We start from the raw sequence: 43,851 nt of genomic DNA, 5'->3' as shown, positions 1-43,851 counted from the left end.
CTCAATCGGATCACCCAACGCCGTACCAGTCCCATGCGCCTCCACCACATCAACATCAGCGCCGTTAAGGCCGGCACTAATCAGGGCCCGGCGGATGACCGATTCCTGGGCCACGCCATTGGGAGCCGTCAACCCATTACTGGCACCATCCTGATTAACCGCACTCCCCCGAATCACAGCCAGCACCCGACGCCCCTTACGCCGAGCCTCAGAAAGACGCTCCAGCACAAGAACCCCCGCACCCTCCGCCCAACCCGTCCCATCCGCCCCAGCAGCAAACGCCTTACACCGCCCATCAGCAGCCAAACCCCGCTGCCGCGAAAACGCTACAAACGCGCCAGGCGTGGCCATCACCGTGGCCCCGCCCGCCAGAGCCAGGTCACATTCGCCATTGCGTAAGGCTTGGGAAGCCAGGTGCACTGCGACCAAGGAAGACGAGCACGCCGTGTCAACAGTCATCGCAGGACCTTGGAGGTCAAGGGCATAAGAGATTCGGCCAGACGCGACGCTGGCGGCTGTCCCGGTCATCACGATGTCATCGTGATGACCGGCGCCAAGACGTGGGCCGTAGTCCGCGCTCCAGGTTCCGACGAACACTCCCGAATTGGTGCCAGCGAGCGAAGACGGATTGATACGAGCATTTTCTAACGCCTCCCACGAGGTCTCCAGCAATAGCCGCTGCTGCGGATCCATCGCCAACGCCTCACGAGGAGAAACCCCGAAGAATGCCGCGTCGAATCCTGCGGCGTCAGCTAGGAACCCGCCCCGTCGGACGTAGCTCTTACCCGCAGCATCGGGATCGGGGTCGTACAGACTTTCCACATTCCAACCACGGTCTGCAGGGAATTCTGACGTTGCGTCTGTGCCAGACTGAACCAGATCCCACAACTCCTGAGCCGAGCCCACGCCTCCAGGAAAGCGGCAACCAATCCCGACGATTGCGATCGGATCATCCGCAACTAAAGCCGATGGAGCACCCGTGTCAGCGGAACCATCCGAGGGGGATAGTGTCGTCCACAGATGGCGTGCGAGGCGCGCTGGTGTTGGGTGGTTGAACAGCGCAGCCGCCCAAAGCTCAACTCCAGTGGAGCGCGTGAGCCGATCACAAAGCTCGATGCTTGCGAGAGAACCCAGACCGACGTCCCGGAAAGTGACGTCGGCCGGGATCAGGCTCGGGTCGTCTCGCCCCAGGACGGCGTTGGTGTGGGCGCGGACAAGATCAAGAAGAGTCGCGTACTCTCCGGCGGGCATGATGGCCGACTGCGCGGCCGGACCGACGGGTGCAAGGAACTGGCCCGGAACTTCCGACCTCGAGCCTGGCATCATTGCCGCGGGTCGTTCCCTGGTCCGGAGTTCGCGCTTGTTGATCTTGCCAGGCCCTGTCTTTGGCAGGCTGGTGGCCACCTCATAGCTGCGGGGAACCTTGTAGTCAGTGAGGTGGCGGCGAGCGTGCGCATCGATATCGGAGAGAACCCGGTCGTCGTCACCTTCAATAGTCGGCACGATGATGGCGTGCACGCGTTCACCCCAGACGGGGTCCGCGACGCCGATAACAGCAACCTCGCTGACCTTGTCGTGCAGGCTGAGCGTGTGCTCGACCTCCGTACTGTAGACATTCTCGCCACCGACGATGACCACATCCTTGCTGCGGTCGAGGATGTGCAGGTATCCGTCATCGAGGCGGCCTAGATCCCCGGTGCGAACCCAGCCGTCGGGCGTGAAGATTTCCTGTGTGGCGCTGGCATCGTGCCAGTAGCCGGCCAGAATATTGAGACCGGCGACCTGGATCTCTCCTACTCCGTGTTCATCCTCCTGTGCAATGCGAAGGCTTACTCCGGGCGCGGGTCGGCCGGCGGACTGCAGCGGGACGCCAGTGTCGCCCCCGGCGCCACGAGCGTGATCCTCTTCGGAAAGAACTGTCGCCAGTGAGAGCTCAGTCATTCCGTAGCCCTGGGCAAAGCCGCACGGTAGCTGCTGCATTGCGCGCGCGAGCGTGGCGGCTGGCATAGGTGCCCCGCCATAGAAGAGCAGGCGCCAACTCGACAAGTCAGCGGCATTGACAAACGGATCGTCCAGCAACATGCCCACCATGGTGGGAACCAGGAGGGTCGCCGTTGACCGGGTTGCCTCCATGGCCTGCGCGAATGCCTGGGGGGAGAACGTGGGCAGGAAAGCATGACTGCCACCTGCGAGGGTGATCGCGAACAGCGATGCGCAATCCGCGATGTGAAACATCGGTGCGGCGTGCAAATATCGGTCATCTGCGTTATACCGCAGCGACATCTGAATATGGTAAGCGTTCGCCATTAGGCTTCGGTGAGTGTGAATCACCGCGCGCGGCGCCCCGGTGGTTCCGCCGGTGGCAAACAACGCGACCGGGTCGTCTTCCCGGTGCACGCCTGGCCTGCTGATCGGATCCGCAGCGAGCAGGTCTCCAAAGAGGACGATCTCGCCGTCAGGCATTGGGCGCCCCTCATCGGCGACAACAATTGTGGTGCAGTCCTGTCTCGCCGTGTGGCCGGGCATACCACCGGGACCAATGATGAGAGCAGCTGGACTGATCAGATCCAGATAGCGATCCTGCTCCAGAGGTGAAAGCCGCGTATTGAGTGGCGCTATCACCAGGCCGGCCATCGCGCAGGCGTAAAAGCACTCCACATATTCTGGAGAATTCGCGAGCGCAATTGCCACGCGGTCACCGCTTTGCAGCCCCAGCCCGCCTAGTCCTGCCGCCAGAGCTGCGACGCGTTGCCGCACTTCCTGCCATGTGCGTTGGTGTCCGTCAGGACCGATGACCGCCGTCCGGGTTCCGGCGATGGATACGGCCCGCTCGAGCGAGTCAAGGACGGACAATTCAGAGCGTGCGCTAGTAGCCATCAACTGCGTGCTCTCTAGCGATTCGGCTGTCGTGTTCATCAGGTCGTCGTCAGCTCACGATCGAGATGTGTTGGAGGATTCGCGCAGACTCGGCACATGCGCGACTGCGACCTCGTCTAGCAGGTCGGCCGCGCGCCGGACGTCGCCGTCAAGCGGTCGGTCGTATGGAATCGGGGCGACGGTTTCGCAGAGCCGTTCCAGCAGCGCAGCCCCTTGCTCAGATGCGGGCGTTCTGCCGCCAAGATGGACCGCCTGCCGCAGCGCCACGGCTAGGGCTCCGTGCACCCAGCGCAAACGCTCGGCCTGTGCCAGGGCAGTCAGTGCCGCCTGCGTGCCGAATGGCACCACATCCTGATTCAGCTGATTCGTTGACAAACTCTGGAAAGCTGCCGGTACAGCCGCCCGGCGCATTGCCACCACGATGGACGTTGTCGAGAGCTGCACTCCGGTCAACCCATGCTGGCGGCCCGGGTCAGCCGACAGCGAAGGGTTCAATCCAGTGTTGCGGTGCGGGTCCATCAGGAGGTCCAACTGTCGCTCGGCAAGATTTGCCAATTGCGTTAGAGCGCTGGCCAGAAGGTCGGCCGCGAAAGCAACCGGCTGACCGAAGAAGTTTCCGCCATGGACGATCTCTCCCTCCTCCGGGAAGAACACCGGATTGTCACTCACGCCGTTCAGATCGGCGATGGTGACCGTCGTTGCATGTCGCACACTTGTCCATGCAGCACCCACCAACTGGGGCACACAACGTACCGAGTACGGCTCCTGCAGCTGCCGCTTGCCTGACGGCACGCAACCGTCCAACACGTCCCTTAGCAGGCCGCTCACCGCCACGCACCCCGCGTGTCCGGAGGCCACCGCAAGGCTGTCGGAAGCGTATTCAGGCCCAGCCCCGAGTACCTCAGTCATGAGGCCTGTGAGAGTGATCGCAGCCACGACCGACCGTGCCGCCTGAGCGCATGCCAGTCCAGCCGCAGCTGCCGTCAGCGGCGTCCCATTGACAAGGGCCAACCCATCGCGCCCCTCCAACACCAGCTGATCGAGTCCGGCGGTCCGCAGAGCGTCGGCAGCCGGAACCCGTACGCCATCAATCAGCATGTCGCCCCGGCCCATCAGCGCGCTCAAGGCATGGCTCATCGGCACCAGATCGCCACTAGCTCCCACAGAACCGTACTCAGGTACTACAGGCGCCAGCGCCAGTGGACTGGCGAGCACCTCAAGCAATACCTGCAGCGCGCCCCCAGACACGCCCGATTGGCCGCGTGCCAAGGTCCAGGCACGCGCCAGCAACATCGCGCGTACGACCTGGGGCGCCAGCGACGGCCCCTGACCGGCCGCGAGGAAATCCACTAGTCCATGGGTCTGATCCGCCGGGTCCGGCCTGCCGCTATGGCCGACCAACGCGCCAAACCCGGTCGTCGACCCGTACATCGCGCGTCCGGACTCCAAGGATTCCCGCACGAACGAATGACAACGCTCGACATCGCCAATGGTATCCGTCGAAAGCTCTATCAGGATCGGACCAGCCGCAGCCTCAAGATCTTCCGGCATCAGCAAGCTTGGATATTTCAGCGCCAGTCCATCGACTGGAACAGAAGAATTGCGAATGGGCATAGCCACCCTCCGATGTATCGAACACAGGAGTGGGCGGCCCTGACCACCACGGCCGCCCACGAGATTGGCGTCAGATTTCAGACGCCCACAACAACCGTTGCGTCACGGGTGATCCGAACAGTGGATGGTGAAATCTCACTGAAGTAAGGCTGAAACGACAGTTCAACATCCGGCCGCCTGACAAGCCAAAGGCGTGCGTGCGTCAGTTGGCACCGCAGAATTCCCGACGAGTTCGAGCAACTGTCGGAATTCTGTGATTTGCCAACTGATGCGCGACATGTGGGCTAGGAAATTGACGAAGCGCTCCGTGGCCGCTGGCTTTGATGCTATGTGCGCCGAGCGATGGGGGCAGGTGGGCCGATGTGCTACGGATGTTCGGTTTGTGGCCGCGATCTACATACTCGCGCCAGCATTGGAGCCAGGCAGCGAAGTACATGGAGGGGCGACGTTGGCTGACCACGAGCAATCCATCCGCGATTTCCTCTCGCAGGTCGACTCAGGGATTGTCACATCAAGTGGACGCTGGTCTCGCTGAGATGGGTCAGTGGTTTCGGACACGGACACGGACACGGACACGGACACGGTGACGGTTTGGTGTTCGTGGGCGCGGCCGAGGGCGATTTTCTGGCCGCGACCATGATCGCGCCGGAGTTGCTGGCGCGGCGTTGCACCCGGACCGCTTCGAGCGAGGGCCGTGGGGTGGTCCCGCGGGCCGGCTGCCGCGCAGTCGGCGGGCTTGGTACATGGTGAGCGCGTTGGGCCGCACGCGGATTAGTTCGCGGGTGTCGAGGTCGTAGAACATCAGTGCGGCGGGCTCGAACCGGATTCCGACACGGCGACCGCCCAGGGTTTCCGCAGCGACCAGGACATGCCCGCCCACGGGTACGGTGCCTGCGCGGGCTACGATCCGCTCGACCTGGATCGCTTCACTGACCTCGATTTGCGGCAGCGGCGACGGCCCGGCGTTCGTGGAGCCGTCGGCGACCAACCGGTCCAGATCGTTGACGGTCAGGTGCGAGCGGACGGTCTTGATCCGGGCACCGGCAACGAGCAGGTGAATCACGTCGAGATCGGCCCAGAATCGCAGCGTCTGCCCGGCCCTATGCGGGCCGAGCCAGACTGCTTGCCTGCCACCTTGCAGATTCCCCGCTGGGCGGCACGACCCGGTCGAACTCGATCGGCCCACCTGTCCACGATTCCCGCACCGGCAGCATCTCGGGACCACTCTCAGGATGATCGGCCTTATCGGTTAGTGAGTGCGACCCGAGTCGGCGGCTGGTGTCAGTTGCGGCGGCGGCCACAGCCCGACCAGGTCCCGCTCGGCTTGTGAGTTTGGCCGGAGTCACGGGGATCTCGATATCAAGGACTTGGTGCGGCCGGGTGGTGTTAGTCGACGTAGGCGTCGACCGCCGCTTGCGCCAGTTCGATCGAGGTGAACGGGTCGGTGACGGCGAGGAAGTCGGACCGGAAGGTTGCCGTGGAATCGCTCCACCCTTTCCGTCCTGATTCAGTGCCACCGGGGCGGTCGGCCAGTGGGTTATGCCGTTGCGGTGGCAGATATTGTCGAACAGCACCTCGCCGTTGCGGGCGCCGAAGCGTGCGAACCGGTCGGTGAACTGTTGGCCGTTGTCGGTGATGATCTCCTCCGGCACCTCGAACCGCACATAGGACTCCCAAGGGCGTTTGCGAGGATGGGAACGCAACAGGCCTCTGCCCCGCTGCAAGATCCGGTCGATCGTGCGTTCCGACGGCGCCACCAGTTCGTCACTCGACCATGGCCAGGATTGCGAACCCATCTCCCACCGGATCCGCCACGAACCCAACCGCGGATGCTCTCTACACATCTCCGCGACCGCGACCGCGACCTCCACCGCCTCGGCTACCTGAGCGGGCGACAGTGCGGCCGATGAGATCGATCCGCCAGGCCGGCCAGCAACTCGGTCAGATATCGCGCGATCCAGCGATGCAGCGTCGAATGATGCACTCCTGCCCGAGCTCCCACTTCGACGAATCCGCGCCCTCCAGCACCGCACGAACCGCGTCCAGACGTTGCTCGAACACCGATAAGACAACCAGCGCCAATCGCGGGCCTCCCGAGTCCCCGACGCCCCAGGAGACGTCGACCCCAGACTGGCCGAACCAGCCACTGTCGCAGATCCTTTGACGGATGGATGTCGCACATCAGTCGACGGAGGACACGAGTGACGGCGCGCTACTAGTGGCAGGGCTTGGTCTCAGTTGTGTTCATTGTCAGCACTCTCCCCCACAGCAGTGCGCGCAGCCGACCGGCTGAGCCGCGTACGCCGGGGCAGAGCTGCCAGAGGGCGGTTTGACTACCTGAACAATCCTGGAGACCGACGGCACGCCCCGAGAGTCGATCAGGCTTAGCATGTACTTGCCGAGCGGCATCACGCCCCATCGGGACTCGTACCGGAGCCCGATCTTGCCTGTGGTCGACTGCTGAACGACGGTGGCCCGCACTTGGCGTGCGTTCGGGTCCGAGCTATGCGTGGAGCTGGTCAGCCTGGTCAAGGTGGCATCGGTGATCTTGTAGGGACCGGAGTAGCTGACCAGGCTCGTCCCGCCCAGGTAGATGATCGACCCGATGCCTCCGGTAATCGCCGGTCGGGTGGTGTGCATATACCACGGCCTGTAGCGCTCAACGCGAGTCTCGACGTTCGTTCCCACGTTGGACCCGAAGGTGTCCACGGAGCCGTCCACATTGAGCGCACACGAGGAGTGATACTCACGGGCGATCTTCGGGCTCGCGACCGGGGTCCACGTGGTGGCCCCGTATTTCAGCACCGACGCGCGAAGCTGCGGGTTGGTGTTGTGATTGGAGCCTCCGGCAACGAAAACCGAACGGTCTGGCAGGTTGATCGCGCACGAGTACATCGTCGGCCAGCCCAGCCACGGCCCGGGCTTGTACGTCGGCGCAGCGCCGGTCAGGGTCGCGATAGCCGTCGTGCCGGTGGTGCTGGTGGTGCAGCCTCCGCCGATCAGCATGACCTTCTGAGCCTGGGCCGGGTACATCATCACCGAAGCCGACTGATCGCGGCAGTCCGGCGCGGCCAGACCTGGCACCGGCTTGAATGCGTTGTTGGTCCAGTTCCAGATGCCTGGGCTGTGGCCAATCCTGCCGAAAGTATTCTGACCGGAGTAGAAGTAGTAGCCTGAGGCAAGCAAGTGCAGCCCTGCGTACATCGGGAACGCCCGGCGGCCCGGCAGGACAGTGGTGGTGTTGGTCTGTGTCGAGTAACTCTCGTTGACGTCGGTCGCGACTGAGTTCGCGTCCAAGCCGCCGACCACAACCGGCCGGCCAGCCGCGTTCGCGACAGCGTTCGGGTACCAGCGAGCAACCGCCATGTCCGCGCGCGGTTTGAAGCTGTTGGAGTAGACGTCGAACGCGTACACTTTCCTAGTGCCGGTGTAGTACTCCGGGCTCCCCGGAAACGAGGCGGGTGAGCCGTAGCGGCCGGTGCCGCCGAAGAAGATCGGCACGCCATTCTGGTCGTGCATGTGCCCAGAGCAGAACAAGTCGTCCGGCAGATTCGGCACCGGCGTAAGTGCCTTGGTGTTCGGGTCGAAGACCCACGCCCGGAACAGCCGGGCAGCGAAGTTTTCCCGGTTGTAGCCAGAGCCGGCGGTGATCAGCACCTTGCCGGTCGACAGCACCGAGATGTGCACAGCGTTGACCTTGCTCCCGTCCGGCGAGCTCAAGTTGCTGATCGTAGACCAGGACCCGACTTGGGCCGGACTCGCGGCGGTAGCCAGCCTCGCTGTGCTCGCCTGACGTTGCGCGGCTGTTCGCTTGAAGCTCTTCGCATAAGGACTTGTCGGCTCGTTTAGCAGCCGGGTGATACACGCGCCGAGGGTCCGCGGTGTGGCTTTGTCGCAACTCATCCCGGCCGGAGTCACCTCAACCGCCTGTGCGGGCATAGCCGCTACCGAGGCCGCAACGGACTCTGTCCGGTCGCTGTTGACGTGGGCGATGGGTACCAACCCCAGAGCCAATCCGGCGGCCATGAACCGACGTCGGGCGGATGAGAGGTTCAAGTTCGGGTCCTCCACAGGCCGTTGGTGGCTGGCTTGGTAAGTCGGCCAGGAACCCTGCATCCCCAGGCCGCCCATCTGTAACAGCCCTCGTTGACCGACTAGTAGCTCGCTCCCGGTCGCGGTGACGTTCGCGCAACCCCTGACGGGAGTTTGGCTGCATACGCTGGTGTGGTGCTGACGCGAATCTGAAAGGCTTGTATTGGCAGCTAGCCCCCCGGCAACGCTCTGGGCCGGCGGTGGCTGTGCACCCCGGACGTGCGAACAGGCAGCCGTCTCAACCACTCCTCGGGCTACCGCTTACCAGAACGGAATCTGGTCCTCACGAGCCGAAGCCGGCCGGTCGAGCGGATCGCCGCGACCCGATCGTCGACGGTAGTGGTGATGGCGACCGTTTCGGGATCCTCCTCCCCCTCCAGTCCGAGCCACACCGCCTTGTTACTGCCATGCCCATGACTGCTCGCCCGTGCGGCGCCGAGTGAACCGAAAAGCTGGGACTTCACCGCCGCCGTACGGGCGAGCAGTCCGTCGGCCGTCAGGCCGGTCACGAAGGTACGGACGGCTCCCATCGGGTCCACGGTGTGTGAGCTCGACGGGCCGATCCCGATGCTGAGGCTGATCGCCACGGAGGTTCTTCTGGTCGCCTTTGATCGGTCGGTGTGCTCCCCGAGCATGAGTTCTCCAGAGGTGCCTCGCCCGGACGGTGAAGGTGCCTGAGAGATTCTCGGGCAGAGTTGCTCCTTACGGCGCCCGGAACTGGTCCGGGCGCCGGACTCGTGTTCTCCGCCTTGTTGACATTTCGTCTCAGCCGGGACCCAGGACCATTTCAGAGACTTGGCGCACGCTGGAAGAGCGCGCACCGAGGTGCATTCGAGTGGGCGTGCTGGAGGCAGCACATGAGTATGCAGCACACCGCAAAGCAGGACATGGGTCGCACAAGCGGCGCCTTGGCGGGGACCGAATGCCTGATGGTGCTGAGCCCCGACCGGCGAGCTGTGATCGATGGCCGTAGCTATCCATGTCCTAGGGAGGGGTACGCCCGTCGATCGCCGCTTCTGAGGAGTCACCGTGTGCGTGTTCAGGCAGGCCGGCGTCGGGTATTGCTTAGCGAAGGAACAGCTCCAGGTCGCCGATCGCACACTCGATACCGCGCTCACCCTAGTGATTTAGTGGTTTGTCCATGCATGGCGGCTAGGTCTACTTATGACTTCGGGTTGCTGGCGGTCGGATCGTGACCCGCCAAGAACAAGCGCTGGCACTTGCTGGTGGTTTTGTTGGGTTTCTCGCGGTCGGCCTTCCTATTAGTGCGTTGGCAATGCGTAGGTTCATGCGGGTCGAATGGCATGGCCTACCGGCCTTGACGCCGGCTGAGGCGCGCCGGCGCGACGCTTCGCAGCGTGCAGAAATATTGCGAAACCTACGCGTCCAGCGGCGAGGCACAGCTTGAGCCCTTCAGTGTTTGTTCACGCTTGGTGCGAAGGTTGCGCGCCCACCACCACGACGCAACAAGCGAAGCATCCTGATTGGCGAGCTGACGTAGACCAAGCGGTTGCGGACGCGATCCACTCCAGGGACTCATTCGAGATCGCAGGACGCATGCGGTCGGCAGCAGCCTCCGCAATGTGTAGCGCGCCCCCGTACCCGAGGACCCGCCGCCTGCGCTCTCGTGAATTCGCGCAACCGCGACCGGATCGCCACGCTCCTCAGCCGCAATCTTGCTACCTGTCGACTGGTCGAGTCGATGCATCCTCGGTACGGTAGGCGACTGAGGCGCGGTAGTGCTCAGGAAGCGTCCGGAGCAGGGTGTCCGCTCACCGCAAGGGCGCAAGGCGCGAGGGTAAGTTCATGCAAGTATGTTGAGCATCAATCAACTCGCTTCGTTGTGACCGTCAGTCGGTCAGGTGCGCTAGCGACCCCCAACGAGTTGGCAGGCACCTTCGTGATGATCTGTAAGCCGCGGCAAGCAGCCACCATTTCCCGACGCTCCAGCAGAACGTCAGTCGCGGTTCAGCGCGGACCGTACGATGAATGGTGAACCAGATCAGTTCTGCGGATTCGGCACGTGGGTGTAACAAGTAGCCCTACTCTCGTGAGGGCTCAATGGTCGAGCTGGAGACTTCCATGCCAAGCATGCTGGACGGTCGACGCCACTCAGCCGGTAGAGGTACAGGGATGAATCGGCCACAGCGATCGCATTCGTGAACTGAGGTGGTCGCTCTGAGCGTAATGGTGGTAGGTGGTTGTTGCGATGGGGAGTTCTGATGGAGCTGCGGTCGTTTGAGAGTGAGTTCACGGCTCTGGTGGCTGGTTGGGCGAGCTCGGCGCAGGAAGTTGGACTGTTGTCCGGGCGGGAGGAACTCCCGTTCCCGGCCGAGCTGTTGACGAACTGGCGGAAGATAGCCGACGACATCAAGTCGTACTTGTTCTTCGAGGGATCAACACCGGTTGCCTATGGCGAACTGTGGCTCGACGACGAGGAAGACGAAGTTGAACTGGCGCGGATCATCGTCGCCCCGGAGTTCCGGGGCAAGGGGGTCGGGACTGCGTTTGTGCGTGCGCTGCTAGTGCCTGCGCTCGATGCCGGCTATGCGGATGTCTTCCTGCGAGTGCATCCTGACAACGAGCGGGCGATCCGTACCTACCTTCGAGTTGGTTTCAAGCCCGTCGACGAGGCCCTGGCTGCCGAGTGGAACGTGCCCCAGCCCATTAACTACACATGGCTGCAGTACCCAACGACCGCCGAGATTGACAGCGTCGACTGAGTCGCCTGATCCGCCAATGACCCAGTCGAGGTAGGCGAGTAGTGAGCAGAGTGTCGATTCGTATGGCGGCCACGGATGCTGATCATGAGGCCTGGCGTCACGTGCAGATTTCAGTGCTGCCCAACGAGCGGTGCCCGAGCGTGGCAGAGCTTCGGCAACTGGATCGTCCCCATCGTTTGCTCCTGCTGGCGGAGTTAGACGGCAAGGTCGTTGGCAACGGATTGTCGAACGCCTCCGACGAGGCAGGGCGTGCATTCCTCGCGCCTCGAGTTCTGCCCGAGGCACGACGACAGGGAGTCGGCACGACGCTGTTGCTGGCGCTGGCAGAGCATGCCGTTGCCCGGGGCTACGAACAGGGCCGATCCGGCGTTGAGGACGACGGGTCGTTGGCGTTCGCCCAGCAGTTCGGCTTCGCCGAGACGGGGCGCCAAGTCGAGCAACTTCGTCGCATCGGTGCGGAGCCCTGGCCTCCCCCACCGACGGAATACGAGGTGGTCACGGTCGCCCAGCAGCCATGGCTCTGGACCCGGGCCTATGAGCAGGTGGCGCTGCCGACGTTCCCCGACATGGACGTACCAAGCCTGCTGAACGTATCAGCCGACGACTGGAAGAAGGAGTGGATCAACGAACCCCGCGCGATGTTCCTCGCCGTGAGGGGTGGCGAGGTGATCGGCGTCGCCGGACTAATGCTCGACACCGACAAGCCCGAGCGGGCCGAGGTCGCCTACACCGCCGTACGGCCGGAGTGGCGAGGCAAAGCGGTGGCATCAACACTAAAGCGGATGAGTATGGCGTGGGCGGCCGAGCACGGGATCACCGAGATCCACACGTGGACCCAGCAGGGCAATAGCAACATGCGCCGTCTCAACGAACACCTCGGGTTCGTGTACGGCGAAGTCAGCATCAGCGTGCGCGCCGCTCTACCGCTGACATTTCCCTGAACGCCGCCCGCCAAATACACCTCACCCCCATGGACTCGACGGCACTTGATGGAGGCTTAGGTCTGGGTGAGTCGCCCCCGCGTGTCCGGAGGCTTGGTTGGGTGTTAGCCGGCCTCGGCGAGACGGGTTTGGTGAGTGTAGTGAGTGTGTTCGGCTTGGATGGGTGTGAGGTCTTGGACTGATGTGTGGGGGCGGGCGGTGTTGAACTAGTGAACCCAGCCCATAGTGGCGGTTTCGACGTCGTGTAGGCCTTGCCAGGGGCCGTGGGGGTGGATGAGTTCGGACGGAAGCCATCCTGCTTCCCTCTCACGGCCCGAAGACCGGCGGCTCAGAGGCTCATATCGATCAAAATTGGGACATCTCGCAGACTTTCGGCGAGCAGGACATCCCTCGCTCAATGCGGTCTCGAGTCGCGCTGATAAAGTCCTGAACGGCCTGTGGAGCAGGCTCTCATCGATCGCCGCAGGCATGCGATTCCACGTTTCCCGCGAGCCAATGGCGTCGCCGAATCTAGCGAGCGTGGTCGGCTTCGGCGACAACCGAATCGTGATTGCGGCAGGCCTCAACGATGGCGAAGCCGTCGCGATGCTGGCCCACGAACTCGCCCATGTCGTCATGCACACCGCCTACATGACAGGGCCCGGGCCACGCGAACCGGACTTCGACGTCGTAGCTGAATGGGACAGCTCGACAGACTAGCGGGATCGCCTGGGCACAGCAGTGCTCGGGTGATTCCGCGGCCCGTGCGGAGGCAATGGCCGCCATGTCGTTTCGCAGACAATGACACCCGTGTGGGGAAGGCGGCTGATGATTCAGGTTGGCTTCAGTCTTCCTTCAGGCGACTCCCTGAAGATAACGGCTGATGTTGTCCACTCCGTGTTGCGCTGAGCGGCCGGGGTACGAAAGCGATTTTGGTGTCGGATCTTGGTCATCTTTCGAAATCCCCGCACTTGCAGAGCCAGCGGACAAACGCCGAATCTGCCGTCGGGAAGAGCAGGACGGCATGCTAATTGGCTACCACGACCGCGCCTCCGGGACCGGCACGCGCCGAGGTCTCCGGTCCAGGTCGATCTGGCCCGGATGTCGGCCAGCGCCACGCTTTAGACCGACTGGAAGCTAGCTCAGCCGCACGAGTTCTTCACCGGGACGGAAAGCCTAACGATGGGTAACAGATGTACCGGTCATGGTCCGGTCCTCTCGCCGGGCCACATACATCGCCTCTTTTCCGGCCTGCCGCGTCCCCTCCACGCCGCCCCGACCGATACGTGAGGTGTCGAAAGCGTCACCGATGTGAAGGCGGCTGCGAGGCCTGGGTCGAGGTCGGCGACATGCACTACGTCGTCCGAGCGACGGGAGGCCGGCTCTGCGAAACCTGTCATGCCGAAAGGAACCCGACCCGATGACCATCACAAACAGACGGCGGCGCGGAACGCCGCACACATCGATGTCCAGCCTAGTGATGGCCGGCGACCTGTTCGTCACATACGGCCGAGGGGCGCTCGAACTATGACTGACGCAAATGGGCAGGCGGCTTACCTCGAGATGGTGAACGCCGGCATCGAACACATGGTGCCGGTGGCGCACCGCATGGGTATACGGATCATCGAAGTCCTGCCCGGCCGCGTGGTCGGCGAGGTCGGCTTGGAGGGCAACACCAACCACCTCGGAACAATGTACGCCGGAGTGATCTTCAGCGCGGCCGAGATCATCGGCGGCGTGTTGAGCATCGCCACCTTCGACGCCGAGCGCTTTTATCCGATAGTGAAGACGGTTCGGATCCGATACCGCCGCCCAGCTACCGGCACTGTTCGAGCGGCGACCTGGCTAGACACAGCGACGATCGCCTCAGTGCGCGAGGAGGCCACAGCGAATGCAAAGGCGGACTTCGCACTAGACGCCTTGCTGACCGATGAGTCCGGCGAGGTCATAGCGACCACCCAGGCGGACTATCAACTTGTACGTCACGGCTCGTGATGGTTAGTACCTACCACACGTGCTCAGGACCAGCGTGACGTCATCGGAGCTCAACTGCGGAAGCCTGAGGCAGAGGTCGCGCATTCATCGTCACCCGACTACGAGGGCTCCACGATGTGCTACTGGCCATAGTACGAAATCACTCCGGAGGCTCGAGCGACCTACCTCCAATGGCTCGGCAGCGGGCGCAACGATCCAAGCGCGTACGTCGGCTACGTCTTGCTGTTCTTCTACGGTATCGAGCGGCGTGTGCTCATCGGTATGGCCAACGATCCGATGCTTAGGTGCGAGCTACCGCTGCTGCGTGCGGAAGTACAGCGCCTGCACTCGATCTACCACCAACCCGACGCCGAAGCCGTACATGCCCAGTCCGACCGCGTCGTCGACGCCCTGGCCGAAGACTCGCACCGTGACCGATCACCTCGAAGCCACACGCGCCGACGTGCTCGCGTTCACGCCGGGCTCCCCAAAGAAGCCTGGCCCAACATCTTCAACGAGCACCTCAACCGTGAGATCCGACGCCGCTCGGACGTCGTCGGGATCTTCCTGCCCAGCAGTGGGCGACTGCCGACGTCCACACGACGACGGCGCCGTCCCAGGCTCCGTCAGGCCTGACCGACTCCGAGTGATACCGATAATTCACGAACAACTTCAGGTAGCCATCGAGCTATCGGAAAGAGTCGATTGGGTGCCGGACAGGTGCACAGTGTGAAGACCATGTCCGAAGCCACAGCGGAGACGCGTTTCGCAGAGCTGGCCCACATTGTGGGCGAGCCGCTACGTCGCTACGTCGTACGCCGGGCCCCGTCTGCTGACGTCGATGACGTCATGGCCGACGTCTTCCTGGTGCTTTGGCGACGACTCGATGACGTGCCCCACGACACCCCACTCCCCTGGTCGTACGGGGTGGCGCGCGGGTGCCTGGCCAATGCCCGCCGATCCACACAGCGCCAGCTGCGGCTGGTCGAACGGATTGCCCGGTCTGAGCCGCCGCCGTTGGCTGAGCCATCGGCTGACCACGAGGACTTGCTTGCCGCGCTGCGGCGGCTGAAAGAGCTGGACCGTGAGGTCGTCACGCTCTGGGCCTGGGAGGGCCTCGCGCCACGTGAGATCGCCGAGGTAACGGGCCTCACAGCGAACGCGGTGAGTATCCGCCTTCACAAGGCGAGACGGCAACTGGCCAGTTCCCTTGGAAAGAACGACAGCCCAGCCGGACAGAACCAGGGTAAACGGAGGCCCCGATGAATGACGAACAGCGCGATGACCTGCGAGCGCGGCTACGGGCCGCGGATCCTGCGCATACGCCATCAGGGGCTAACTCGTGGATCGACAACCTGGTGGAGGCAACTGTGAGTACCGATGTAGCGAAGCGAACGACAGGCAGGCGATGGATCATCGCAGCGGCGGCCGCCGTGGCCCTGCTAGCGATAGCCGGCTTCGGCGGATTCGCAGTACTGAGCAACAAAGAACCAGTGTTTGTCTCGAAAAGCACCCTGGCACTCACCGTCGCGCCAGCCGATGCTGCAGCGTCTTGCATGGTCCGCGACGTCAACATCCTTGCCCAAGGCGAGCTGGCCCTCGATGCCACAGCAATCGAGGTGGGTGCGAACAAGGTGACCCTGCAAGTAGGTCGTTGGTACAAGGGCGGCAATGCCGATCTCGTTGAGGTCATCAGCGCGACCGGCAGCGAAACCATCAACAACGCCGGAGTGGTGTTCAATCCCGGCGAGCGCTACCTGATCACCGCCTCGGGCGGCGTGGTCAGAAACTGTGACCTGTCCGCGGCATGGACCCCCGAGCTGGCAGCGATGTACGAGCGGGCGTTTTAGCCAGCCGATAGTTGAGCAGATGGCTCGGTACCTGAGTAATGTCCCCGGTCGGCCGAACCCGCGTGTGGCACCGTCGACGGACCCGAGGATCGCGCTGGATCCTCAGAAGGACACCATCGGGTTGACGAAAGCAGTGGCGTCCGCGTTCGGCGCCGCGGAACTCTTCGCCCGGGTGGTCGACTAGCGCGGCCGGATCGGAGACGCCGAAATACTGATCGCGTAACTCGGTCGTGATGATGTTCGACCAGCTGGTCAAGCCGGCCTTCCTCGGTTGCCCGTACCGGACGTCGAGCAGACACTGAAGAACGCCGTCGCGGCGGGTGACACGATCGTGACCGGCCCACATGTTGCGGGGTGTCATCGTAGCTCCAGCGCACGACCCGTTCGGTAGCCTCTACTCGCTGCAAGGCCTGATCGAGCTCCTCGACGAGGAAGAGATCGTCATGATCCGGCTGGGCAGACTAGTGCCTTGCTGAGCCGGTGTATGCCGAGACGGCGGCGGAAGCTGTCGTCCTTCCAGACCGGCGACAGCAGCTCGACTACCGGGTTCGGCGAACGGGGTCACGATGACGCAAAGACCTGACTGCCAGTGCAGGGACGCGGCCCATGCCGTCGACTGCTCCATCGCAGGTAGGACGGACGCGTGATCACTTAGCGTGCTGCTGGACTGAGGCGGCCTGCGGCTATCCACAAGCGCCTTGCATCGTCGACTACGGGCAGGGAGTCTTCGTTCTATGCCCAACACAGCGCACCACTTAACGCACCTCTATCAACGATCAGCGCCCAACACGCATGACAGACGTTGCGCATCCAACTCAACCAAACGTGCACGTCACGACGCATCTCGGCAATTGTTGACAAGCGGTGAGGAGCCCGGGCTGCAAATCAGCGGGTTCGGGGTTCGAGTCCCTGGCGGCGCACAAAAGCCCTGGTCACAAGCGTGACCGGGGCTTTCGCTTGTTCGATCCCCATGGGTTATCCCATTACTTTCCCCTCCGCACGCCGTCGCCCTCCACTGGCCCGGCCACCCACGCGCCACCTCCGTCTGGGCAAGCATCTACGACGTCCTAGAAGCCCACGGCCACTCCGGCGCAACCGAAATCCGCTGGCTAGACGACGGCCAATTCCCTTCCAAGGCGTCCCTAGAGCCGCCCACCCAACCCAAGCGCGACAGCAAAGGTTGGCCGATCTACGACCCCCGCGACTAACCCCCGAACCGGCCAGGGTGGCGGTCGACGCTTCCCTCCCCTGTCCCGCCACCCTGGCCGCACCATCCAATCGCTCCGTCGCCTCAACCGCGCCGCCACGTCCGTGTCAGCACCGTAAGCGCTGACCTACTTCGTCTCTGAGGACTCCTTCTCCACCTTGGTAGCGGGCCCGGACTCGACCTCGATGCGCGCTAACGCCACCTTGAACCCGGCCCGCCTCACAGCCTTTACACAGTGAGCAACTTGCACCTTTGCAAAGAAGAAGAGGCTTTCGCTGAGCGATCCGGGCCTATCTGTGGCGATCGCGAGCACGAACTTGGCGTTCGATCGCGCCGGGGCCGCCTGACCTGGACAGATCTTTCCCCATGCCTCCGCGAGCTTCGCCTGATACAACTCGTCTTCCCAGGCGCGCGCACTATTCTCTACCTGCGCAACCAGATGCGAGAGGCTCGATGAATCAGTAGCCGCCTTCACGCAGAGCAACTCTGCGTCCGGAGTCAGCAAATCGCATATCTCCAAGCGCTCATACTGACTGAATACGACCAGGTTCTTATCGAGAAGCGCATACTTTCGATCTTCGGCGGTGATTATGTTGTAGGACCCTTCTTTAGTCTTGTCCTTCTCGTCTTCCTTGAGGAACTCGCTGACCCACGGCGGCAGATTCAAGTCGTTAGTGATGTCCTCGACATCAGACAGATCGGCATTGATCTTCTTTACGAAGTTCTTTTCAACTTCAAACCACAAGCCAGATGACAGGAGGTAATTGTTTCCCTCGTGACTCACCTCAGCCCTCGCGTAAGCTTTGAGCCTGCTCCCCCGCTGAATCGCCGAACCATCTGCGTCCACAGCGTAGACCATCACGTCTTCAAGCGGGCTCTTTTCGGGGCTGAGCGCATCAATTGCCTCGATAACCGAGGTATGGTCTACGTCTGGAATCGAGTAGCGATCCTTATGGCCAAGTACAAGCTCATAGTGATCCAACGCTTCCATATCAAATGGATCCGGGGGCGCGAAGGAGACATCGGTCGATCCATCGCGCAGCAACTCGCCAACGGCATTATCGAGAACTTCCACGACGGGATTGCTCTTATCGAGTGGAACTATCTGGTCCAGGAAAGAAAAGTGCTCCTTGTAGTCATCCAGACTATAGATCTCTAGAACTTTGTCGATCTTCGACGAAAGCCTTGAGAGATCGAACTTGGGGACGGCTATTCTCAACGAATCTGCACCAGCTATCGTGCTCGCAAAGTCTTGATCCGTCGCCTTCCCGGACATCTGCCTCAACCAGTCCTCGTCGACCTCGATACGTAGATCGGCCAACTCACCATCAACCGGGAGCAGCGTGTATTGATCCCGAGAATTGCTAGCAATCACTCTCGTCTGAACGCCTCGGAGCCTCCTCGCAGATACCCCGTTGGCAACTACCCGAAGACCAAACCCACGCTCGATCCAACTTGGTTCGATAGCAAGAAATCCTGTGCCGAATGTCACGGCAACGACGCGATCTCCACTTTCGACCAGGACCACCGCGCCCAGGCTTGCTCGCTCATACTCGGCGCTCGAAGAGTTAGCAACTACCAGACTTTCAAGGTCTTTCAGCCACTTAGGAACGACCGATTCGCCTTGAAGGAAGAAGGCGTTCCTAATCTTTGGGTCGTCGACCCTGAAGCTTAGATTAGTCACCGTCGCCTTCGAGCGCAGAACACTCTGGTCAGCGACTGCACCATTCCTAAGAAGATAGATCGTAAGCCACATTGGTTCCCCCCAATGCTGAGTGCCAGACGAATCCCCTCCGCCCGATCACTCTGAGTGATACCAGACGTCAGCCCCGATGACCAGGTGTGACGGGCATCTCCATGGAGACAAATCGGCAACGAACCGGGCTTCGTCCCGCGCACATGTGCGGAGACCCTCCTCACAGATGTCTGTGGCTCATTACGCCCCTCGCCTCAACGTTCGGCGGGCAGCGAGCCTGCCGTGCTGGCGCTCGGGCCGAACTCGGGGCTGGATACTGCGCCTCAAGCGGAGGGCGACGTGCCCCCATGGGTTATCCCATGGGAATCAACGAGCAGCGAGGATCACTCGGGGCGCATCAGCTAACAGGATCGACGGATCTCCGCCCAGCTCAGAGGCACGTTCGGGTAGCAATGGGCATCATATCGTTGCCTGAGGCTCCAATCAGCGGGTTCGGGGTTCGAGTCCCTGGCGGCGCACATCAGCCCAGGTCACCCCGGTGCCCTGGGCTTCTTCGTTCCCTCAGCGCTACATTTACGCGACACTTTGCCGTCACCGGTCCCCGATCGAACTCTCCGGCACTCCAGCCATCCGTCCACGCTGGGCATCCGGCAACGTCTCAGACCGCACGACATCCGCGCCTCTCGTCCGTCGTCTTTCGTAGCTGTGCGTTACATCACCTCGTAGCGCCAACCCTCTCGATTGCGGGCTCACCGACAGCCGGGACGTTCAGCGGTCGCCAGCCAGCGACCTCGGAGGCCCAGGATGCCTAGACCACCCCTCCGCATCGGGATATGGGGCAGCATCAGCACTCGACTCGCCAAGCGGAACGCCAAGGCAAGGCCTTAGCCATCGGGCAACCCGCGCGGTATCGACCGACATGACTGCCCGGCCGAGCCGTCGACACTGAACCGAGCTGCTGTCGCACTCCCACCACTAAACCTGACAGCCGATAAGCCGTTGCGGTCTGCAACTTGCTGCAAAGCGCTTTGTCCTAGTGCGTGTGGGCCCGCACCATTGTGCCTTGCCCTACCTATCGGTTGACGAGAGACGACGAGGTCAATTTATGCGCCCGTTCCTGTCAGGCTTCACCAAGACGATGGTCGCGGTTGCCGCGGCCTCGACGCTCTCCGCGGCGGCAGTGGTGCCCGCTGGAGCTGCCGAGACGGCCTATCCCGAAAGGAGTTTCGTCTTGGGTGACTCCTATATAGGAGCCCGCGGCACGATGATCTTCTACAACCGTGTCGTGGGCATAACCGGCCGTATCGATGCCTACGACGAGCGCGAGCTTGGCCTGCGTTCGTGCAAGTACTTCAAGTTCATGTCGTCGACCGGCGACATCGCGTACACCCCAATGGTCTGCGGCAAGAATGAGCCGTTCGAAATCCACTTGCCGGCGAACGTCCCCGGCGGTGCGACCAAAGTAATGGCCTGGATGTATCACCACGACACCGACAAAACCATTGTCGTGGACCAAGACACGATCTACCGCTGACAAAACGCTAGTGTCCTGAGTCGGAAGTTCGTGCTTCAGCTCCGGTGTCCAGGTGCGTGCATCGCAAGGCGGAGAAGCGGTCGCGATGCTCTAGCATCGTGGCCGTTTCTCCAACGCCGCGAGGTGCGTGCCTGGGCGCCGGAGATGTGCACGAACTTCCGACTCAGGACACTAGGTGGACGTCGCCCGCCACCGACCAGCTGGACCGGGTGTCGGTGGTGCGGCGTCCAGTCTGTCTTGGCTCGTCTAGCTCTGCCGATGCGCGGGCAAGGTACCTTCGGGCCTGAACGCGTCGGTTGCGACCGGGACCACGCGTCGGGGAGCGATAGCTACTCGCCGAGCTGGTGTGGTTTGCCGACGATACAGAACGGATCGGGCGGTAGCTCGAAACTCCGAGCGTATAGTGACGCGCTGGTCCGTGGCCGGGAGAAGTGCCCAGTCCCAAACCAGGTGCGAGTACGGCGTTGCGACCCGCCAGACCACTCCGCCGGCGACCTTCGCATCAGTCGGTGCAGTCAGAGCGCCGGGCCTCGCCGCATTCCCGCGAATGCCGTGTCCAGCCAAAGACCACGTCTTGCAGTCCGTTGCCGAAGCCAAGGGCGGCGGCCCTACTGCAAAATGGCCCTGCCGCTTTCTCGACGCGCGCCAGCAAGACCACGTAGATGCAGGGGCGTTTCCGACGGCTGACTATCTGCTCACCCGCCCTCCAACTACGTGGGATCTCCCCGATTGGCTGGACTCCAGGCCGGGCGGGCGCAGGAGGACGGTACGAGGCCACGGAGGGCCAGCGGAGAACATGTGCCACCACTGGCCCGCCTGTCGTTGCCCTACCTCAAAACCGCGCCCTGCGGCTTGTCCATGTTGACACCGGCTGATGGCCGCCAAGTGACCGCGGTTCCCGACGGAGCCAGGTGGATGCGGGCATCTGAGTAACTGGTCGTCGACGGCGGCCCGGGGGCCACCCAGTTCGTTCGGCTCGACCTGGTGTACACAACCAGGCGGTTGTAGCGCCAGTTGACGTCATCGATCTGCGTCCAGGCGATGCGATTTCCGTCGTTGCTGATGCCTCTCACATAGTTCGCCGACCGCACGAAGACGTCGGCCGCGGTCAACGGCCCGGTGCCGATCCGGCGCGCGACTCCCACCTCCCGGTAGTCCGGCGGCAGCAGACCACGTGCCGCGATCCAGGTGCCATCAGCGCTCATCACCGGGGCCGCGAGCTGGAGTCCTTGCCTTAAGTAGGGCATGGGTTTCTCGCCGGTCTGAACGTTGTGGAAGACGATCTTGTTGATGGCGCCCCAGTACGGACTGTTGAGGTTGGCGGTGTCGACCTCGTACATGACCGTGTTTCCGTCCGGGGTCATGCCCAAGGTCCACTCCGACCCCAGGCCACAGGACTGAGAGTCGAAACAATGCATCAACAGTTCCGCGTAGCCCCGCTCTTTGGAGGCCCACCACACCTTGCGATCCTTGCCGAAATCCGTGCCAGTGATGGACGCGACCTTGGTTCCGTCCGCTGACAAGCGGAATGCGGTCACCAGCCCGTATCCCTGGCTTGTGGTCCAGCGAGTGTTCGTCTCCAGGTCCCGCACGATGATGCGGTTCGAGTCGCCTATCGTGCCGTAGGGGATGCGGTAGGCGATGTATCGTCCCTCTCCCGCCGTCGAGTAGGCCGAAAAGCTGAGCTGATTGTTGGACACGACGCTGATCGGCTCGGGAGTCACTCCGTCTGAGCCGCGGGAAACGGTTTGGTAGGAGCCGTCGGCCAGATCGCGGCGGATCAGGTAGTACCGGCCATCCGATTGTTTCGCTGCGAAGAACGCGTACCGTCCGGAGTCCGACAGGACTGCTCCTTCGAGACCGACGTCGGTGCCTGGTACGCCTTCGACGATGTTGGATCCGCCCGGGTTGGCCAGTGTGGTTTCCATCGGTGTGAACGGCTTGGACGATCCGGCCTCGCCTCCGCCGTCCAAACTGATGGCCTGGACGTTCACGACGTAGCTGACGCCTGGCGTGAGGTTCCCGAGTGTTTCGCGGTTGCCGTCGCTGGCGAGCACGATCGATCCGCCGCTGTCAGGCACTGTGGACACGTGGTACTTCGTGATCGGGTTCCCGCCGGAGTTCTCCGGTGTGTCCCACGTGATGAAGGCCGACCGGGTGCCGGGCGTCACAGTCACGTTTCGCGGCGCGGACGGCGGACGCGCGGCCACGTCGATCTTCGCCGTGTTCTTCAGCTCTCCGTGATCGATACCGGGCGGAATGACCGCCTCGATCTCGGTCAGCCCGTCAGCTGTGGCCTCGTACAGGCCGTTGGCGGAAATCGTGCCTGGACCGCTCACGATCCGCCATTTCGCCGGTTCGTCGGCATGACCACTCAACTGGGCGTCGAACTGCTGCGACTGGCCGACCGAAAGTTCAGCGGAGCCCGGATCGATCACTACGCCGAGGAACGGGCCGCCCGAATCCCAAAACGGCCACTCCAGCTTGACGATGTCCGGTTTGACCCAGCGCACTACGTTCTTTTTGACGAAGTCCAGGGTCAGTCCGGCGCCGATCGCGATACCGATCGAAATCTTCCGCGCGGGATCGGCGGCCGTATCGGTTTCGGCTTCGAGGTACGGCGACAACTCGAAGACCGGCCCGCCCTGACCGTAAACGGCCAGCACCATCGCCGGCGACAAACCAACAGAAGCGGTGGCGTTACCGAACAGGTGCGCTATGCCGCCCACCGACGGCTTGTCCGGAATGGCTTCATTGATGCCCGTGGAGACGACCTGATCGCCGTCGCTCTTCAGCGTGGCCCCCAATCGGCGACTGAGGGTGCCCTCGAAGGCTAAACCCGCCCGGCCGTCGGCGGAGAGGACGAGGTCCATCTGCACCTTTGGGCACACGGTCACCGGCACTCGGCCCAGCGGGACGTTGACGCAAGTGCCGACCAGTGACCCGAGCCGCTGCCGATGCTCTCGCTTCTTCCCGATCGCGAGGTCGGCGCGCATACTCACGGTCATGTCCGCGGTCATCTTGAAGTCCGAGCGGAAGTTCGGAATGGCCGCCAGCATCCAGCCTTCGAACTTCGGTGCGATGCTGCCGGTGACCGTGAGCCGGCTACCGCGCTGGAACTCCTTCTCATACTCGACCACAATCGCGCCATCTTTGAGATAGACCTTGGCCTCTTTGCCGCCAGCGGTCTTCACGGTGCGGAATCCACCTTGCTTGTGAGTCTTTCCGCCGGCCGTTGCCGAGCGCAACTTGATGCCTGTCTCAGCCGGTACGAAGGTGGCAACCTCGTCGGCGGTGGTCTTGAACTGAGTGGCCAGGGACATGGCGTCGTACACCTCGCTGAGGGAGGCCTCGACGACGGACAGCACCAGCACCCCGTTCACTACCTGAGTCCGGGTAATCCGCCTGAGGAGCCCTTCCGGCGTGGTCGGGCCGGCTCCGGCGACCACAGTCTGGCCGACCTGCAGTCCCGACAACTGAGCAGTCGGAGACGCCGCGACGACCGCGGTCGAGTTCACCGAGATGATCTTCGCTTGGGATTCAGCAGTCAGTACCACCGGCGCCACCTTCTCGGCCAGCACGGGCTTGACGGCAACAGTCGGCACCGTCGCCGTACCAGTGCCGGCAGCGTTCTTGGCGGAGATAGCGAACTGGTATCCGAGAGCGGGATCGAGACCTGTAATGGTCGCGGCCGAGGTGCTCACGTCGACTGTGCGGCCGCCCGGGGTCACGGTCACGCGGTAGCCGGTCACGGGCGAGGTGCCAACGTCGATCGGCGCCTTCCAGCCGACCTGCACGGAACCGTTCGCCGATGGAGCAGCGTGTACGTCGTCCGGGATCCCTGGCGCGCGCGCAGCCAGCGGAGTACTCGAAGTCGTTGCCGTGTCGCCGTACCCGGCCTTGTTGTGGGCACGGACGGTGATCGTGTATTTCTGACCATTCGTCAATCCGGTCAGCGCCGTGACAGTCGTATCAGCCGGGATGGTCTGCGTGATGCCGCCCGGCTCGGCCGTCACCTGGTAACCGTCGATGTTGGCGCCGCCGTCGGCGGGCCGGACCCATTGCACGTCCACCCGTCCGTTCAGAGACGTGACCGCGTTGATCGGTGGCGCCAGCGGTACCTTCGCCGCCACCGGCGTGGCCGGGCGCGGGTCGGACACCCCCGAGCCGTTGGCGTTGGTGGCTGTCAGCCGGATCGCGTACGTCGTACCGTTGCTGAGGCCCGTGAGTACGGCCTCACGCGCCGAACCGGGAACGGTGACGGTCGCCCCGCCCGGCGTCGCCGTCAGGGTGTAGCCGGCGATGGAGTCGGTCATGCCGGTCGGCGCCGCCCAGTACGCGGTCACCGCGCTGTCGCGGGGTGTGAGTTCGGTGATGAAGGGCTGAGTGGGCGGAGTCGGCGGGGCAGGCGACACCGGCGCGCTGACTTCGGCGGTCGAGCGACCAACCGCGTTGATCGCGACCACCTTGAAGGTGTAGGTCTCGTCATTGCTGAGGCCCGTGATCGCCGTACTCGTAGTGATCACATTGGTGATCTGACCGCCAGGGCTTCGCGTGACCTCATAGCCCTTCAAAGTCAGGTCGCCGGTGTCTTCAGGTGGACTCCAGGAGAGGTTGATCGACTTGTCGCCAGGAACGGCCACGACCGACGTAGGGGCGGCCGGAGCCTTCGGTTTCAGCGCATAGGCCTGGACATCTGCATAGAACCGCAAGCCAGCAGTAGAAAGGTTGGAGATGGTCACCTCGCCAGCGACATTAGGCCGCACGATCACCTGGTTGAACGAGTAGCCGCCGGGAACCGCGATGACGTCGGTCGTGGCGGGCGCTGCCTCGCCCGCGGGGCTGGTGACAATGTCGCCGCTGGTGGCGCTTCCCGCAGTGATGAGGGTGAGAGAGACAGCCGCGAGGTCGGCCGTCGGCAGGCCACCAGCCCCGGAGACCTTGAACGTGTGACTCTTCCCGGCCGCGACAAGGGTCGCGCCGGTGTCGAGGACCCGGGCCGCAACGGGCAGCGTGGTGATCCGGGTTGACGCAACAGCGCTGTTGGTCGATGCGGTGTAGTAACCGACGACATCGGCACGGAAGTCAACGGGGACGCTGGCGGCGTTGTAGAGAATCAGCTTTCCGTCGGCTCCGATGCGGGTCGTGATCGTGTTGCTTTTCGACCGGTCCTTTATCCAGTTGCCATGGGAGACGCCGGGCCTCGCCGCACCTGAGGGGTAGACGATCATGCCACCGATGGCCGTGGGTGACATGGCGGTAAGGGTTACTACCACTGAGGTGATGGAGGCTGCAGCAGGCAGGCCGCCGACTCCGGCCGCTGCGAACGGCACTGTGGCAGTCCGGCCAGGAACGGCCGAGTCGGTGGGAACGCCAATCTTCTTAGTGGTGTCGAGGATGCGGGCTTGTTTCAACGGCACATACCGCGAAGCTGTCGCGGTGGGGTTGTCGTTGCTGGTGTAGTAGCCGGCCACGTCGACGATGATGCGGACCGTGCCCCCGCTGATGTTTCGGAAGCTCGCCTGGCCTGTGGGGCTGAGCCGAAGAATCGACGACCCCGAGGCGTAGGTGTCACCGGCGGAGAACATCACGCCCGACACGGTCGTGGGCTGGGCCTGATCAGTCGGCCACGAGACCAGGCCACCCTTCGCGGTCGCATTGAGTACGACGATGTTGACCGCAAGCGCGGCCACGCCGGTCGCGGGGATACCACCGCGGCCGGTGAACGTTGAAACCACTGGCTCCTGCCCGACCAGGTTTGTTGCACCGGTGTCGAGGAAGCGCCCCGCAGCCGGCAGCGGCACGTACTGCCCGGCACCAGCCGACGCTGGTTGGACCACGGCTGGAGCCGCAGCCGCCGTTGTGGCAGCGGCCGTCACCGGGACCGCGGTGGCCGAGTAGGTGGAGGCTGGAATCAACAAGGAGAGCAGCAAAGGCAAGGAGAGCAAGCGGAATCCGCGACGCACGTTTCCTCCACGAAGAGTGCCGACAAGCGAGCGGATCACGGCGGATCCCCCGAAGGATTATGTGGGCGATTGGCCCGCCGACTGTTGGGTTCTGCAGGAACCTGCAGAACCCAACAACAGATCCTTCCGCCACATCCCGAACTCGTCGGCTGATGCGGAACCGCGCCAGGGCCACGACCAGCACGGCAGGCTGGCCGATCTTCAGCCTGCGACTGAGCGGCTCAGATGCAATAGATCGGAGGAGACCAGCCGAGGTAGTCGGCGAACCACTCGTCTTCGATTGCTCCAACACCGACAAGAGATAGGTAGCCACATGGCCGAGCAGCCGCCCGATGGCAGGTCCGCCGTTGAGACGACGCGGCGGGCCAGGTCGTGATTGCGGCGGTAGCTCGAGCCGTCACTGAAGGCCAAGCGTTGGACGGCCTGGGCCGCCTGCCACGGAGGCATGGCCTGCCAACCGGCGACCGCCGTGAGGGCATCGAAGAAAGAGCCCTGCCGCGCCGGCAGGGCTCATCCTTGTGGCGAGTGGGCCCCACCCGTCGCGCTGCTGGAACAGGCCGCGCGAGTCGGGACCGGCCGCGTCGCCGTACTCGATGTTGCGGAGTGAGGACTTGGTCAGCGCGGCCAACCTGGATCGTCGTACTCCCGGGCCACCCAATCGGTTGAGAGGACCTCATAACAGCCGCAGGTGGACCATTCGGTTCATCATTGGACCGTTGGCGGCGGTTTCGCCGCGCGTAAAGACGAGCAATGAGTCGCTAGCGACAAGGAGGCGACCAGCAAGAGTAGCAGGAACGTGGCATGTGACAATTGGAACTCGAGCAGACCAACTATCGACAGCCCGAGAGCCAACACGGTTGCAATCAAAAGCGCTTGCGCTAATCGCAGCATCGAATCAATGCCCGTGGAACGATTACGCACTGCTGCAACCAGCAGGCTGCCAGACAATCCAACGAAAGCCACCAGAAATGCTTCGGTAGCAATCATCGAGCCTCCCCAATTGATGCGCCCCGCATTGGCGACGACCAGCAGCACGACACTACTGGCGCACGAGATCGCGGACAAAGCGAACGCCTTCAATCGACCTGAGCTGCGTAGCTCCGATTGACCCGAGTCTTGCTCCGCGCACACAATTCCCTCCATCAGAAGAACCGATACCAATTCGCACTTGCCCAGAACCCGTGCCATCCAATCATCAAATAGCCAGCCGATGCCTCTTGCGCCGGCGATAACTGTCGCTATCCACGAAACCGCACCGTTGAGTCGGACAATCATTCGCCAGGGGCCTTTCGTCCAACTCCGTTTGCTGGCAGTGATGGTCGGCGGGCCAGCAGCTGAGTCGAGGCCGCTCGGAGGGTGTCGCTGACCGGCGGATGCGGGCACACTTTCGGCATGTGGCCCGCGCTCTCTCTCGACCAGATCCTGAAACGCGCCCGGCTTGCTGCCGATCCAGCTGATCCACTTGGCGAGCGTCTGATCAGCATGGTGTTCGCGCCGCCGGGACATCCTGTGTGGACGGAACTGCGCTGCACTGTCGCTTACCTCAACGCGCAAAGCGGCGCTGCCTGGGACCTCTTCTTCGTGGGGATGCCTGCCATTGAGCGGCCCGACCTGGTCCAAACATGGCTTCGACGCGAATGGCCGAAACACTTCCGACCTGAGAAGTTCAACGAGGTTGCACGGCAGGTACAGCTCGAGCACCGACGTGCGCTCGAAGTAGCGGGGCAGTCTCGTTCAGACCGTTGGCGGCACACCGGCGGCGCCGACCTCGTAAGCATCATGGCGTACGACGGCGCGCCAGACTGGCTATCGCTCACACACGTCCGCCTTGATCAGCCGGGAAGTCAATCGATGACGCTCGCCGAGGTCACAGCTCGCCTGGCGATCTGGCGCGACGAACCTGCCGACCCGGAACTGTCGCCCGGACGGCTGCGAGAGGTCGACAGCAGTCGTGCGGCACTGGTCGCCGGCCTCGCCGCGACTGCCGCCGCCTTGAGCGCCGATCTGGCGGCCAATGCGGCGTACGACATCCTCAAGAACATCTTCTGACACGTACCGACGTTCAGGACTCCCGGCACGCCAACATCCGTCGGTACCAGCCGGACAACGGGTGTTGAAGGCCCGCCGAACACGCCCACTCCCCCTGTAGAGAGCAGCTGACGCAACGGATACCGGTTGGCTCCCGGCCGACCGCAGGGCAGCTCAGGTCGCCCGGTGGCCACATCGGCACCAGGTCGCGTCCGCGGGCGACCTGGGTCTCGATCGAGGTGTCGACACTAGGCACAAGTTCAGGTTGCAGACGGTCGGCTTGTCGCGGGTATCGATGAACGGATCGCCGGTGACGTGCCCTGGACCATGCTTGAGGCAGCCGTCTCGCGCTTCCGCCCCGGCCGGCGACTGGCCCGCGATCACTGGCGCGTGATGACAACGCTCACTCTCTGCGTACAGCCGCTGCGGCCGGAATCCGCGAGGGGTGGCCTGGTGGGTGTGGCACCGTATGGCCGTGGAATTCGGTCTGCTCGGTCCGTTGCGGGTGCGATCGTCCGGCCACGACATACATATCAGCCCCGGCCGCCAGCGGACGCTCCTTGCGGTACTGGCGTTGAAGGCGAACTCGGTCGTGTCCGCCGACGAGCTGGTCGAGCGGCTGTGGGACACCGCGCCGCCGGCGAAGGCCAAGGCCGCGCTGCACGTTCAGATGGCCCGGTTACGGCGGGCGCTGGGCGAGCCGGATCCGATCAGGACCGTGCCTGCCGGGTACTGTCTGGCGGCTGCTCCGGGTGAGGTGGACGTCCAGCGCTTCGAGTCGCTGGTCCGCGATGCGGGCGGCACGAGCGAACTGGCCGTCCGGTCTCGGTACCTGGCCGAGGCCTTGGCGCTGTGGCGCGGTCCGGCCTTGGTCGACGTTCCGGGTGAATCGCTGCAGCGTGATGTCGTACCGGCTCTGGCAGAGAGCCGGGCGCAGGCATTGGAGCAGCGGGTCGACGTCGATCTGAGCCTCGGCCGGCACGCCGGACTCATCGCCGAGTTGCGGACCTTGACGAGCGAGCATCCGTTGCGCGAGCGGTTCTGGGCTCAGCTGATGATCGCGCTGTACCGCTCGGAGCAGCAGGCCGAGGCTCTGAGCACCTACCGGACGGCCCGGCAACTGCTGATCGACGTGCTGGGGGTCGAACCCGGGCCTGAACTGCGCCGACTCGAGCGGGACGTGCTGGCCGGGGTTCCCGAACTCCGGCAATCTCCTCCGGCGGTTCGCCTCGACAGCTGGGACCCGCAGTATCAGCTTCCGCGGGAGGTCACCGGCGTAGTCGGCTTCGAGACGTTTGCCGATGACCTGGCTGATCACCTCACGAGGGAGGCGTCGGTGCCGATCGTCGCGATCCACGGTGGCGCCGGGGTCGGCAAGTCGACGCTCGCGGTACAGGTCGCCCATCGCACCAGGCAGTCGTTTCCGGATGGTCAGTGGTTCGTGCGGCTCGAAGGCGCGGAACGCGGCGGCCGCCCGCCGGCCGATGTACTCGGTGAGCTGCTGATCGCCTCCGGGCTCTCCGGGCCGATGATCCCGCGCGGCGTCGCGGCCCGCGCCGCGATGTTGCGAGCGCGACTCGCCGGGCGCCGGGTTCTGCTGCTTCTCGACGACGCCGCCGGACCGGAGCAGATCGAAGATCTGATCCCCGGGACGGAGGGCAGTGCTGTCCTGACGACCAGCCGCCGGGACCTGCGTGGTCTGTCGGTGCGGCACGGCAGCTACGGGTTGGAACTGCCGGTGCTCACGGCATCAGCAGGAGCGGCGTTGCTGACCGCGGTGCTCGGCGATGGCCGGACAGCCGCCGAGCCTGCTGCCGTCACGGAGCTCGTCGAACTGTGCGCACGGCTGCCACTGGCCCTCCGCATCGCCGCTGCCAACCTCGGTTTGCACCCTCATCGGTCGATCGCCGACTACGTCGGGGAGCTGCGTGGTGGCGACCGGTTGAGTCGTCTCCAGATCGCAGGCGACGCCGCTGTGCGGGCCGCGTTCGAGGTGTCGTACAGGGGGCTCGATCCGGTGGCGGCGCGGACGTTCCGGCTCCTCGGACTGGTGCCTGGTCCGGATTTCACGGCGGAGACCGCATCAGTGCTGCTCGAAGCATCCGTAGCCGACGCCGGACGTCAACTGGAGGTTCTCGCGGCCACCAGCCTCATCCAGCACTACCGCCCCGGGCGGTACCAGTTCCACGACCTGCTACGGCTCTATGCCGCCGAGCAGGCAAACGCGGCGGAGGGTGCGGCCGAGAGCGCTGCGGCAGTGCGCCGGCTGGTCGCCTATCAGGTCGCGCGGATCGACCGAGCCGCCGCACTTCTGTACCCGAACACGCGGCGCCTCGCCCGCCCGGCCACCGACGTACCGGACTTCGCCGATCACGGCGAGGCGCTGGCGTGGCTCGACGCAGAGCGGGCCGGTCTGGTCGCGATGGCTCGGCACGTGGCGGTCGAGGGACCGACCGAGCAGACCTGGCACCTCGCGGACGCCCTGCGCGGGTACTTCGCCGCCCGCCGCCACAACGACGACTGGGAGGCTCTCGCCTCGACGGGCCTCGCGGCGGCCGAGGCCGCCGGGAGCGTGGACGTCCTGGCCGCCATGCACCTCAGCCTCGGCGTGCTGCACAGCTATCGCGCCGAGCACCCCTCAGCGGAAGCGCACTACCGGCAAGCGATCGCCCTGCGCCAGGCAGCCGGAAAGAACGACGAGAACGGGCCGGTATACAACAACCTGGGAGTCCTCTACACCTCCCAGGCGATGTACGGCGACGCCGTCGAGGCGTTCCACCAGGCCGGCGCTCTTGATCGCGACCTCTGCTCGCCCCGGGGTTTGGCGAACAAGCTGTCCAACCTGGCGACCGTCCTGTTCTACCAAGGCGATCTGGCCGCTGCTGTCGAGCAACTCCGCGAGGCCGAAAGGATCCGGGCAGCCGCTGGGATCCCGTCGACCGCGCAGACGACGTTCACTCTCGGGCAGTGCCTCCATCGGCTCGGGGACACCAGCGCCGCGGCGGAGGAACTCGCACGGTCACTCACCCTCAGCCAGGAAATCGGCGAGGACCTTTCCGTCACCTACGCCCACTACGGTCTGGCCGAGCTGCGCTGTTCCCTCGGCGATCTCGACCAAGCCGCCGATCACGCGACCGCGGCACTCGCTCTCGCCCGGGAGATGCGCAGTTCGGCTGCCGAGATCGATGCCCTCAACGTTTCCGGTACTGTCCAGCGACTGCGCGGGGACCAGTTGCAGGCCATCGCGCTGCACACTCACGCACTTGACTTGTCCCGGCAGACGGGTGAGCGGCGGGCCGGCGTGCAGGCCCAGGCCGGCCAGGCGGCAGCGCTGTACGAGAGCGATCAGACGGCCGCGGCCATGGATCAGGCGAAGGCAGCGCTCGAGACCGCACGCCGATACGGTCTACGGATCGCAGAAGCTACAGTCCTTGCTCTCCTGAGCCGGCTGCACCGTGTGGCCGGCGACCGCCAGGCCGCAGCTTCGGCTGCACGGAAGGCCGCCGAGCTGCACCGCCTGACCGGCTACCGCCCGTCCAGTTGGGAAATCGCGTGGCTGACGGACGCGTAAGCAGCACGTAAGGGGTAGCCCTGACCCTTACCGACGGGCAGATCGCCCTAGGGAGTCGGGTGGTGGCGAAATGACGTTGGGAATGGAAGCCGTGAGATCGGCTGCTTCAGAGGCTGACGAGGAGCTGTGCTGGCGCGTTCTCGGGCCGTGGCAAGCGCGCGCTCCAGAGGGCGAGTTGAGTTTGCCGCCAGGTCAGGCTCGGATCCTTCTCGCGTCGCTACTGCTTGCCGTCAACCAGCCGGTCAGTCCTGATCTTCTCGTCGATCGGCTGTGGCCCGAGCGTCCGCCGGCCCGGCCGTACGGGACCCTGCACACCTACGTGTCACGACTACGCCGGGTGCTTGGAGCCGACCGGATCGAGACCGAGCCGGCCGGCTATCTGCTCCGCGCCCACGAGCGGAACATCGATCTCCATCAGTTCCGCACGCTGCGGAACCAAGCCGCGGCTGCCGGAGTGCCCGCCGAGGAGCTGCGGCTGCTGCGGGCGGCGCTGGCGCTGTGGCGCGGCCGTCCGTTCGGTGACCTGACGTCGACCTGGCTGGATCGCGACGTCGTACCGCAGCTGACCGAGGAGTGGTTCGGCGCGACCGAGCGCCGCATCGACCTCGAGCTGGCGGCCGGCCCGCCAGGCGGCTTGATCGCGGAACTGTCCGAGCTGACGCGCCAGTACCCGACCCGGGAGGCGCTGTGGTTCCGCCTGATCGACGCACTGCGCCGCTGCGGGCGGCGGGCCGAGGCGCTGGATCGGTACCACGAGGTGCGCACGATCCTGCGCGACGAACTCGGCATCGATCCCAGCCCGGAGCTCGACCAGCTGTACCGGTCGATGCTGGGCGGCGAGATCCGGCGTCGTGCCGATCCGATCCGGCAACTGCCGCACGACATCCGTACCTTCGTCGGGCGCGACGCCGAGCTGAACGCGCTGGACAGGTTGGACCACGAGCAGGCATCGGCGACCCGGATCGTCACGATCGACGGCGCTCCCGGGACCGGGAAGACGACGCTGGCGGTGCACTGGGCGCACCGGAAGGCGGCGGACTTCGACGACGCGCAGCTGTACCTGAACCTGCGCGGTTACGGGCCGGGCGATCCGATCGGCCCGGCCGATGCGGCCGCGATGCTGCTGCGGGCCCTCGGCGTCGCCGGGGAGACGATCCCGGACAAGGTCGAGGAACGGTCCGCCTTGTTGCGCAGTACGTTCGCCGGCCGGCGGGTGCTGCTCCTGCTGGACAACGCGCGAGACGCGGATCAGATCCGGCCGTTGCTGCCCGGCTCCGGCAGTCTGGTGATCGTCACCAGCCGCAATCAGCTGCGCAGCCTGGCGATCCGCGACGGCGCCCGCCGCCTGACTCTGCGCTCGATGGAACCCGGCCAGGCGGTCGAGTTGCTCGCGGCAACTATTGGCCGTGATCGGGTGGCCGCCGAGCCGGAGGCCAGTCAGGACCTCGTCGGACTGTGCGACCGCCTACCGCTGGCGCTCGCCATCGTCGCCGAACGGGCTCAGCGGGCCGCGACGTTGGCCGAAGTGGTCGCGGCGCTCGGAGATGCGCAGGCCCGGTTGGCGCACTTCGACGGCGGTGATCCGCAGTCCGATCTGTCCGCGGCGCTCTCTTGGTCGTACCGGGCGCTGCCGCCGGTCGCGGCCGCGATGTTCCGGCTGCTCGGTCTGCACCCGAGCAGCGACATTTCCTTGCCTGCGGCCGCTGCGCTGGCCGGTCTTCCCTTACCGCGGGCGCGGGCCTCACTCGATCAGCTGGTCGCCGTACATCTGGTCGACCAACCACAGGCCGATCGGTACGAGATGCATGATCTGATCCGGCTCTATGCGACCGGGCTCGTGGCTGAGGGATCCGCCTTCGAGCGACAGGCGGCGTACGACCGGCTGGCCGAGGCCTCCAGGTGAGGTGCGGCCCCCGACCAGCGGGAGCCGCACCACCCGTCACCCGTGCACGCGGTTGATCAGATCACCGTTCTCAGCTGCATCTCGGTTACCTTCCGCGACGCGTTGCACATAGGAGTCCCACCGGAAGTAGTACCCGGAGGTGGACTGCCCGTGGCCGGCAGTCACGCTGGACCCACCCAACGCGTTGTTGAGTCCTGGGATCTTGTCGAGACCCTTGATCCGGCCTCCGATACCAGCCGCGGGCCCGGCGGACACACCGTAGCTCCACGCCGGATTTTCCGCCCGCTTCGCGAGGTCCTTGTCGAGGTCACTGCGGCCGACCTCTCCACCGACGGCGACCGGACCGTACTTGAGTTCACCACCGCCGACCGACGTCTCACCGCCCTCCAACTTGTCGACGGATGTAGTCGTCAGCTTCAGGCCGATGGTGGCTGCGATACCCGCCCCGGGACCCGCGAAGGTCTTGTTTCCTTCGGAATGGCCGAGCCCTCGGCCGTCGATGGACCAGCACCCTTCACCCGCGTACCCCACGAAGGCCTGGACGCTGGATCCGAAGCAGAGCGAGAGTGTGAACGTCGACTTCAGCACGAGCGGCTTCTTCGGTGCCTCCCACTTTGCGGCTGGGCCTTGGACGCCGCGACGGCAGTCGCCGAACTTGTTGCAGGACGACTGTTTGGCAGCGCCTTGGCCGCCGCGTTGTCCTACCCTGCAGTCCTGGTCGCACGAGGACCGGTGTTGCTTGATTCGCTTGCCACTTTTGTCGACGTCGGGGGTGACGCCGGGCTGGCCTTGCCATTTGTCGTCTCGGTAGTGGCCGATGTGGTCGTCGGCGGAGCGGGCGAGGCCGGTGGGGTCGCTGGTGTTGACGGGGCTGTTGCCGGCATAGGAGTAGCCGTCCAGCTGTTGCGGGTCGCCGGCGATCATGAGTGGGTCGACGGACAGGAAGCGGCCGTTGTCGGGGTCGTAGGTGCGGGCGCCGAGGTGGGTCAGGCCGGTGGTGGCGTCGAGGGTTCCGCCGACGAAGCCCTTCTGGCCGGGGAAGGTTGTCGGCGCTTCGCCGCGGGGTGCGCCGAAGGGGAGTTCGCGACGGCGGGTGACCGTCTGGGCCGCGGCGTCGATGGCTAGGCGCTGCGTACCGTGGTGGTCGTTGCCCAGCCAGGACAGGCCGGCGCCGGTGCGAACGGCGACCGTGGCGCCGCTGTGTTCGTAGTAGCGGGTTGCGGTGAGTTTGCCGGAGGCCTTGTCCAGCTTGAGTTCTTGGCCGCCCAGATACAGCACCGTGGCACCCGGCTCCCGCTTTAGCAGGCGGACTCCGTCGGCGGCGTACACCGAGGTCGTGTCGGCACCGGCTTCGGTGACGGTGTCGAGACGGCCCTCCGGAGTCCACGTGAGCGACTGGGCTCCCCGGGTGAGCGTGTTGCCCACTGCGTCGTACGTGTAGTTGGTCGTCTGCCCGGCAGTCGTCACCGTGGTAGGCGCGTGCGGCCGGGCCTGACCGGTTGCCGGGTAGGCGTAGGTGCGCGTGGTGTCGCCGGAAGCAGCGTGCTGAACCTCGCTGCGACGGTTGCCGGCCTGATCGTAGCCGTAGCTCGACCAGTACGGCGCCGGCCCCGCAAGAGCTTGTGTGGAAGGCGAATCAGCACAACCTCCGCTCGGGGTCCACGCCTCGGTCAGTCGCTGTACATGGTCGTACCGGAAGCACTGGATGTCATCTGGCAGACCAGGAACGGTCTCCGCGATCGAAGTGATCCCACCAGCAGGGTTGCGGGTGTAGCGAGTGTCGGACTGCATCGGTCGAGGCAGCTCGGCGTCCATGACGGTGCGGTTCACCAGCCGGGTGCTGTCGTCGTAGTACGTCGACACCCATGCACGCTTGCCGGTCTCCCCGTGGTGGATGCGCTGCTGCTCGCCGTACGCCGTGTACTCCGTCTTCTGGACGTACTCGGTGCCACCGCCGTAGGTGCGCAGTGGTCGCCCGAAGTCGTCGTACGTGTGGAAGACCGACTCCTGCGCCAGGTCCCCGGCCCGCGGGTAGGTCTCGCTCTCGAGGCTGCCGTCCGACGTGTAGGTCCGGCTCGCGGTGTAGGTACCGCTCAGAGCACCTTCTCCCTCCGGAACGGTCAGAGTCGTGCGCAGCGGTAGGTAGAGCGCCGAGAACGCGATCACAGAACTGCGGTACGCCTTGCCGCCGGAGTAGCTGGTCGCTGTGGCCGGCATCCCCTTGGCCACCGTGTCGTACGTCCACTCTGCGAGTTTGGGTCCGTCCAGCGACCCGTTGTGCTTCGCCGTCTGCCGGCCGAGGTCGTCGTACGCATAGGAGATCGTCTGCTTGCGGGCATCGGTCTGGCTGATCAGTCGTCCGGCTACGTCGTAGCTGGCCGTGCCGGCTCCCCGGTCGGGGTCCGTTGAGCTGATCCGCCGGCCACGCAGGTCGTAGCCGTACTGCCAGCGGTTGCCGGCCGGGTCCGTCACGGTGGCCAGCTGACCGGCCGGTGTATGCGTGTACTTCGTGACGTCGTGCGCACCAGACGGTGTGGCGCCGTGGTACTGCCGGTACTCCACCGGTCGCCCGCGGCCGTCGCTGATGCTCGTCGTGGCCACCTGACCGTCCGGCGGGTCGACGTGGACTCGGTCACCGCCGTACCGGGTGCTGGTCCGGAACTTCTCGGTCGGACCGCCCTTGAAGATCGACTCGACCGGGCGGCCGGCGCCGTCGTACTCCGTGACGCTCAGACCGGGCGCCTCGTTGTCGTTGGCGACCCAGAGGTCGCTGTCGACCTGCTTGTCGTTGAAGAACGGCTGGGTGGACTTCCACACCCGTCCCTGGGAGTCGTACCGGGTGTCGGTCAGCAGGCGGCCTCCGCCGACGGCCGGCGCCTGGAGCTGGCGTGGCCGGAGCAGCCCGTCGTAGATCGCATTCACCGAGGTGTAGAGGCCTCTGGGACCCATGGTGGTCGTGGTGACGACGTTCGGCTTGTTGTTGCGGACCAGGTAGGCGTACTTGTAGTTGGGCGACGCCGGTCGCGGCCGGCTGGGCAACCAGACCTGAGTCACCCGGCCCAGCGCGTCGTACGCCGTCTCCGTAACCCTGTTGTTCGCATCGCTGACGCTGATCGGGCTTCCGAAGGCAGGGTCGACCGTGACCGTGCTGGTGTGCCCAAGGGCGTTCGTCGTCACGGTCTTCGTCGCCGGACCGCCGGTTGCCGGGGTGTAGGCGACGGTCGTGGCCTTACCGAACGCGTTGCGGCTCTCGAGGACCCGGCCGTGCACATCGGACCGAGCGGTCGTCACGGTCGCGTATTCGGGTCCGGCCGCCGGCCGCTTGGCCAACTGCTCCACCCGGCTCACCGCGCCGCGGATCGGCGGCAGTCCAGCCTCCTGTTCGTCGTACGACGTCCGTACGTCGGCCAGCGCGTGTTGCGGGAAGACCGGAGTGGTCGTGCATTTCACGGCCACTGTCTCGATCCGCGACGGCAGGTTCAGCAGCCACACGCCGGTGTTGCGCTTGTACGTCGTCCGGGTGCAGGTGTCATCGGCCGGGTCGGCGACATCCCCGAGATCGTCGATCTGCGTGGGCAGGCCGCGATCGTCGTACGCCGTCACGGTCTTCGTGGTGCGCCAGCCGCGGCCCTCGTCCAGCGCGACCAGGTCACGCGATGTCCCGGTGCCGACCAAATAGGCACTGTGTTCACCGCGCGATGCGGTCGGGCCCTGCCAGACGGGCTCGCTGATCGACTTGTCCACCGCGGTACCGGCGTCACCGAGGTACGTCGTGGTCTCGAGACCGAACCCACGCAACCAGTCGTGGTCGGGATAGCTGCCACCTTCGGAGTCGGTGGCCGCACTGGTCTTGGTCCCGCCGGTGGTCGCAGCCCGGTCACCGTTCATTCCCCGGAAGAATCGCTGCTCGGTCATCGTCACCGGACCGGCCGGGTCGTTTGCCGCTCCCGTCCGGGTCCGGACTCTGGCGTACCCGCGGTAGTCGTTCCAGGATTTTTTGTCCGGTGGGGTGAACTCGGACTGGTCGTAGTGCCAGGCGGCACCGTCGAGGTACTCGTAGCTGGTCTCCTGCTGCGGGTTGGCGCTGATCCGATCGGACTGCACCACGCGCTGAACGACGTACTTGTGGAAGTAGTCCGTGCGCTCGGCGTGGTCTTTCGTCTTCTTCCAGCGCACCGGGAAGCAGCGTTTGGTGTTGGACTCCGGATTCGTCGGCGGGGCGGCGCAGTCCGGCGGCGCGTAGGTCACCGAGGTGACACCGCCGGCCTCCGATACGATGCCGGTCAGCCGGTACCGCAGGATCGGTGGCAGCGGATCGGCCGGCGGAACCCGGTTGGCGAGCACCGCGCCCTCGAACGTGACCGGCGGCAAGGTGATCGAACCACCGGCCAGTCCGGTGTGGGTGATCGACTTCAGCCACAGGGCGGCCTTGTCACCGTCACCCGGCTGCGGGAACTGCTGGTCCAGGTTCCACCGGTCCACATCGCTGTACGACGATCCGCGCAGTACCTGGGTAGTGACCGAGGCAAGGCGCTTGGTGCTCCAGAACGTCGGAGCGAACTGGTCCTTGCAGGTGGCCGTCTCGCAGCGCGAGGTCAGCGGTACGTCGGGGAAGTTCTCCGTCCGCTCCAGCCGGCAGTCGCTGCCCGGCACACACCGCTCGGAGGTGCCGAAGACGACCCGGCCGGCCGCTGGTCCACTGACGGCGTTGTTCAGGCCGTAGTCGATCCGGTCCAGCCAGCCGCCTCGGTCGTATTTGACCGCGGTGTCCTTGAGATTGCGGCCGTACGAGTTGGTCTCCTTCTGGTATTGCATCAGGACGACGTTGCCGAACCGGTCGACGATCTTGTCCAGGTTCCAGCGCCAGGCCTGGTTGCACGACGAGGTGTCGAAGCTTGCGCCGTGGCACGGCTCGCCCTCGTCGTCGCCGAAGACCGGTACGGTCCAGGTCGAGTTGGCGTCGGTGCGGGACCCGAAGAAGTACTGGGTCCCGTCGACCTTGGTGATCTTCCAGTACTCGCCGTCGTTGTCCTCGCTGCCGGTCCGGGTCAGCCGCTCGATCCGGGAGCCGTCGTCGCGTTTGGCCCGCCAACCGTTCGCGCCGGGGATCAGCATGCCGCCGGCTCCGCTGTACGAGGCCGTCGCGTTGTCGCTGCGCCAGCACAGGTCACCGACCTGCTGGCCCTTGTTGCTGCCTTCCTTGTCGTCGGCGCATCCGCCGTACGTGCGCTCAACGAAGCCAAGGTCGAGGTCCCAGCCCTCGCCGACCCAGGACGGCTGGTTATTGGTCGCACTGGTCCGGCCGTCCACGGTGCCCGACGAGTACGACAACGAGAGATCGGGTTCGAGGCCGCCCGGTGCAGGCGGGACCCGCAGCGGGTAGCTCCAGGTGAAGTCGCCGGTGTGCTCCGACACGTCCCAGGTCGCGGACGCGGCGAGCGGGGTGGCACTCGGGTTGCCGCCGCCTTCCGCGGCCGGGCCACCCGCCGGCTGATCGCCGTGCAGGGCGTCACTGGTCGCCTCGTCGGTGGGGCGGCCGTCGATCGACTGTGCGCTCACTGCTACAGAGGTTGCTGTCGGCAACGGATCTGGCTCGCCGGTGATCGCGGCGGCCCCTTGGGATGGTGCGGCCACACCGGCCGCGAGGACGAGCGAGCTCACCAGAGCAGTCGCCAGGGCATGTCTGCGCATCGAATGCTTCCCTGCGGTCAGCCGGCCAGAGCCGGGTAGGAGTTGAAGAGGGTTTCGACGCGGGCCTTGTCCAAGCGGCCCGCGTAGACCCGGACGTCGTCGACGTCACCAGGCCAGAACTCGGCCGGAGTACCACCGGCCAGACCGCGGCCGAGCTGCAGCCCGCCGGAGCCGGCCCAGGGCGCGTCGAGCGTGCCCTCGCCTTGGCGGTCCGCGTTGACGTACAGCCACAGCTGCTTGGACGGTGCGTCGTACACGCCGACGAGCTGCACCCACTTGCTCAGGTCGCCTTCGACCGCGGAGACCGACGCCTTCGTCACGGACCCGTCGGCCTCGGGCATCTCGAAGATCCAGGCCCCGAACGGATGGCTGTCCCGGTCGGTCAGGTGGCCGAGGCGGAACTTGCTCGTCACGCCGCCGTCCAGGCTGACCGCGGTCAACCGGCAGGAGAACGCCGTACCGGGGTCGCACACCTGACGCAGCCGGACCCAGCTGGACACGGTGAAGCTCTTCGAGGTGTCGATGTCGACTCCCGTGGTCGAGACCGAGTCGTTCTGCCCGTCGAAGCCGAGTGCGTTGCCCACCCGGCCCGGGATGCGGGTCGGGCCGCTGAGCGTGCCGGCCCGGGCGCCGACGGAGTCCGCGGCGTTGGCGCCACTGGTCTCGTCGAGCGTCCAGTTGTGCGCCAGACCGAGGTCACGGCCTGCCATCGTGGCGATCTCGCTGGCCACCAGGACCCGGTTGAAGACGCGGACGTCGTCGACAGCGCCGGGGAAGGACACCTGCCGGGTCCCGTTCCACTTGCTGCCGCCGATCGTGAACCGGCCGCTCGGGTCGTCCCAGGTCTGCGTGTACGACGACGCCGTTCCGCCGAGCACACCGTTGACGTGGATCGCGAGCTGCTTGCGCTGGGCGTCGTAGCCGGCGACCACGTGCTGCCAGACACCGACCTGGGCGAGCGGTCCGATCGCCCGGGCGCCGGAGTTCCCGGCGTCCTTCACATCGGCGCCGGACATCGCGAAGGTCCAGTGCCCCTTGTCGGTGAGCTGCACGTGGAAGGAGCTGACGACCTGACCGTCCTGAGCGAGTGGCACGTACCAGCCGCCGAGGCGATCCGGGCGCAGCCAAGCGCTGACCGAGAAGCTCTGCCTGACGTCCACCGCGTGCGGGGCATCGGCGTACGCATCGGTGCCGTTGAGCTGGAGCGCGCGATCGGTCGCGATCGGCATCGAGGTCTGGCCGGCCGTCCACGTCGCGCCGCCGTGCACCGCGCCGTCGCGGTGGTTGTCCGACGCATCGGTGACGTTGCCGTCCAGCTTCCAGGTCGCCGCGCTGACGTCGGCGCGGGCCATCAGCCCGTGTACCTCTTCGAGCGAGATCGCCCGGTTGTAGGCCCGAACCTCGTCGATCATGCCCGGCCAGGTGTTGGTCGCAACTCCGTTCCACCGACCGCGCCCGATTCGCAGCGGTCCTCCCGCGTCGAAGCCGGAAACCCGCGGAGCGGTACCGGCCGGGGCGCCGTCGACGTAGAGCCTGATCACCTTGGCCGGAGCGTCGTACACCGCGGCCAGATGCGTGAGCCGGTTGACCAGGGCCGGCACCGTCGAGTACACCGCCTCGTCCGCCGGGCGATTCAGCGCATCGGCCGACGGGTGGAGGAACTCCCAGACGCCACGATCCTCAAGCTGGCGATACGAGAGGAAGAAGCCGCTGACGTTCGTGCCGTCCTGAGCCATCACCGACATCGACAAGCCCCGCTGCGGCGCCTGGTCGAGCTTTACCCAGGCCGCGACCGAATAGCTCTGGTCGGTGCGAACCACCGGTCCGTCGGTCGCCACCTGGTCGTCCACTCCGTCGAGCCGGACACCACGGCCTACCGCACCGCCGTCAGCTCCCGTCAACGCCGCACCCCCCTGCAGTGCGGCGGTGGCGCCACCTTCGACCTGGTTGGCGGTCTTGTCGCCCACTGCCTCCTCGAAGGTCCAGTGGGCCGTCTGTACGTCGTCCCGCGCGACCGTCGTCCGGATCTCGTCGTCGGACATCGCCCGGTCGTACACCTTCACTTCGTCGATGCCACCGGACCAGGGGTCACAGGGATCGGCGCCACACTTCTGCCGGCCGACCACCAGCTGTCCGGACGCGTTCCAGGGCACGAAGTCGGCCGGCAGCGCCTGCTCGTCGACGCGAACCCCGTTCACGTACAGCCGCACCTTCTTGGCGGCACGGTCGTACACACCGGTGACGTGCGACCACCGATCGACTTGTGCCGCGGCGCTGCTGACGGCGATGGTGCCCGGCGGGTTGACGGCGGTGCCGTTGTGCACCATCAGCAGCGCCCATTTACTGTCGCGGTACTGCAGATAGAACCCGCTGCTGTTCTGCGCACCGTCCTGACTCGCGATCGCCATCACCTGTCCGGCCCGCGCCGGCTGTGGCTTGACCCAGGCCGACACCGAGAAGCTCGCATCGGTGCGGATGGTGTTGGGGGCGGTCATGTTCGTCGTGGGCTGTGCGCCGTCCAGCTGCAGCCCGAGTCCGATCGCGCCGGGTGCGTACTTCGCGGCGCCGTTCAGCGTGCCGTCCCGGTCGCCCAGGCTGGCCCTGTCTTTGGTGTCCCCTTCGAACGACCACTGGGCGAGCGGACCGTTGCCCGCACGCACGTAGAACCGGTACGTCGTGGTCGGGCTCGGGTTGCCGGCCCGGTCCACGCTGCGGACGAACACCTCCTGCGGCCCGTCGGCCGAGGGAGTCAGCGAGAAGCTCGCCTTGCCGCCGAGCGCGTCCGCGTCGAGCCGGTTCCACTTGGACGGCTCGGCCGGAGTGTTCCACAGGTAGTGGTCGACGTCCGCCGTGCCCGGATCCTCACGGCCGTCGGCCGTTTTCGCACGCTCGACGACGAACTCTCCGGGTACGCCGACTGCACCGTGCCAGCGGTTGTCTTCCTGATAGAGCAAGCCGGTCACCTTCGGGCCCGCTGTCGGCGCCGTCCGGTCGACCACGAACGGGCCCGGGCCGTTCGTCCAGGGACTCGTGTCAAGACGCTTGCCGTCGTTCTCATCGACGTCCCAGCCGCGGACCCGCCAGCTCATCTTCTTGCCGTCGGCAAGTGTCACCTGCGTGTCGTGCATGGATCCGTTGGCCTGCAGCGATCCGAACCTGGACTCGGCCACGCCGTCGGTGGCGATCTCCCACTCGGGCAGAACGGCGTTACCGTCGGGGTCGGACAGCCCCGCGATCAGGCGCGCCGAGCTGCCGCTGAAGTACGACGTACCGGCACACCACTTGCACGGCGCCGGAAGCGGCGGATCCATCCGGACGCTGCCCGGCGCGTTCGGCGCCGCGTTGAAGCGGATCCGCAGCTTGACCCCAGCCGACTCGTACTTGCGCCACTGGTCCGCGTTGCCCTCGTCGGTGGCCTGGATGATGTACGTCGACGGCCTGGTGGTGTTGATGTGGTCCCTCGGCAGCCCGAACGAGAACTCCTTGCGCCCGGCGCACGACCCGGCATAGGCCGCTGGAACCATCGCGTCGGCGATCCACCAGCCCTCCGGCTTGTTCGTCCAGGTGAGCCCCGGGCCGATCTGGCTGGTGCCGAGCACCATGTGCTTCTGCGCGTTGCAACTCGGGCTGCTCGAGACGGCCGCGTCCAGCCAGACGCCCATGATCCGCTTCCCGACCAGGATGCCGCCGGCCTGCGTGTCGAACTGGAAGTAGGACCGCATCACGCCGATGCCGTTGCAGAAGTCGAACCCGCACCTGCCGACCTGGGCCACACCGGCACCGCCCGGGCTGGAGTTCGCCCAGGAGCTGCCCGGTTTGCCCGAGGAGACCGAGGTCCAGAACGACTTGTCGTACGTCGCCCAGTTCGGGTCGACCACGATCGGGAGCTTGGCCTGTGGGTCGAGCATCAGGCGGGTGTCCGGCGTGATCGTCAGCGAGGACTCGGTCAGCGCGACGGCGGCGACCGACCGGCGGGCCGGCGTACCGGAGTCCCACATCGCCGACGGTGGTGCCGCGAAAACGACCGCTCCGTTGGCGTTTCGCGCCTCGAGAGCACCTGACTTCGTCGCCGTCACGCGCAGCCCTTCGGTCTGCAGACCCAGCCGGATCGACGTGAGCTCGCGTGCGGCCTGCCGGGTGTGGACCACCAGGTGCTGGGTGTAGCCCGTGGGCTCGGCCTTCAGCACCAGGTCGATGCCGGGCCG

General features: G+C 65.2%; 23 protein-coding genes (1 of these 23 only partly in view). 12 read left to right on the top strand and 11 right to left on the bottom strand.

The features are described 5' to 3' along the window. The 6 genes from ACFFGN_RS03900 to ACFFGN_RS03875 all read right to left on the bottom strand — a co-directional run. Positions 1-2,877, bottom strand: a 2,877-nt coding sequence (locus ACFFGN_RS03900; protein ID WP_380043888.1) for a beta-ketoacyl synthase N-terminal-like domain-containing protein, incomplete at its 3' end; no start/stop codon positions are given. A 54-nt stretch (positions 2,878-2,931) separates the two neighbouring features. After that, positions 2,932-4,491: an aromatic amino acid lyase gene (locus ACFFGN_RS03895; RefSeq protein ID WP_380043878.1), complete on the bottom strand. Its 1,560-nt coding sequence runs from the start codon at positions 4,489-4,491 to the stop codon at positions 2,932-2,934. 1,100 nt (positions 4,492-5,591) lie between these two features. Then, positions 5,592-6,155, bottom strand: a complete 564-nt coding sequence (locus tag ACFFGN_RS03890) for a hypothetical protein (protein WP_380043877.1) — start codon at positions 6,153-6,155, stop codon at positions 5,592-5,594. 215 nt (positions 6,156-6,370) lie between these two features. Then, positions 6,371-6,475 (bottom strand): leucine zipper domain-containing protein, encoded by a 105-nt coding sequence (locus tag ACFFGN_RS03885; RefSeq protein WP_380043876.1) that lies wholly within the window; start codon positions 6,473-6,475, stop codon positions 6,371-6,373. Positions 6,476-6,741: 266 nt separating this feature from the next. Continuing rightward, the gene (locus ACFFGN_RS03880; protein WP_380043875.1) at positions 6,742-8,211 is read right to left on the bottom strand and encodes a galactose oxidase-like domain-containing protein; all 1,470 of its coding nucleotides are present in this window, start codon (positions 8,209-8,211) and stop codon (positions 6,742-6,744) included. A gap of 626 nt (positions 8,212-8,837) precedes the next feature. Beyond that, positions 8,838-9,218: a serine dehydratase beta chain gene (locus tag ACFFGN_RS03875; protein ID WP_380043874.1), complete on the bottom strand. Its 381-nt coding sequence runs from the start codon at positions 9,216-9,218 to the stop codon at positions 8,838-8,840. Between the two features lie 1,587 nt (positions 9,219-10,805). Here ACFFGN_RS03875 and ACFFGN_RS03870 point away from each other — a divergent pair. The 8 genes from ACFFGN_RS03870 to ACFFGN_RS36095 all read left to right on the top strand — a co-directional run bounded on the left by ACFFGN_RS03870 (position 10,806) and on the right by ACFFGN_RS36095 (position 17,258). Beyond that, complete coding sequence (locus ACFFGN_RS03870) at positions 10,806-11,306, top strand: GNAT family N-acetyltransferase (RefSeq protein ID WP_380043873.1); 501 nt, start codon at positions 10,806-10,808, stop codon at positions 11,304-11,306. Positions 11,307-11,446: 140 nt separating this feature from the next. After that, on the top strand, positions 11,447-12,247 hold the full coding sequence (locus tag ACFFGN_RS03865; RefSeq protein WP_380043872.1) for a GNAT family N-acetyltransferase: 801 nt from the start codon (positions 11,447-11,449) through the stop codon (positions 12,245-12,247). 495 nt (positions 12,248-12,742) lie between these two features. Continuing rightward, the gene (locus ACFFGN_RS03860; protein ID WP_380043871.1) at positions 12,743-12,946 is read left to right on the top strand and encodes a hypothetical protein; all 204 of its coding nucleotides are present in this window, start codon (positions 12,743-12,745) and stop codon (positions 12,944-12,946) included. An 846-nt stretch (positions 12,947-13,792) separates the two neighbouring features. After that, entirely contained in the window at positions 13,793-14,221 is a 429-nt protein-coding gene (locus ACFFGN_RS03855) for a YiiD C-terminal domain-containing protein (RefSeq protein WP_380043870.1), read from the top strand. 138 nt (positions 14,222-14,359) lie between these two features. Then, the gene (locus ACFFGN_RS03850) at positions 14,360-14,836 is read left to right on the top strand and encodes a TerB N-terminal domain-containing protein (RefSeq protein ID WP_380043887.1); all 477 of its coding nucleotides are present in this window, start codon (positions 14,360-14,362) and stop codon (positions 14,834-14,836) included. Positions 14,837-14,938: 102 nt separating this feature from the next. Then, complete coding sequence (locus ACFFGN_RS03845) at positions 14,939-15,466, top strand: RNA polymerase sigma factor (RefSeq protein WP_380043886.1); 528 nt, start codon at positions 14,939-14,941, stop codon at positions 15,464-15,466. Further along, entirely contained in the window at positions 15,463-16,050 is a 588-nt protein-coding gene (locus ACFFGN_RS03840) for a hypothetical protein (RefSeq protein ID WP_380043869.1), read from the top strand. Before ACFFGN_RS03845 ends, ACFFGN_RS03840 begins: the two co-directional genes overlap by 4 nt. 977 nt (positions 16,051-17,027) lie before the next feature. Beyond that, complete coding sequence (locus tag ACFFGN_RS36095) at positions 17,028-17,258, top strand: hypothetical protein (protein WP_512700325.1); 231 nt, start codon at positions 17,028-17,030, stop codon at positions 17,256-17,258. A 126-nt stretch (positions 17,259-17,384) separates the two neighbouring features. Here ACFFGN_RS36095 and ACFFGN_RS03835 read toward each other — a convergent pair whose 3' ends face one another. After that, positions 17,385-19,013 carry a DUF6119 family protein gene (locus tag ACFFGN_RS03835; protein WP_380043867.1) on the bottom strand — a complete coding sequence of 543 codons (1,629 nt, stop codon included), beginning with the start codon at positions 19,011-19,013 and terminating at the stop codon, positions 17,385-17,387. A gap of 1,045 nt (positions 19,014-20,058) precedes the next feature. On the opposite strand from ACFFGN_RS03835, the gene ACFFGN_RS03830 reads away from it, so the two are divergent. After that, positions 20,059-20,487: a hypothetical protein gene (locus tag ACFFGN_RS03830; RefSeq protein ID WP_380043866.1), complete on the top strand. Its 429-nt coding sequence runs from the start codon at positions 20,059-20,061 to the stop codon at positions 20,485-20,487. Positions 20,488-21,314: 827 nt separating this feature from the next. On the opposite strand, the gene ACFFGN_RS03825 is transcribed toward ACFFGN_RS03830, so the two are convergent. Both ACFFGN_RS03825 and ACFFGN_RS03820 read right to left on the bottom strand, forming a co-directional pair. After that, positions 21,315-26,453: a fibronectin type III domain-containing protein gene (locus ACFFGN_RS03825; RefSeq protein WP_380043865.1), complete on the bottom strand. Its 5,139-nt coding sequence runs from the start codon at positions 26,451-26,453 to the stop codon at positions 21,315-21,317. Between the two features lie 705 nt (positions 26,454-27,158). Continuing rightward, the gene (locus ACFFGN_RS03820) at positions 27,159-27,728 is read right to left on the bottom strand and encodes a hypothetical protein (RefSeq protein WP_380043864.1); all 570 of its coding nucleotides are present in this window, start codon (positions 27,726-27,728) and stop codon (positions 27,159-27,161) included. A 117-nt stretch (positions 27,729-27,845) separates the two neighbouring features. Here ACFFGN_RS03820 and ACFFGN_RS03815 point away from each other — a divergent pair, with 117 nt between their 5' ends. The 3 genes from ACFFGN_RS03815 to ACFFGN_RS03805 all read left to right on the top strand — a co-directional run bounded on the left by ACFFGN_RS03815 (position 27,846) and on the right by ACFFGN_RS03805 (position 33,955). Continuing rightward, on the top strand, positions 27,846-28,502 hold the full coding sequence (locus tag ACFFGN_RS03815; RefSeq protein ID WP_380043863.1) for a hypothetical protein: 657 nt from the start codon (positions 27,846-27,848) through the stop codon (positions 28,500-28,502). A 454-nt stretch (positions 28,503-28,956) separates the two neighbouring features. Beyond that, the gene (locus tag ACFFGN_RS03810; RefSeq protein ID WP_380043862.1) at positions 28,957-32,052 is read left to right on the top strand and encodes an AfsR/SARP family transcriptional regulator; all 3,096 of its coding nucleotides are present in this window, start codon (positions 28,957-28,959) and stop codon (positions 32,050-32,052) included. A 175-nt stretch (positions 32,053-32,227) separates the two neighbouring features. Then, positions 32,228-33,955 (top strand): AfsR/SARP family transcriptional regulator, encoded by a 1,728-nt coding sequence (locus tag ACFFGN_RS03805; RefSeq protein ID WP_380043861.1) that lies wholly within the window; start codon positions 32,228-32,230, stop codon positions 33,953-33,955. Positions 33,956-33,991: 36 nt separating this feature from the next. Here the strand turns inward: ACFFGN_RS03805 and ACFFGN_RS03800 are convergent, their stop codons facing one another. Further along, the gene (locus tag ACFFGN_RS03800) at positions 33,992-39,646 is read right to left on the bottom strand and encodes an RHS repeat-associated core domain-containing protein (RefSeq protein ID WP_380043860.1); all 5,655 of its coding nucleotides are present in this window, start codon (positions 39,644-39,646) and stop codon (positions 33,992-33,994) included. A gap of 17 nt (positions 39,647-39,663) precedes the next feature. After that, a protein-coding gene (locus ACFFGN_RS03795; RefSeq protein WP_380043859.1) for a LamG domain-containing protein crosses the window boundary here: on the bottom strand, positions 39,664-43,851 show its 3' portion. The gene runs 510 nt beyond the window's last position; the window shows 4,188 of its 4,698 coding nt (coding positions 511-4,698); its start codon lies off the right edge, out of view; it ends in the stop codon at positions 39,664-39,666.

The sequence above is a fragment of the Kribbella deserti genome, assembly GCF_042434725.1.
GTDB classification, from domain to species: Bacteria; Actinomycetota; Actinomycetes; order Propionibacteriales; family Kribbellaceae; genus Kribbella; species Kribbella deserti.
This window is presented reverse-complemented; position numbering and strand designations above follow the sequence as displayed.

Coding starts and splice junctions, on each gene's coding strand:
- ACFFGN_RS03860 (WP_380043871.1), top strand. CDS start 12,743: ATGGCGTCGCCGAATCTAGCGAGCGTGGTCGGCTTCGGCGACAACCGA.
- ACFFGN_RS03875 (WP_380043874.1), bottom strand. CDS start 9,218: ATGCTCGGGGAGCACACCGACCGATCAAAGGCGACCAGAAGAACCTCC.
- ACFFGN_RS03820 (WP_380043864.1), bottom strand. CDS start 27,728: ATGATTGTCCGACTCAACGGTGCGGTTTCGTGGATAGCGACAGTTATC.
- ACFFGN_RS03815 (WP_380043863.1), top strand. CDS start 27,846: ATGTGGCCCGCGCTCTCTCTCGACCAGATCCTGAAACGCGCCCGGCTT.
- ACFFGN_RS03845 (WP_380043886.1), top strand. CDS start 14,939: ATGTCCGAAGCCACAGCGGAGACGCGTTTCGCAGAGCTGGCCCACATT.
- ACFFGN_RS03895 (WP_380043878.1), bottom strand. CDS start 4,491: ATGCCCATTCGCAATTCTTCTGTTCCAGTCGATGGACTGGCGCTGAAA.
- ACFFGN_RS03830 (WP_380043866.1), top strand. CDS start 20,059: ATGCGCCCGTTCCTGTCAGGCTTCACCAAGACGATGGTCGCGGTTGCC.
- ACFFGN_RS03800 (WP_380043860.1), bottom strand. CDS start 39,646: ATGCGCAGACATGCCCTGGCGACTGCTCTGGTGAGCTCGCTCGTCCTC.
- ACFFGN_RS03870 (WP_380043873.1), top strand. CDS start 10,806: ATGGAGCTGCGGTCGTTTGAGAGTGAGTTCACGGCTCTGGTGGCTGGT.
- ACFFGN_RS03840 (WP_380043869.1), top strand. CDS start 15,463: ATGAATGACGAACAGCGCGATGACCTGCGAGCGCGGCTACGGGCCGCG.
- ACFFGN_RS03835 (WP_380043867.1), bottom strand. CDS start 19,013: ATGTGGCTTACGATCTATCTTCTTAGGAATGGTGCAGTCGCTGACCAG.